This window comes from Loktanella agnita (assembly GCF_046640325.1).
GTDB classification, from domain to species: domain Bacteria; phylum Pseudomonadota; class Alphaproteobacteria; order Rhodobacterales; family Rhodobacteraceae; genus Yoonia; species Yoonia agnita.
In genome coordinates, this window is sequence record NZ_JBJMBF010000007.1 from 111517 (window position 1) to 169187 (window position 57671).

The following is a 57671-nucleotide window of genomic DNA, read 5'->3' on the forward strand; positions in this document are numbered from 1 at the left end:
ATCCCACTCACACGGGCGTGAACGGGGAATATCGAATTTGTCGAAATTACGGCGATAACTCGCAAAAAATAACATACAGTAATTTCGTTAATGTATTATTATGTAATAAATCGCGACCAATAAGCGGGAGAATATGGCGTGATTATGACGTCAGCTCATACCGGATATGCGCCCACCGCATGCAGGAACCGGGACGCCGGTTGTTGCCGGGGCCGAGATGGGCAAACCACGCGCAACCCGGACCGCCAAAAACCCAAATGCCTGCGCCTCTAACATGTCGCCATTTAACCCGACCTTTTCAACAGGGGCCACCTGCGGGATCAGACTGGCCAGCCCGCGCATCACTGTCGCATTCTGCCGACCGCCCCCAGTGACAAAGACCTGCGCGGGCATCGACGGGCATGCCGCCAACCCCAAGCGCACAGTCTCGACCACCGCCTGCGTCAGTGTCGCCGCCGCATCCGCATCGCTCAACCCAGCGACACCCGCGCTCAGCCCCGCAAACGCATCCCGATCCAGCGATTTCGGCGGCACCTGCGCAAAGAACGGATGCGCCAGCAGATCGCAGATCACGCCTTCTGCAACACGCCCCGTCGCAGCCAGCGCGCCATCCGCGTCAAACTGCAGCCCGCGCCGGGCCATCATCAGATCATTCAATGGGGCATTGGCCGGGCCGATATCAAAGGCCAGCAATGCGCCCGGTTCCTCTGGCCGGGCATAGGACGGGTCGATCCAGGTAATATTCCCCACCCCGCCAAGGTTCAAAAACGCCACCGGTGCATCCGCCCGCAGCCATTTGGCCAGCGCGAAATGATAGAACGGCGCCAGCGGTGCGCCTTGCCCGCCTTGCCGGACATCCTGACTGCGGAAATCCCAAGCCACCGGATACCCCAGCGCATCCGCCAGCCGCGCGCCATCGCCACATTGATGGGTTCCGCGCCCGCCCGGATCATGGGCCAGCGTCTGACCATGAAACCCGGCCAACTCGATCCCGGCAAAGCCGCGCATTACATCAATATGCGCCTCTTCCACCAACCGGGCCGCCGCCGCCACACCATCATCTGGCCAGCGACCCAGATGCGCGCGCAGCACAGCCTGCTCTTCCGGCGTATAGGGGCGATACCCATGCGGGCCAAACCCGTGGATCACCGCGCCATCCGTGTCGATCACCGCAGCATCGACACCATCCAGCGACGTGCCCGACATCGTCCCCAGCGCCCTGACCACACCATCCTTCAACATCCGCTTTCCCTCGCCCCTTGTCCTGCTTATAGAGTGCACCGAGCAATTTCCGGGAACAAGCCAATGACCTACCACCCCAAGTCCGAATTCATCGCCGTGATGATGGAACGCGGCTTTCTGGCCGATTGCACCGATTATCAGGGGCTTGATGAGGCCCTGAGCAACGGCGTGGTGCCCGCCTATATCGGCTATGATGCCACCGCGCAGTCGCTGCATGTGGGTCATCTGATGAACATTATGGTGCTACGCTGGCTGCAAAAGACGGGGCACAAGCCGATCACCCTGATGGGCGGCGGCACGACCAAGGTGGGCGACCCGTCCTTCCGGTCGGATGAACGCCCTTTGCTGGGGCCGGAACAGATTGACGCCAATATCGTCGGTATGCAGCAGGTGTTCGCCAAATACCTCGACTACAGCGACGCGCCCGCAGGTGCGATCATGCTGAACAACGCCGAATGGCTTGATAGCCTCAATTACCTTGATTTCCTGCGCGACATCGGGCGGCATTTCAGCGTGAACCGGATGCTCAGCTTTGAGAGCGTGAAATCCCGGCTGGACCGCGAACAATCGCTGTCCTTCCTCGAATTCAACTACATGATCCTGCAGGCCTATGATTTTCTGGAACTGAACCGCCGCTATGGCTGTCTGCTCCAGATGGGCGGCAGCGACCAGTGGGGCAATATCGTCAACGGCATCGACCTGACTCGCCGCGTGCTGGATCAGGAAATCTATGGGCTGACTACACCGCTTTTGACCACGTCTGACGGGCGCAAGATGGGCAAATCCGCGAACGGGGCTGTCTGGCTGAACGGCGACATGCTGTCGCCCTATGAATTCTGGCAGTTCTGGCGGAACACCACGGACGCCGACACCGGCAAGTTCCTGAAACTGTTCACGGAATTACCCGTGGCCGAATGCGACCGATTGGGCGCGCTGGCAGGGTCAGAGATCAACGCGGCCAAGGTGATCCTAGCGAACGAAGTCACCACCCTGCTGCACGGGGCCGAGGCCGCGGCGACAGCAGAGGCGACCGCGCGCGAGGTCTTTGAAAAAGGCGGCGTCGGGGATGATCTGCCGACGCTGACCATGACGCAGGATGAACTGGGCGACGGTATTTCCATCGTGCAACTGATCGTACGGGCAGGATTGGCCAAATCCGGCAAAGAAGCCAAACGGCTGATCAACGAAAATGGCGCGCGAATGAATGATGCGCCACTGACCGATGCCGGGCTGATGATTGACGCTGCGGCACTGACCGCGCCGCTGAAACTCAGCGCTGGGAAAAAGCGTCATGCGCTGGTGCAACTGGGCTAAATCAACTGCACCGCCAGCCAAATCAGACATAGCGGAAGCGTCACGCAAGTGGCAACAAGCGCCGCACCAAGCGGTGTTGGCCGTGGCGGCGGGGCAATCACGCCTGCCACGGCCCGATGTTTTCTGTTCTGTTTCATGGGGCCATTAACCACGCATTAGGTTTCCATTGGCTTAACACGCCTATGACCCATGCACCCGCTCTTCCCTTGCAACAAAGCCCCGGATTCGGCGCGGCGCTTGGGTTGCTGGGGCGGCGGGTCGCACGCTACGACCTGCCCGGTGCGGCCCCGGTGCAGATCATCCGACGCTTTGGCCTGCGCTTCGCCCCACGCGGCCCGGTGTGGGCGACACCTGATCCAGCTGCACTGCGCGCTCTGCGCATCCATGTGATCAATAGCGACCGCGACCAGCCCGACGTAATGCGGATGGCGGGATACCGGCAGATCATGACCAGCGCCTATGTGGCCGAACTAGACCTGACCGGCAGCCATGACGACAGGCTCAACAACGCGCATGGCAAATGGCGCAATATCTGGCGGCGGGGGCGACGCGGGCCGTTCAGGATCAAACGCGAACCCTTCGCGCCGGATCTACACCACTGGCTGTTGCAGGCCGATCTGGATCAGCAGCGCAGCAAAGGTTACCGGGCCCTGCCGCAGAATGTGCTGCATGCCTTTGCCACGCTGTATCCGCAGGATGCGATCCTGTTCACCGCGCGGATTAAACGTGACCCCATCGCCGCGATGCTGCTGCTGTGCCATGCGCCGGTTGTTACCTACCACATCGGCTGGACCAACGCAGACGGGCGCAAGCTTGGCGCGCATCACGCGCTGCTGATACAGGCGGCGGATCATTTTGCCGCGCAGGGCTTCACCCGGTTGGACCTTGGCAACGTGGACACTGAAAACGCCGCTGGCCTCGCGCGGTTCAAGATCGGCAGCGGAGCAGATATTCGGGCGCTGGGCGGTACCTGGTTGCGGATGCCCTGACGGCGGCTTTGGCGGTTGCTGCCTGCGCAACTCCTGTGCTTAGTGTTGCGCACCGCCATATTAGGAACGCGCAATGACCCATTATTTCGTTTACGACGTTTTCACCGATCAGCCTTTTGGCGGCAACCAGCTTGCCGTCTTCCCCGATGCCACCAAACTGCCAGAAGGCGATCTGCAAAAGATCACGCAAGAGTTCAACTTTTCCGAAGTCACCTTTGTCTACCCACCTGCGGACCCGTCCCACACGGCGCGCGTGCGCATCTTTACCCCAACCATGGAAATCCCTTTTGCGGGCCACCCGACCATCGGCACCGCCATCGCGCTGCACGATCAAGGGCATCAGGGCGACATGGTGCTGGAACTTGGCGTCGGCCCGATTGCCTGCCGAGTCGATGACAGCGGTGCAGCTTTCACCACCAGCGCCCCTCTGGAACGGCTTGCCACACCAGCGCCAGCGCTTGTCGCCGCAGCACTCGGCTTGCCGGTGAACGCGATCCGCACCGACCGGCACGCCCCCGTGCAATGCAGCCTTGGCTTGCCTTTTGTCATCGTCGAACTGACCGACGCGGAGGCGCTGAACAGCTGCAAACCCGCGCTGGACCAGATCGAACGGGGTGCCGCGCTGCATCCGGGCGGTCTGGATTTCGCGCTCTATGCCTACACCCGCAGCGATAAAATTATATTCGCCCGCATGTTTGCACCGCTCGACAATATCCCCGAAGACCCCGCCACCGGCAGCGCGGCGGCAACACTCGCAGCGCTTTTGACCGAAATCGAAAAGACATCGCAAAATTTGATCATCCATCAGGGGGCCGCGATGGGGCGGCCGTCTCAAATAGAGGCAAAAACCCAAAACGGCGTTCCGGTATCCGTCACAATCAGCGGCACCGCAAAACAGGTCATGGCAGGCCGCCTTGTCTATTGATGCCAGCCCCCAGGCGATCCACGCCTTTGACATCCACAGCGACGGGTCCGCGCATATCGCAACAGATGTCGCGCCACATCCGGCGCCCGGTGCCGCGTATCGCTGGCTGCATTTCGACCTGTCCGATCCTTTCCTAACTGATTGGGCGACACAGCTGCCACTCGCCGCCGCCCGCAGCCTGCTAGCGGCAAAAACTCGACCGCGGGTCGCCACCCATGATAGTGCATTGATCGTGACCTTGCGCGGAATTAACCGCAATGCCGGTGCTGAAGCTGAAGATATGGTCTCGCTTCGCCTTTGGGTGACATCCGAGCTGGTGGTCAGCGTCCGGCGTGTGCGGGTTTTTGCGATGGATGATCTGCGCAGCGATATCGACCGGGGGCATGCACCCCCCACAGCGGGGCGCTTGCTGGCCCGGGTCTGCGAAAACGTCGCCGGACATATCGAAGCCGTCTCGGTTGATCTGGAAGAGCGCGCCGACGATCTCGAAGAGATGATCTATGACGATGGCAGGCTGGATGCACCCGAACTGGCACCCATGCACCGGATGGCCATCCGCCTGCGTCGCCATATCGGACCGCTGAGCGACGCACTGCTGGATCTCACGGAAATCGAAACCCCGCTGTTACCACAGGCCTTGCGCGACCGGTTGCGCGACAATGCCAACCGGGTCCGACGGTCTGTCGAAGAGGTGACCGAAGTCCGCGACCGGTTGCAAACCCTGACCACTCATCTGAACCTGTCCAACGACGCGCGTCTGGGGCGCAACAGCTATTTGCTGTCTGTTGTGGCAGCGATTTTTCTGCCCCTTGGCTTCTTAACCGGGCTGTTCGGTGTTAATCTCGCAGGAATGCCGGGAACCGAAGCACCTTATGCTTTTGCGCTGCTCTGCGCGGGGGTGGCAGTGCTGGGTGTTGCTGTGTTTGTGGTTCTGCGCTGGATCAAGTGGTTTTAGGTTGCACGCGCGCTGCGGGCTGGAAACCTGCGCCAAGGCCCGCTATCAGTGCCCCGGTTGGAATGGACGCAGTATGACAGACACAATTCTTTCCCGATGTCAGGCGCACGGGCTGCGCATGACCGAACAACGGCGCACCATTGCGGCAGTGCTCGAAGCAGCGGATGACCACCCGGATGTGGAAGAATTGCACAGCCGCGCCGCTGCCGCCGATCCGCGTATTTCATTGGCCACCGTCTATCGGACGGTCAAACTGTTCGAAGAAACCGGAATCCTTGAAAAGCACGAATTCGGCGATGGCCGCGCCCGCTATGAAACCGCAGACCGCGAACACCACGACCACCTGATCGACATGCAAACCGGCGAGGTGATCGAATTCGTCGACCCCGAGATTGAGGCATTGCAGGAACGGATCGCGGCAAAACTAGGGTACGCGCTAAAGGGGCACCGGCTGGAACTTTACGCCGTACCGCTCAAAAAACGCTAGACAGCGCCAGACAGAAAACATCACGACCCGATAATCGCGCCTTGCATCCCCGGCGCGCACGCGTATGGCTGAGCCGTCAACGCACAGGAGTCTTGAATGGACAATATCCGCGGTAGCATCCTGATGGTTCTGGCGATGCTGGGCTTCGCACTGGAAGATATGTTCATCAAGCAAATGGCCGGGACCCTGCCTGTCGGGCAAATCCTGATCCTGCTTGGGATCGGCGGTGCGCTCATTTTCGGCACTCTCGCGCGTGTCTACGGTGATCCACTGCTGTCGCGGGCGCTGCTGCACCCCGCAGTCATCCTGCGCAATACCGGAGAGGTGGTCGGCACCCTGGGATATGTGCTTGCCATCGCGCTGACGCCGCTTTCGTCCGCCTCGGCCATTTTGCAAGCGACACCGCTGGTGGTCACCATGGGGGCGGCGCTGTTTCTGGGCGAAACCGTTGGCTGGCGGCGCTGGGCGGCGGTCAGCGTCGGACTTTGCGGCGTGTTGCTGGTTATCCGGCCCGGTCTGGACGGGTTTGATGCCAATTCGCTTTTCGCCGTTCAGGGGGTCATTGGGCTGGCCATCCGGGATCTGGCCACACGGCGCGTGCCTGCACATATCACATCGCGGCAACTGTCCACCTATGCCTTCGTCATTGTGATCCCCACAGGGGCGGCCATGCTGTTCTTTAACCTCGCCGGTCAGACGCCGGTGATGCCGGACACTGAAAACACGCTGCGCATGGTCCTTGCGATCATCGCCGGGGTCGGCGGCTATTACGCCATCGTTGCGGCGACACGGATCGGGGATCTGTCGATGATCGCGCCCTTCCGCTATACGCGGCTGATCTTTGCGCTGATTATCGGCTTTCTGGTCTTCGGCGAACGGCCTGACCTGCTGACACTGATCGGCGCAGGGGTTATCGTATCATCAGGCATTTATACCTTCTGGCGCGAAGCCCGTCTGCGGCGTACTTCCCTTGCGTCATAACCCGCGCTATAGAGCGCGCGATACCGCTAACATCCGGCACAGGAGCCATCCATGAGCACCATTATCGACATTCACGCCCGCGAAATCCTCGACAGCCGGGGCAACCCCACGGTGGAAGTCGACGTCATCCTGGAAGACGGCACAATGGGCCGCGCTGCCGTGCCATCCGGGGCATCCACCGGCGCGCATGAAGCCGTGGAAAAGCGCGACGGTGACAAATCGCGCTATATGGGTAAGGGCGTGCTGGACGCCGTCGCCGCTGTGAACGGTGAAATAGCCGAGGCGATCCTGGGATTTGATGCAACCGAACAGGTCGCCATCGACATGGCCATGCTGGAACTGGACGGCACCCCGAACAAAGGACGGTTGGGCGCAAATGCGATCCTTGGTGTCTCGCTTGCCGTGGCCAAAGCCGCCGCTGATTTCACCGGCCAGCCGCTCTTTCGCTATATCGGCGGCACCTCCGCCCGGACCCTGCCCGTCCCGATGATGAACATCATCAATGGTGGCGAACACGCGGATAACCCGATTGATATTCAGGAATTCATGATCATGCCAGTCGCTGCGGAAAACATCCGCGAAGCGGTGCGCATGGGGGCCGAAGTGTTCCACACACTGAAAAAAGAACTGTCTGCGGCAGGCCACAACACTGGCATCGGCGACGAAGGTGGCTTTGCCCCGAACCTTGAAAGCACCCGCGTCGCACTTGATTTTATCATGACCTCAATCGAAAAAGCGGGCTACAAGCCGGGCGAAGATATCTATCTGGCGCTCGATTGTGCCGCGACCGAATATTACAAAGATGGCAAATACGAGATGGCAGGCGAAGGTATTTCCCTCAGCAGCCAAGAAAATGCGGAATATCTGGCCAAACTGGCCACCGACTACCCGATCATCAGCATCGAAGACGGCATGTCCGAAGATGACTGGGACGGCTGGAAAACCCTGACCGACATGATCGGCGACAAGGTCCAGCTGGTCGGTGACGATCTGTTCGTGACCAACCCCGCACGGCTGGCCGACGGGATCGCCAAAGGCTCCGCCAATTCCATGCTGGTCAAGGTCAACCAGATCGGCACGCTGACCGAAACCCTGCAAGCGGTTGACATGGCACACCGGGCGAAATTCACCAATGTGATGTCGCACCGGTCGGGCGAAACTGAGGACGCAACAATCGCCGACCTCGCCGTCGCCACCAACTGCGGTCAAATCAAAACTGGCTCGCTCTCGCGCTCTGACCGGCTGGCCAAATACAACCAGCTGATCCGGATCGAGGAACTGCTGGGCGAAACAGCCGTCTACGCCGGGCGCTCCATCCTCAAGTGAGACACTTTATGATCCCCGCACAGGGCGCCCCTTTGCTTGGCGAGGCAGGCGCTCTTGCGGTGATCGGTGAAGCCTACGGACAGGATGCCGATTGGATCGTCATTCCAAAGGCGCGTATTCATCCAGACATGTTCGACCTCTCCACCAAAGAACTTGGATACGCGGCACAGAAATGGGTGAATTACGGTCTGAAGGTCGCCATCCTTGGCGACTTCTCAGCCGAGAATGAACGATCGACAGCCTTTGCAGACTTCCTGCGCGAGACCAATCGCGGCGATCGCCTAGTGTTTGTTGCGGATCTTGCCAGTCTGCCATGACCATCACCGCGTTCTTCGAACACCCGCATTGACCACGACAAAAAAGAAGGGGCCCAAAGCCCCTTCTCTCTTTGCATAAAGCAACCAAGAATTAATCCCAGAAACCTTCGTCGACTTCTTCCATCGACTCCAGCTCTGCTTCGGATTTGTTGGTCACATAGGCATATGTCTCATCATCCACAGCAGCCAGACGAACACTGTCCAGCGGGATCATGACATGCTTGTCACCGATATCAAGGAAACCACCGATTTCAGCGATAATACCGATCATCTGGCCGTCTTTGCTCAGCACGATGTCTTCGATTTCACCGATATTGTCCCACTCGGCATCGACTTCACTGTAAACAGTGTTGTCGTTCCAAGACTGCGTCTCTGCATCAACAGCAAGGCGATAGATGTTGCCGCCGGTGATGTCGCGGGTCCGGATATAACCATCCGTTGCGGCGTCAGACGCATCAGCCGACATTGTCATGTCAGAGTCCATCGTCGTGGCGTCCGTACCCAACTGAGTATCAGCAGTCATTGTGCCTTCGGCTTCAGGGACCAGTGTGTCCGTTTCCGCTGTCATCGCGTTCGGATCAGTGATCATCTGGCTGTCCGTATCGGTGTCCAGCGTTGTGGCATCCGATTGAGCAATTGCCGTGGTGCCAAGCAGGGCCACCAGCGCGGTTGCGGTTGTGATCTTGAATACGTTTGTCATTGTGCATCTCCTTTGAAGTTGCGTTCTGGTTAATCAACAACGACGCTGGCAAAGGGTTCCAGAGCGGCGAAAAGAATTTCGGGGAACACGGGCAAGGATATGAAGAGTGAATTCGTTAACGAATTCATACCGCAGCGTGTTGCAAAGTCCGACGCTTTTCCGATGCATGTCCGACGCAATACTGATGGGGAAAAATGACCATGACAGCAGATGAAATCATCGCCAAACTCGGCCTCTCTCCACATCCAGAAGGGGGGTATTACCGCCAGACCTGGGTTGCTGGAAATGAAGGGCGGCCCTGCGGAACCTGCATTTATTTCCTGCTCAAAGCAGGCGCATCCAGCCATTGGCACAAGGTCGATGCAGTTGAAATCTGGCACTATTACGCGGGCGCACCGCTGATATTATCCATCACAGACAGCGATGATGGCCCCGCAACCGACCACCACCTTGGCCCTGATCTGGCGGCAGGGCAATTCCCGCAAGCGATTGTTCCCAAAGACAATTGGCAGGCTGCCCGCACAACAGGCGATTGGACCTTGGTCGGTTGCACCGTGTCACCGGGCTTCCGGTTCGATGGGTTTACCCTTGCTGCACCCGGCTTTGATATCCCGCGCTAGCGATCCCCGAACATATCACCAAAGCCCCCAAGGACAGAACCTTCACCCTTGTTGCCACCAACCGCCGCCGCACGCATCACCCGATCCGCCAGCCGCGAAAACGGCAGGCTTTGCAGATACACCGTACCCGGCCCACGCAACGTCGCCAGAAACAGCCCTTCGCCGCCGAACACCATTGACTTCAAACCACCGGCCCGCTGAATGTCATATTCAACCCCCGCCGTGAACGCCCCGATACAGCCAGTATCAACGCGCAGCACCTCGCCGGGGCGCAGTTCTTTCTTCACGACAGAGCCCCCCATATGGATAAAGGCCATCCCGTCGCCGCGCAGCCGCTGCATGATAAAGCCTTCGCCACCAAAGAAGCCGACCCCCAGTTTTTTCTGGAACGCGATATCAGTGGATGTGCCATAAGCCGCACAAAGAAACGCATCTTTCTGGCAAATCAGTTCTTCGCCGATCAACGCCATATTGATCGGAATAATCTTGCCCGGATAAGGTGCCGCAAAAGCCACCCGCTTCTTGCCCTGACCCGTATTGGTGAAATGGGTGATAAAGATGCTTTCGCCGGTCAGCACACGTTTGCCCACATTCAAAAGTGATTGCATGATGCCGCTGTCCGGGGTCGATCCGTCACCCATTTTCGCTTCAAAATCAATACCTTCCTCCATGTAATTCATGGCACCGGCCTCGGCGATCACGGTTTCCTTTGGGTCCAATTCGACCTCAACCACCTGCATGTCATCGCCAAAAACTTCAAAATCGACCTCATGGCATTTCATCACCGTCTCTCCTTACACCGCGCCCCTTATTCAAAATCTACGCGGTGAGACGCCCTGACAAAAGGGGGAATTCTTCGCGTGATGCAGCAGAAAAACAGGGAATGCACCGCATTCACCGACCGCGGACAGAGCGATTGGCGCAGCCAATGGCGGAGTCCGCCTCTCAACACGTACGAAAGAAAAAAAGGGGAGCCGAAGCTCCCCTCTAGTTTCGCTGATCAGGCTCACTCATTATATACCGCCCGGTTTTTTGCCTGCGGCCTGATCCGCGTCAGAGGCGAGCGCACCCGCCCCCGGTCTCGTTGTCTCATTTCAATGTGTCTTGCTCAACGTGGCCACGCCGCAAATTTTTTTTTATATGGCAACTGCCAAGCTGCTGTCGCTAGGGTCAGCGTGGCGGTTGCAAGTCCCATCAACTCTACTATCATTAGCTACACCCGCTCGTGCCGCCACAAGTATTGCACTTCATACAGGTCCCGTTCCGGACCAGCGTGTAGTTCCCGCATTCGCCACAAGGATCACCTTCGTAGCCTTGCATCTTGGCCTTGTCGCGCGCTGAAATCGTGGTGGACGTCTTCAGTGCGGCCCGGGCCGTAACCTCGGGGGCCAGCGTTTGCACTGCGGCTGCAGTGTCTGTGCCCGTCGCCAATGCCGTGGCCCCGAAACCGCCCTGCAAGACCACCAGATCCTGTGGCATCCGCTTGCGCAGATAACCGGTGGAGGAAATCTGCTTCAGCACCTCCAGCGAACGGCTCGCGGCATTCTCGCTTGGCGCCTGCACATTGGACACGCCTTCCTGCTCGCCGCGGCCAATATCGTCGAATGTGGCCCCTTCGGGTTTCACATGCGCCAGATCGGTGCGGTCAAGGTAGCTGACCGCCAACTCGCGGAAGATGTAGTCAAGGATCGATGTCGCGTTCTTGATGCTGTCATTGCCCTGCACCATGCCTGCCGGTTCGAACTTGGTGAAGGTGAACGCATCCACGAACTCTTCCAGCGGTACACCGTATTGCAGACCAACCGACACAGCGATGGCGAAATTGTTCATCATCGCCCGGAAGCCAGCACCTTCCTTGTGCATGTCGATGAAGATCTCACCAAGGGACCCATCCGAATATTCACCGGTTCGCAGGTAAACCTTGTGGCCACCGACGATGGCCTTTTGAGTATAGCCCTTGCGGCGCTGTGGCATCTTTTCCCGCTCGCGAGTCCGGACCTCTTGCACGATGATCTTTTCAACGATCTTTTCTGCCAGCACAGCCGCTTTATCCTGCGTGCTGCCGCTTTCCAGAATTTCTGCAGCTTCTTCATCATCTTCGACCAGCGCGGACGCCAGTGGCTGCGACAGTTTCGATCCGTCACGATACAGCGCGTTCGCTTTCACACCCAGCGACCAGCTCAGCTCATAGGCTTTTTGGCAATCTTCAATCGTCGCATCATTGGGCATGTTGATGGTCTTGGAAATCGCGCCCGAGATGAACGACTGCGCCGCGGCCATCATGTAGATATGGCTGTCAACGCTCAGATAACGCTTGCCTTTTTTGCCACATGGGTTGGCGCAATCAAAGACGCTGTAATGCTCTTCTTTCAGGAAAGGCGCGCCTTCCAGTGTCATTGTCCCGCAGACGTGGTCGTTGGCTGCCTCTACATCCTGCTTGGAATATCCAAGGTGGCGCAGCAGATCGAAGGTCGGATCGTTCAGCTTGTCCACTGGAATACCCAGCGTTTTGGTGCAGAACTCTTCGCCCAGCGTCCATTGGTTAAAGACAAAGCGAATATCAAAGGCCGAAGCAAGCGCCGCTTCCACCTTGTCCAGTTCTTCCTGGCCGAAGCCATGGCCGATCAGCGAGGTGTGGTTGATCGCAGGCGCCTGCCCTATCGTGCCGTGGCCGACCGCGTAGGAAATGATTTCCTCGATCTGTGCCGGACCATAGCCCAGTTTTTCCAGTGCAGCGGGCACCGATTGGTTGATGATCTTGAAATAACCACCGCCGGCCAGTTTCTTGAATTTCACCAGCGCAAAGTCAGGCTCGATCCCGGTTGTGTCACAGTCCATGACCAGACCGATGGTGCCTGTCGGCGCGATGACCGACACTTGCGCGTTGCGATAGCCGTGCTGTTCACCCAGCGACAGCGCCTCGTCCCAGGCCGAGACAGCAAGGTTCACCAGACGGTCATCGGGGCAATTCGCATGGTCCAGTGGCACCGGCTTCACCGCAAGCTTGTCATAGCCGGTCGATTTGCCCAAGGCCGCCTGACGGTGGTTCTTGATGACGCGCAGCATGTGCTTGTCGTTCTTGGCAAAGCCCGGAAACGGCCCCAGCTCGCCCGCCATTTCGGCGGATGTGGCATAGGACACACCTGTCATGATCGCGGTCAGAGCAGCGCCCATGGCGCGGCCTTCGTCGCTGTCATAGCCAAAGCCCATGTTCATCAGCAGACCACCGATGTTGGCATAGCCCAGACCCAACGTGCGGAAGTCATAAGACCGCTGCGCGATTTCCTTGGACGGGAACTGCGCCATCATCACAGAGATTTCCAGCGTCACCGTCCACAGACGCGTGGCGTGCATGTAGTCTTCGACCTGAAACTGCCCATCTTTGTAGAACTTCAGCAAGTTCATCGACGCGAGGTTACAGGCGGTATCGTCCAGAAACATATATTCGGAACAAGGGTTTGAGCCGCGGATTTCGCCATCTTCCGGGCAGGTGTGCCACGCATTGACCGTGTCGTGATACTGGATGCCCGGATCGGCACAGGCCCATGCGGCGTGGCCGACCTGTTCCCACAGATCACGGGCTTTGATGATCTTGGCGACCTCACCATTACGGCGGTTGACCAGCTTCCAGTTCTCGTCCTTCTCAACAGCTTTCAGGAACGCATCGGTGACGCGGATCGAGTTGTTGGAGTTCTGACCAGAAACGGATGAATAGGCTTCCGAATCCCAATCGGTATCATAGGTTGGGAATTCGATGCTGCTGTAACCCTGCTTGGCGTAATCCAGTACCCGCTTGATGTAAGTCTCGGGGATTGCGGATTTTTTCGCATCTTTGACGGCAGCCGCCAGAGTGTCGTTAGTCTTGGGGTCATAGGCCGCGATTTCTTCGCCGTCCCAGGATTTGATCGCGGCAAAGATCGCGTTCAGATAGCGTTCGTGCATCTTGGAGCCCGCGACGATAGACGCCACTTTCTGCTCTTCAATGACCTTCCAGTTGATGAATTCTTCGATATCGGGGTGATCGGCATCCACGATCACCATCTTGGCCGCACGGCGGGTGGTGCCGCCGGATTTGATCGCGCCCGCAGCCCGGTCACCGATTTTCAGGAAGCCCATCAGGCCGGATGATTTGCCGCCACCGGACAGTGCCTCGCCTTCGCCGCGCAGCGACGAAAAGTTGGTGCCCGTACCAGAGCCATATTTGAACAGCCGCGCTTCACGCACCCAAAGATCCATGATCCCGCCGTCATTCACCAGATCATCGCCGACCGACTGGATAAAGCAAGCATGCGGCTGCGGATGTTCATAGCTGGATGTGGATTTGGTCAGCTCGCCGGTCTGGTAGTCCACGTAGTAATGCCCTTGCGCCGGACCGTCGATGCCGTAAGCCCAGTGCAGACCGGTGTTAAACCACTGTGGGCTGTTCGGTGCGGCGCGCTGGGTGGCCAGCATGTAGCGCATTTCGTCAAAATAGGCGCGAGCGTCTTCCTCGGTCGAGAAATAGCCGCCCTTCCAGCCCCAATAGGCCCAAGCCCCGGCCAGACGGTCAAAAACCTGCTTGGCAGAGGTTTCGCCACCGAATGTCGCGCCTTTGGCAGGCTCGGACCGCCACAGGAACTCAGGAACGCCCTTTTCCTTGATCTTTTTCACAGCAGAGGGCACGCCCGCCTTCCGGAAATATTTCTGAGCAATAACGTCAGAGGCAACCTGACTCCAACCGCCCGGAATTTCACAATCATCCAGCTTGAAAACGATGGTCCCGTCCGGATTACGAATCTCGGAGGTTGTCGTTTTGAAAGCCAGCGCCGCGTAAGCGTCCTGCCCGCATTTCGTGAAATTGCGTTCGATCTTCATATATCTGCCCCTTTTTTTTCGTGCGGCCGTCGTTGCGGCTAAACTTCTACCCGCGGCTCACTTTTCGCCCCGGAAACTTGCAATTCTGTGCGCATCAGCCTGTATGAGACGGCCCCGGTCATTGACCGGCGATTGTGTATGACGTTGCTGATAAAGCCACGTCGACTTTCTGGAACTGTCTCGTGCGGACACCACATTTAGTGCCCATCTGATCTGCCCGCACAAACTGGACCATCTAGCCCTTGGGGGTCAACGGATTTTTAACACCAAATGTCGATTAAAGAACTTGACGGTTTTTAGCCAACCTGCCCCAGCCGGGGGCATGATGATTCATGCACCGGGTTATACACAGGTACGGCTCAAACACCGGTCCGTGAAATCCCTTTCGTTCGGCCCACTTATCTCCGAACGCTCAATAATCACCTCAACGGCGTCAGCGGGACGCATGTGATTCTATAGGTGAAACAAGCTCTTATCCCTTAGGCCGTGACAGTGATCGGCCACACACCCACAGGATGTGAGCCCCCTTAGGGGCGATACTCTCTAAGCGTTAAAAGAGGAGATTGTGGTCGGGGCGGAGAGATTCGAACTCCCGACCCTCTGTTCCCAAAACAGATGCGCTACCAGGCTGCGCTACGCCCCGAACCAAGGCTGTCTTTAGCGACACCGAACTGATTTGAAAAGCCCTAACCAGAGGAATTTTCACCACAAGGCAAAATAGCGTCCGGACCAAAGCTAGGATGTTGCAATACATCGCCAACAGCGATGCCAAGCCGCTCCGACAGACCGCCGTTAATCTCCAGCACCATCTGCACACCCTGCCCGCCTGGGACCGGTGTCAGATTGCCTGGCTCAGCATTTTGGTAGAGTGTCAGGATTTCGCCCTCTGGGCTGACGAACAGCATGTCGAGTGGAATCAATGTGTTCTTCATCCAGAAGCTTACGGGCTGCGGGCGCTCGTAGATGAACAGCATGCCGGTTAGCATCGGCATGTTTTCCACGTGCATCAGACCGCGCGCACGTTCCTGCGGCGTGTCGGCGACTTCAACGTTGAAATGCACCTGCCCCCAGTCACCCGTCACTGTCACCTTGTCCGGGGCGCAAACCGCCCAGACAGGTTGCGCAGCCAGCACAAAGCTGGCTGCAACCATTGCAAGCTGTCTCACTTGGCTGCGATCTCCCAGCCGATGACTTCGATCGCCATGCGACCACGTTCGCCATCGACAAGGCGCAAACCGACAGCTTCGCCTGATTGAAGATCAGACAGGCCGGACCTGCGCAAAACTTCGACATGGATGAAGACGTCTTCATCACTGCCGAACACATTTGCAAAACCAAAACCCTTTGCCTTGTCGAACCATTTCACACGCGAAGGCTCTATTGGCCTGTTTGCAATATCTTCGGCCGTGAACTCGACCATATCGCGCAGCGGAACAGCTGCATCACTTTTTGGCGGTGTAATCGCCAGTACTTGCGTGGCTTGAAGTCCACGCTGCGTATCCTGCACCAGTATTTCGATCATCGATCCATCGACAACGGATCCCTGCCCAAAGTTCCGAAGCACATTTGCATGAAGCAATATGTCCGGCCCTCCGAGATCAGCAATCACAAATCCAAACCCCTTTGATGGGTCGAACCACTTCACCTGGCCATGTACACGTCGCTGGCAGTCGGTGTCCTGCGTATTCATCACGTCTTCCCCTCGGCCACTTTCTTCTTTGTGCAAAAGTGACCGTCTTTCTCTCTACCCGGAACAATCACGACCAGAAAACAACCTTAACTGCAAGGCCCAAGATTTCACGTAGCGTGAATTCACGGGCTTAGGCGGGCTATTTCCCACTCCTGATCAATCGTTTTACGCGACCACCGAAACCGGTCGTGTAGTCTAAATGCGCCATCGGACCAAAACTCGATCTCCAATGGCGTTATACGAAAACCGCCCCAGAAGGGAGGCCGTTCGGGGTCCCGACCCTTCTGTACTGTAACTTTTGCAACCTCAGCCATCAAAGCCGCGCGCGACTTGAGTGGCTGCGATTGCCGTGATGCCCATGCACCCAATCTGCTGTTGAGTGAACGGGAATGGTAATATTCATCTGCAACCGGCCCATCCTCTTTGCTTACAAGGCCGCGCACACGAAGCTGCCGCCCAAGGGACTTCCAGTGGATCACAAAAGCCGCTTTCCCGGAATACGTGATCTCTTCAGATTTTATGCTCTTGTAGTTTGTGTAAAAGACAAATGCGTCCGGCTCAATGTTCTTTAGCAAAACCATGCGGACATTTGGCATACCTGTTGCATCCACAGTCGATAGCGCCATTGCGTTCGCGTCGCTTGGTTCTGTTTCCGTCGCCGTATTTAACCAATCCCGCGCTATTGCGAATGGGTCGTCTCCAGCAAATATGCCAATTCGATCAGACATTTCCGACCCTTTTGCTCCGTCAATTGTCAGCCTTAGGCTCAATCTGCGGATGTGGCAACCTTTTACCGAATATGTTCAGGCGCTTGATGACATGTCTGCAATCGCCTAAACCAATGATCAACAGGAAAAAACACACGAGGACGACGGGGATGAGCGCAGAATTAATGCACGGAAAACGCGGGTTGATCATGGGTTTGGCAAATGACAAATCCATCGCCTGGGGCATTGCAAAAGCCTGCGCCGACGCAGGTGCGACGCTTGCGTTTTCATATCAGGGCGATGCGCTGAAAAAGCGGGTCGAACCACTGGCCGCGTCGGTCGGTTCCGATATTGTCCTCCCTTGCGATGTAGACGATGAAGAATCGATCGACGCCTTATTCGCTGCGTTGCAAGAGAAATGGGGCAAGCTTGATTTTATCGTGCATGCCATTGGTTTTTCTGACAAAAGTGAACTGCGTGGCCGCTATGTCGACACCAGTCGCCAGAACTTTCTAACGTCGATGGATATTTCGGTCTATTCTTTTACAGCTGTCGTAAAGCGGGCTGAAAAGATGATGACCGAAGGCGGCTCCTGCCTGACGCTGACCTACTATGGCGCCGAAAAAGTCATGCCGCATTACAATGTCATGGGCGTCGCCAAGGCCGCGCTGGAGGCATCGGTGCGCTACTTGGCCGAGGACTTGGGCAAAGATAATATCCGCGTTAACGCGATCAGCGCTGGGACGATCAAGACCCTCGCGGCTTCTGGCATTGGTGACTTCCGCCTGATCATGAAATGGAACGAATATAACTCTCCGCTGCGCCGCACCGTGACACAGGAAGAAGTCGGCAAATCCGCGCTTTACCTGCTCTCGGACCTGGGCAGCGCGGTTACGGGAGAGGTGCTGCACGTCGACGCCGGCTATCATGTTGTTGGCATGAAGGCTGTAGACGCGCCCGACATCACAAAGGAATAGCAGCGCCGAAGTTGTAGGCATCACCTCTTAATCGCCCCAATTGTGACGTTACGTCACTTTAGGGCGAATTAGCGTAGTGCCTGCTGTCTATCAGAGGCACTGCGCGCATTAATTGACCAGCATCCGGTGGATTCAGCGCATTGACGCCTTTGGTGATTCACGTGCAATTGTGAAATAAGTGCGCGTCAGGACCGATATGTGGCGATGCTGCGCAGATCGTACCCGGATAAGAGGACCCGCATATGACCGATAACCGCCTGCCCCACGAAAAAGGTTTCCATATCAGCTGGGATCAGATTCACCGCGACAGCCGCGCGCTGGCATGGCGGCTGGATGGTCAAGGGCCCGATGACGGCGCATGGCGTGCGGTTGTGGCAATCACCCGTGGCGGCATGGCCCCGGCGATGATTGCCGCACGCGAGTTGGATATCCGTACTGTCGATACGATCAGCGTCAAAAGCTATGATCACCAAGATCAGGCCGAAGCCATGGTGCTGAAATCGCCTGATAAGGAACTGATGGGTGACGGCACCGGCATTTTGATCATTGATGACCTTGTCGATAGTGGCAAAACGCTCGAACTGGTCCGCAAAATGTACCCCAAGGCGCATTTTGCCACGGTCTACGCCAAGCCAAAGGGCCGCCCGCAGGTGGACACATTCATTACAGAGGTCAGCCAGGACACGTGGATCTTTTTCCCGTGGGACATGGCCCTGCAATATGTCGAACCCTATCGCGGCAAAGACTGACACCATGCCATTGCCCCGCACCGCGACCACATTTACCCCGCCGGTAATGGCGGCGCGGCGCTGGCTGGATGGGGTCACCCACCCCGCCGACCGCCCGCTTTTGAATGTCAGTCAGGCCGCCCCTGTCGATCCGCCCCCCGCACCATTGCGCGAGGCGATGGCCCGGATCGTTGTGGATGACCCGGACGCGCATCTTTACGGGCCTGTGCTTGGCCTGCCTGCATTACGTGAAGAGGTCGCGAAGCAATGGTCCGCGGCTTATGGTGGCAAGATCACCCCTGCGCAGGTCGGTATCACCTCTGGCTGCAACCAAGCCTTTGCCGCCGCCATCGCCGCGCTTTGCGGTGAAGGGGATGAGGTGATCATCCCGGTGCCCTATTACTTCAACCACCGCATGTGGATGGATATGTCGGGTGTCAAAACCGTTCCCTTGCAGGCGGGCGACGGGATGATCCCAGAGGCGCAAGTGGCGGCCAAGCTGATCACCCCGCGCACCCGCGCCATTGCCCTTGTCAGCCCGAACAACCCATGCGGCGTTGAATATCCGGCAGAAACACTGCGCGCCTTTATGGCGCTCGCGCGGGAACATAAGATCGCGCTGATCGTCGATGAAACTTATCGCGACTTCGACAGCCGCAGCGGTGCCCCGCATGATCTTTTCGCAGATCCCAACTGGGCAGACACGCTGATCCACCTTTATTCTTTCTCGAAAGCCTACCGGCTGACGGGGCACCGTGTCGGCGCAGTCATCACGTCAGAACAGCGGATGGCAGAGATCGAAAAATTCCTCGACACGGTCACCATCTGCCCCAACCAAATCGGGCAGCGGGCCGCACTATGGGGGATGCAGCACCTTCAGGAGTGGCTGGCTGGCGAGCGGTTGGAAATTCTCGACCGGCGCGCGGCGATTACGGACAATTTCCCTAAGCTCGGCGCGCAAGGCTGGGATCTGCTTGGTTGCGGTGCATATTTTGCATATCTCAAGCATCCATTCCCGATCTCTTCGGCAGAACTGGCACCACTACTTGTGCGCGATTCAGGCGTACTTCTATTGCCGGGGACGATGTTCATGCCGGACGATGTGCCGGGAGGCGATTCCCAGTTGCGGGTCGCTTTTGCGAATGTCGACCGAGACGGGATTGAAACACTGTTCGACAGGCTGTCAAACCTCCGCTTCTGACACTTGCACCCCTGCCGCAGGAACCGTATTCATGCGCGACCTCACAGGGCGGAGCATGCGCAGACAATGGCAAAGAAAAGCAAAAAATACGGTGGCTGGATTATTGTTGGCGTGGTCCTCGTCGGACTTGCCGGTTTTGGGACAGGCGGGCTAAGCGGCAATATTCGGAACCTCGGCACAGTTGGTGATAAAGACGTCAGCGTCACATCCTATCAGCGTGCGCTGAGCAGCCAGATCAATGCGCTTTCGCAGCAATTCGGCACCGCCCTGTCATTCCAGCAGGCGCAGGCTTTTGGGATCGACCGCGCCGCGCTTAACCAGCTTGTGCTGAACCGCAGTCTGGACAATGAGGCGAGCACGCGCGGCATCTCTATCGGCGATCAGAATGTCTTTGAAAGGCTGCGGTCGTTCCGCGAATTTCAGGGCGCGAATGGTTTTAACCGTGAAAGCTATCGGTTTGCGCTGCAGCAGACCGGCCAGACCGAAGCACAGTTCGAAACTGAAATTCGCGAAGATATCGCCCGTACCCTGCTACAGACTGCAATCGTGAACGGTGTGCCGGATGCCACGACCTATGCCGATGCGGTTATGCAATATGTGGGTGAACAACGCAGCATCACATGGGCCACCGTCAGCGTTGATGATTTGACCGCACCTGTGCCCGGCGCGACAGACGCGGATGCGCAGGCCTACTATGATGCGAACCCAGATGAATTCACCCTGCCAGAGACACGTGACATCACCTATGTCTGGCTGACGCCCAACATGATCCAAGACGATATGGTCGTCGCCGACGAAGCTGTCGCACAGCTTTATCAGCAGCGCAGCGCAGAATTTGTGCAGCCAGAACGGCGACTGGTCGAACGTCTGGTCTATGTCAGCGCTGCGCGCGCGGAAGAGGCGCTTGCCCGGCTTGAAGCAGGCGATGTGGCGTTTGAGGATCTGGTGGTCGAACGCGGGCTAAGCCTGTCGGATATTGATCTGGGCGATGTTAGCCGCGAAGATTTGCGCAGCGCGGGCGATGCGGTATTCGCCGCCCAACCCGGCGAGGTGGTCGGCCCGTTCAACTCTTCTTTGGGCCCTGCCCTATTTCGGATGAATGCGGTTCTGGCCGCGCAGGAAACCACCCTTGAAGAGGCGACACCTGACCTGCGTCAGGAACTGGCCGCCGAGGCCGCCCGCGACGTCATCAACCAAAACATCGACCAAATCATTGATCTGGTGGCCGGTGGTGCCGCACTCGAAGATCTTGCAGAACGCACCGATATGGAACTTGGCACAATTGCCTGGTCCGAAGACGTGACTGATGACATTGCCGCCTATGAAGCTTTCCGCACTGCCGCTGCCAGCGTCGCAGAAGGTGACTTTGCAGAGGTGATTGATCTGGCCGATGGCGGGATCTTTGCCCTGCGGCTTGACAGCATCACACCCCCGGCCCTGCAACCGCTGGACACGGTCCGCGATGAGGTTGCGACGCTCTGGCAGGAACAGGCCCGGCAAGAGGCGATCATCGCCCGTGCCGAGGAAATCGCGCAAGCGATCCAACCGCTCACCGGCTTTGACACGCTTGGGCTGGAACCCACGGTTGAAAACGATCTGACGCGCCGCAGCTTTATCGAAGGCACACCGCCTGATTTCAACGAGCAAATGTTTGAAATGCGTGTCGGCGACGTGCGCGTTTTAGATGCGGAAGACCGTGCAATCATCGTCCGGCTTGACGATATCGCGCCACCAGATGCAGAGGATGATACCGTCGTCGCACAGCGCGAAACCCTTGCGGAAACCGCCTCTGCCGGGATAGCGCAGGATATCTTTGAAGCCTACACCACTAAGCTACAGGAAGAGACGGACATCAATATCAATCAGGCGACCGTGAACGCGGTGAACGCCCAGTTCCAATAGGTCTGCCATGGCGCTTCTTCCCGATTTCGACAGCTTTGCCAAAGGGTACGACGCGGGCGAAAATCAGATTGTCTACACACGCATCGCGGCCGATCTGGATACGCCTGTTTCGCTGATGCTCAAGCTTTCGGGCGCGGGCGAAAACGCGTTCATGCTGGAAAGCGTAACGGGCGGAGAGGTACGCGGGCGCTATTCAATCATCGGCATGAACCCCGACCTGATCTGGGAATGCCGGGGCACATCATCCCGCGTGAACCGTAATGCACGCTTCGACGAAAATGGCTGGGTGCAGATGGAATCTGACCCGCTGACGGCGCTGCGCGCGTTGCTGGCGGAATCACGGATTGACCTGCCCGCCGACCTGCCTGCCGCGTCTGCCGGGCTGTTTGGCTATCTGGGCTATGACATGATCCGGTTGGTGGAACACCTGCCCGATGTGAACCCTGACCCGCTTGATCTGCCTGACGCCGTGATGTTGCGCCCCTCTGTCGTAGCAGTGCTGGATGGGGTGAAGGGTGATGTGATTCTGGTGGCCCCCGCCTATGTAAATTCCGGCCTGTCCGCGCGCGCAGCCTATGCGCAAGCCGCCGAGCGTGTAATGGATGCTCAACGCGCGCTCGACCGCGCCACACCGGGCGAAAGCCGGGCGCTTGACTTGCCCGATACCGTGGCACCGCCGCAATCAAACTTTTCCCGCGACGGCTATCTGCAGGCAGTGGAAATGGCCAAGGACTACATTCGTGCGGGCGACATCTTTCAGGTAGTACCATCGCAGCGATGGACGCAGGAATTTAACGCGCCACCCTTCGCGCTATATCGGTCGCTGCGGCGCACGAATCCCTCGCCCTTTATGTTCTTTTTTAATTTTGGCGGGTTTCAGGTGATCGGGGCCAGCCCAGAAATTCTGGTGCGGGTGTTTGGCAAAGAAGTCACGATTCGCCCGATCGCCGGCACTCGTCCGCGCGGCGCGACCCCGGCAGAGGACAAAGCGCATGAGCTTGACCTGCTTGCCGACCAAAAGGAACTGGCCGAGCATCTGATGCTGCTGGATCTGGGCCGGAACGACACCGCCAAAGTTTCTAAAATCGGGACGGTCCGCCCGACCGAGCAATTCACAATCGAGCGCTACAGCCATGTTATGCACATCGTGTCGAATGTCGTGGGCGAACTGGCCGATGATCAGGACGCATTGAGTGCGTTTTTCGCGGGCATGCCAGCGGGAACAGTTTCCGGCGCGCCAAAGGTCCGCGCGATGGAGATCATTGACGAGCTGGAACCGGAAAAGCGTGGCGTCTATGGCGGCGGCTGCGGCTATTTTAGCGCCAATGGTGATATGGATATGTGTATCGCGCTACGCACCGCTGTGCTGAAGGATCAGAACCTCTATATTCAGGCAGGTGGCGGCGTGGTCTATGACAGCGACCCTGAGGCCGAATATCAGGAAACCGTGCATAAATCGAACGCCATCCGCAAGGCGGCGGCAGAGGCGAGCATGTTCAAAAGCAGCGGCAACTGATCCACAACGCAGGTGGGTCAAGACCCACCTTACGCCGTGGCAATGTCGCTATTGCATTTCGGACCGTAGCACGCCCGTCAGTGGGGCCACACGCAATTGGTCCGTTTCCATGTTGTCGCCCCACGCACGCAGCGCTTGCAGGGTCTGCGGCATAAGTTGACCAGACAGGACAGCCGATCCCGTTTGTCGGGTCCGGAATGCAGCCTGATCAAGCGCGCGTTCGATGCCCGCCGCGCCTCCACCATCTTTGCTTAGGTCGCGTAGCACCGCAGCGGCGGGCACATTGGCCTGCTGCGCATTGCGCACCGTGTTACCCAGCCCGCGCTCCATCGCCACGAGCCCGCGCCCATCGGCGGCCAGCACTTCGATCACCTGTGACGCGACAGAGCGGTTGATTTGCAAAAGCCCCGTTCCATCGGAATAAAGCGCCACAGCCTCTGGCAGGGTGCCAAATGCCGCTTCCAGCGCGACCTCGACATCCGTCGGCGTCGCCCCCGGCGGTAGCGATATATGCATCGCAACCTCAACGCCTGCGGCCCGATAGGCTTGCATCCGGGCGTTCGCATCACCGCTGATCGGGTTAAGCACAATGGTGACCGGCACGGGCAGTGCGGCGACCATATCAACGGCGTCGGTCAGCATGCCATTGTCGATCAACAGGATCGCGATCATCGGCAGATCGTCGGCATTTTCAAAGTCTGCCGCATAGCGTTGCCACGCAGGAATTTCATCATCTGTGGTCTGTTCGGCAACCGTTTCGGCAGGCTCACCGGCGGTTTCAGAGGGCTCTGCCCCGGGACGGTTGATGCGCACGCCAGGGGCCTGTGGCAGTGCAGACACCTCATCAGCATCGGCTGTGACCTGCGGCAGCGCGGGCGCGTTATTTGCTGCGATATCCATCTCTGGCGCGGCTGGTTCTTCTACCTCTGGCGCGGTCTCGCGCGGTGCTTCGACCACCGTTTCGGTTTCAGCAGGATCATCGACATCGACTGGTGCCTCTGGTGCGGCATCATCTGCTTCCCATGGGAAGGTGACCGGCGCAGAGGTGGTGGCCTCTTCCGGAGCTGCCTCGACGGCCGCAGTCTCGCGTTCCTGGGTGGTTGGCGCTGTGCGCACCGGGTCAGACGTGTTCGGCGTTGATCCCGCGTCAGCCACAATGATCGCCTGATCTTCAGCTGGTTCTTCTGCACTTTCTGCTGCGACGACCGGTGTCTCGTCCGCAGCTGCATCCTCGGCAATCGGGACCGGATCGGGTTTGGGCGCCCCTGAAACGATCACCACTTCATCATCAGGAAGCGCTGTATCGGGCAGTTCTTTCGGCAATTCCGCCAATGCGGGCAGATCTTCGGTAGGCTCTGGCAGAACGATATCTTCTGCCACATCCTGCTCTGGCTCTGTCAGGGTCGTATCGACGGCGACGGCCTCTGGCACGACAAGCGGCTCTTCTTCTGTAAACGTCTCTGCCACGGCGGGTTCTTCTGTGACCACAGGCTCGACCTGTGGCGCAGTGGTTGCTGTGGCGGTATCTTCGACCGGGGCGAGTTCAACCGGGCTATCGTCAGGAGCAGGTTCTGCAAGCATGCCAGCCGCAACCAAATCGGCAAAGGCTGGCTGATTTTCCGCATCATCTGCGCGCGATATTTCGGCACCATCCGGAGCACTATTTTCGCTGGGGGCCAGATCCTGATCCGCGATCTGTTCTGCGCCCCGTGGCTGGTTTGTGACCTGTGACGCCACCCCCAGGCCCACAATGCCCAGCACCAGCGCCCATAGACTGCCTGCTAAACTACTCCGCATTTGCCTTCACCTTATTTCTCTGTCCGCGTCATCCGCGCCCGTTCGACCTTGACGTCAGCCGGGCTCCTAGCACATGTATGGCTGGGCTTGTGCCTTTAGCCAAGGGGTTGATGTTACCCCTGTTTATCTTTGCAGGACATTCGGATGCTACTTCTGATCGATAACTATGACAGCTTCACCTATAATCTTGTCCATTATCTGGGCGAATTGGGAGCGAATGTGGTCGTCAGGCGTAATGATGCGCTGGATGTGCAAGAGGCGATGGCCATGCGACCCAACGCGATTTTGCTTTCTCCCGGCCCTTGCGATCCATCACAAGCAGGGATTTGTCTGGCGCTCGTGCATGCCGCAGCCGAGACCGGTCTGCCTTTGATGGGTGTCTGTCTGGGCCATCAGGCCATTGGTGAGGCCTTCGGCGGCAAGGTCGTGCGCTGCCATGAGATCGTGCATGGCAAGCTGGGTGCGATGCAACATACCGGACAGGGCCTGTTTGCTGACCTCCCAAGCCCGTTTGACGCCACCCGCTATCATTCGTTGATTGTCGAACGGGACACCCTGCCCGACTGTCTTGAGATCACAGCCGCATTGGAAGACGGCACAATCATGGGTCTACAACACAAAACGCTGCCCATTCATGGCGTCCAGTTTCATCCTGAAAGCATCGCCTCCGCCCACGGGCACAAGCTGCTGAACAATTTTCTGGATATGACAAAGGTCCCGGCATGAGCGACGCACTGAAGCCTTTGATTGATGCGGCGGCCAACGGGCCGCTAAGCCGCGCACAAGCCGAAGCGGCGTTCGAGATCCTGTTTGCAGGCGACGCGACACCTTCGCAAATCGGTGGGCTTTTGATGGCGCTGCGCACACGCGGCGAGACGGTCGATGAATATGCCGCCGCTGCCGCTGTGATGCGGTCGAAATGTCTGCCTGTCACAGCCCCCGCAGGGGCCATTGACATTGTTGGTACAGGCGGCGATGGCAAGCACACGCTGAATATCTCGACCGCGACTGCGTTTGTGGTGGCCGGTGCCGGTGTGCCCGTCGCCAAACACGGCAATCGCAACCTATCCTCAAAATCCGGCACCGCTGACGTGCAGGGTAAGATGGGCATCAATGTCATGGTCGGGCCAGAGATCGTCGAACGCGCGCTGGCCGAGGCCGGGATTGGCTTTATGATGGCACCGATGCATCACCCGGCGGTGAAGCATGTCATGCCGACGCGGGCCGAACTTGGAACCCGCACGATTTTCAATATCCTTGGCCCACTGACAAACCCGGCGGGGGTCAAGCGCCAGTTGACAGGTGTCTTCAGTCCGACGCTTATCCGACCGATGGCCGATACTTTGCTCACCCTCGGATCAGAGGCTGCATGGCTGGTCCACGGATCAGACGGCACCGACGAAATGACGATTACCGGCATCAGCTGGGTCGCCGCTGTCAAAGACGGCGCCGTCACCGAATTTGAAGTGCATCCCGAAGATGCCGGCCTGCCGGTGCATGACTTTGCCGCAATCATCGGTGGCACACCCGAAGAAAATGCGCAGGCCTTCCGCGCGCTGCTTGACGGTGAATCTGGCGCTTATCGCGATGCCGCACTGCTGAACGCCGCAGCGGCCTTGCTTGTCGCGGGCAAGGTAAGCGCCCTGCCCGAAGGTGTTGATATTGCGCGGGAAAGCATCGACAGCGGCAGGGCAAAACAGGCGTTGGAAACACTTGCACGTATTACATCTGGCGCGTGATGTTTGACCTCAGCCGCCTTGGTGACTGGGCCGACCTGCCTTTCTTCCGGGACGATCTTCCGGCCATCAGCGCCCAGCTAAATCAGGGGATCCTGCCGCCGCCCGAACTGACATTTGCGGCGCTTGAACGGAGTCAGCCGCAGGCCACACGCGTGGTGATCATCGGGCAGGATCCCTATCACACGCCGGGCAAAGCCGATGGTTTGGCCTTTTCCATTCCGGATGACTTCGGCGGGCGGCTTGATAGTTTGGGTAATATCTTCAAAGAGATAGAGGCTGATCTAAGCCAGCGCCGCAGCAAGACATCGCTGACTGACTGGGCAGATCAAGGTGTTCTGCTGCTCAACACTGCTCTAACGGTGCCACCGGGAAAACCAAAAGCACATGCAAAGCTTGGCTGGTCAGAGCTTGTTCGGCAGGTCATCGCAAAGCTGAACGACCAGCCGCGCGCCTTCATCCTCTGGGGCGGTCCCGCGCAGCGCTATGCCAGCCATATCACGGGCGATCACCTGATCCTGACATCCGCGCACCCATCGCCGCTGTCATGCCATCGGGGCTTTTTCGGCTCGCGCCCATTTTCAAAGGTGAACCAGTGGCTTATTGAACGAGGGCAAGAACCAATACACTGGGCGGACTGATGAGCGATATTCTCGAAAAAATCAAAACCTACAAATTGGAAGAGGTCGCCGCCCGCAAGGCCGAGACACCACTGTCCGAGCTCGAAACGCGCGCCCAGAATGCATCACCCACACGCGGGTTTGCCGAAAAGCTGACGGACGCGGCGCGCGAAAACTACGGGTTGATCGCCGAGATCAAAAAAGCCAGCCCGTCCAAAGGGTTGATCCGCCCGGAATTCGACCCGCCCGCCCTTGCCGCCGCATATGCTGCCGGTGGCGCCACATGCCTGTCCGTCCTGACCGATGGCCCGAGCTTTCAAGGTGATGACAGCTATCTGGCAGCCGCCCGCGACGCCTGCGACCTGCCGGTCCTGCGCAAGGATTTCCTTTATGACACCTATCAGGTCACAGAAGCACGGGCGCTGGGAGCAGATTGCATTCTGATCATCATGGCCTCTGTCAGCGATACGCAAGCACAAGAGCTGGAAGCGGCCGCCATCGACTGGAACATGGATGTGCTGATCGAAGTCCATGATCAGGCAGAGCTGGAGCGTGCCAGCGCACTGAAATCCCCGCTGATGGGGATCAATAACCGCAATCTCAAGACATTCGAAACAACGCTCGACACGACGCGGACCCTTTCAAAACTGGTCCCTGCGGACCGGACCATCGTCTGTGAAAGCGGGCTGAACACACCAGAGGAACTGGCCGATATGTCCCGCTACGGCGCGCGCTGTTTTCTGATTGGCGAAAGCCTGATGCGGCAGGATGACGTCGAAGCTGCCACCCGGCAGTTGCTGGCCAATCCGCCTGTTGGGGGCATGTAATGTCCGGGCTCAGCCATTTCGACCAGGACGGCAAGGCGCATATGGTCGATGTGTCTGACAAACCTGTCACCGCGCGTATCGCCGTGGCCGAAGGGTTCATCCGGATGACCGCCGAAACGCTGGCCCTGATCACCGAAGGCCGCGCGGAAAAAGGCGACGTGTTGGGCATCGCCCGGATCGCAGGCATCATGGGGGCCAAGAAAACTGCCGCGCTGATCCCGCTCTGCCACCCGCTGCCGATCACAAAGGTGGCGCTGGACCTGACAGCAGACCCCGCCCTGCCCGGCATCCGGATCACGGCAACGGTGAAAACCGGCGGTCAAACCGGTGTCGAAATGGAAGCGCTGACCGCCGTCAGCACCGCCACGCTGACAGTCTATGACATGGTGAAAGCCGTGCAAAAAGACATGGAAATCGGCGGCATCCGCGTGACGCTGAAGGATGGCGGCAAATCGGGGCGGTTTGAACAGCCATGACAACGCGGGGCGGGTTTTCAGACAGAGTCACAGTGTGGGTTAAAATGATCACAAATCAGACCTATGCCGATTGGGAAGAGGCCAACCTACGAGCACTAGCGCCATGATCACGGTCGAAGAGGCGCTTTCCCAGCTTTTCGCCCTCGTCTCTCCGCTCGACGCAGAGAATGTTGTGCTGCGCGACGCGCATGGGCGCGTGCTCGCGACACCAATACAGGCCCGGCGTGACCAGCCACCCTTCCCTGCCTCGGCCATGGATGGCTATGCGATTGCCGGTCAGGATGCAACGGTGGGCAGGCAGTTTTCCGTGATCGGCGAATCCGCCGCCGGGCATGGGTTTTCCGGGACTGTCGGACCGGGCCAGACGGTCCGCATCTTCACCGGCGCGCCGATGCCTGCGGGCACGGATCGCGTGATCATTCAGGAAGATGTCATCCGAGACGGCGACACGATCACCCTTGGCGATAGGCTTGACGACAAACCGCACGTGCGCCCCGCCGGAGCCGATTTCAGGATCGGCGACAGCATCAGCGCGCCCCGCCTGCTTGGCCCGTCGGATATCGCGCTGCTGGCGGCGATGAATATTGCAGAGGTTCCGGTGACCCGCCGCCCCGTGGTGGCGATCATCCCGACCGGTGACGAGCTGGTACAACCCGGAGAGACGCCGGGAGATGATCAGATTATTGCTTCCAACAGCTATGGATTGGCGGCGCTGCTTGATCGCCTCGGCGCACAACCGCGTTTGCTCCCGATTGCGCATGACACCATACCGTCCCTTGAACTCGCTTTTGAGCTCGCTAGCGATGCGGATTTAATCGTAACCATCGGGGGGGCGTCGGTCGGTGATCACGATCTGGTCGGCGATGTGGCCCAAGCCCAAGGCATGGACCGCGCGTTCTACAAGATCGCGATGCGGCCCGGTAAGCCGCTGATGGCGGGCCGCATGGGAACGGCAACGATGATCGGATTGCCCGGCAATCCCGTCTCGGCCATGGTCTGCGGGCATATCTTTCTGGCACCTGTGATCCGCAAAATGCTGGGCCAAGGTGCGGCACCCGTGCCGCGACAGACTGCGGCGCTCGCCCATAATATTGGTGCAAATGGTCCGCGCGAACATTACATGCGCGCGCACTTTGGGCCTGACGGTGTCAGGATATTTGACCGACAGGACAGCGCCCTTCTCAGCGTGTTGGCCGATGCGAACTGCCTAGCGGTCCGTCCGATCAGTGATCCTGCCCGTACCAAAGGCGATACGATTGAGATAATCCCGATCTGATCTATGCGGTCTTGAGATAAGACGTATTTGCCAACTTAGACGCGAGACGATTGACACAAAACAGGAACATGCGTAGAACATATGCAAAACCTGCGAGGGGAAAAGCATATGTTGACCAAGAAGCAACTCGACCTGTTGGCGTTCATCCACAAGCGCGTGCAGCGTGACGGTGTCCCGCCCAGTTTTGACGAAATGAAAGAAGCGCTGGATCTGCGATCCAAATCCGGGATTCACCGGCTGATCACTGCGCTAGAGGAACGCGGTTTTATCCGCCGCCTTGCACATCGGGCGCGAGCGCTTGAGATCGTCAAACTGCCTGACTCGATGCAGGCGAAAACCGGGTTCACCCCGCGTGTGATCAATGGCGACAAGCCTGACAGCAAACCCGCCCGCGCGCTACCTGTCGATTCTGGCGCGGTCGAACTGCCCGTCATGGGCCGCATCGCCGCTGGTGTGCCAATCGCCGCAATCAGCGAAGTGTCGCATAATGTGCATGTCCCACAATCCATGGTGGGCACGGGGGAGCATTACGCCCTTGAAGTCAAAGGCGATTCCATGATCGAGGCAGGTATCAACGATGGTGACGTCGTTGTAATCCGCGAGACCGAAGTCGCTGACAATGGCGATATCGTCGTCGCACTGGTCGAAGGCCACGAGGCAACGCTGAAGCGGTTCCGCCGCAACGGCAAAGCGATCGCGCTCGAAGCGGCGAACCCGGCCTATGAAACCCGTGTTTTCCGGGATGATCAGGTCAAGGTGCAGGGTCGGCTGGTCGGTTTGATCCGGACTTATTGAACCTCTGACACAATGACTTCGCTGCTGCGGGTTTCGTCCCGCGACAGCACAATTGGGGGACCTGCGCGACCTTGGCGCTGGTTCCACGGCCTGTTACCTGCAACATGGTGGGCAGTGGTGATCACTAGGTTATCCGCATCTGACAAATCCATTGCCAATGCACCCGTGGCCCTGAGACGTCGCAGGTCGAATACCACACAGGGTCGTGGTCCGGCATCTGTTTGATTGCTGATCAACACATCGGCCCCGTCACAGTCATCTAGTGTGGCCAGCGCCGTTTTCCCAGACACCTGCAAAACCTTCCATCCCGCCACCTGCCCTGTCACGATCCGGCCGTTGCGTGTGATGCCCGTGCGCATCGCGGCCACCTCTTGCGCGACCGGCCCGCCGTCATTTTCCAACCAAATACCTGCGACAAAGCCGCTCCCTGTGGGTTTTGACAGTGCCCGCCCCTCTGGACCGAGCAACCCGATCAGCGTCCCGTTATCAGCGACCAGCAGCGCCGGTCGCGTGCTCTGCTGCCAAAGGACGACGGCGATAAGCACACCTGCCAGCCCCGCAAAGCGCGATCGTCCCTGCCACAAGATAAGCCACAGCAAACCCAGCGTCAGCACCGGCAGCACTGCGCCCTGCGGTGCATGAATATGACCCAAAGCCCCGTCCATTCCCGCGACGCTCTTGGCCACAAACAGTATCCAGCGCAGCCCAAGATCCATGAACCACAGCCCGACCACCCACAGCCCGAACGGGGCGAGGCAGACTGCCAACACGGCAGCCGGCATCACCAGAACCCCCATCAACGGCACGCTCAACAAATTGGCGATCAACCCAAAATGGGAAATCTGATTGAAATGCGCTGCGGCAAAGGGCGCAGTTGCAAGCCCCGCAACACCGGAAGAGATCACAACAGACAGGATCGCCCGCACCCATTTGGGCAGCCGATACATCTGGAACCGGCGCAAATAGGTGAAGACCGCCACCAGCGCCGTGGTCGCCGCAAAGGACATTTGAAAGCCCGGCCCGGTCAGTGCCTCAGGCTGTAGGGCCAGTACGATGATGGCCGCAATGGCCACGGCGCGCAGCGTTAGCGCCCGGCGATCCAGTAGCACCGCCACCAGCATGACAGCGACCATGGTAAAGGCGCGCTCTGTCGCGACATTGCCCCCGGACAGGGCAAGATAAAGCGCACCTACGATCAGCGCGCAGACCGCCGCGATCTTCTTGGTTTGCCAATAGAGCGCAACCCCCGGCACAAGCGCCAGACCATAACGGACCACAGCAAAGATGAACCCGGTGAGCAGCCCCATATGCAGCCCCGAAATCGCCAAAAGATGGGCAAGGTTCGATGCGCGAAGCGCCTCTAGCGTATCCTGTCCCATCGCAGATCGGTCGCCCGTCATGATAGCGGCGGCGAAGGCACCGGTTTCGCCGGGCATGGCAAGCTGCACTGCGTGCGAAATTCGCATGCGGGTCGCAAAGACCCATAAACGCCAGCCTTCCCGTTCGGGTGCAGCAAGCCGCAGAACAGGCGTGCGGGTGTAGCCCACCGCCCCCAGTTGCAGGAACCAGGCGTGGCGCTGGAAATCGAATCCGCCCGGCTCTGCCGGTCCTGCGGGCGGCGAAAGATGCCCGGTCATCATCAACAGATCGCCGGGTTGATATTCGGCGAGCATCTGATCGCCATGCACCGACACGCGCACCCGATCAGGCACGCGGTCAGGGGACATGTTGGACAGGGTAACGTGATCCAGCGTCAGGCGTGGCGCATCACTGGCCGAGCGGTCGATATTCACCACTCTGCCCACAATCGGGCCGTAATAGCGAAAGGTCAGCACCGGGGCGCTGACACTCTCTGTACGCCATTTGGCCAGCCCCGCACCGACGATGATCAGCACTAGCGCCAAGAAAAGTGGGGCATAAGCGACCTGTACCATGCGCGACAGCACAAAAAGAACCAGCGCGATCACGCATCCGATCATGAACACCATCAAGTCAGGTTCAGCAGACATCGAAAAATAGCCACCGATCCCAACCCCAAGACAGACCGGCATCCAGCCGACCAGCGCACCGCGCTGTGCCAGCAACATATCCTGAACAGCGGCCCGCACTTGTTCTTCGTCCCCCGGCTTAGTATCCCCCGCCTGAACCCCATTCTTGGGGAAAGCTGGTTAGCGAAAGGTTAATACCACATGTCCGTTGTCACCCGTTTCGCCCCGTCCCCCACAGGTGCCCTGCATATTGGTGGTGCCCGGACGGCGTTGTTCAACTGGCTGTATGCACGCGGCTATGGCGGCAAATTCTATTTGCGGATCGAAGATACGGACAAGGCGCGATCCACTGATGAAAACAAGCAGGCCATTCTTGACGGGCTGACATGGCTCGGCCTCGACTGGGATGGCGAACCATCTAGCCAAGCGGCCAATGCGGATCGCCACGCGGCGGTTGCGCATGAACTGCTGGATCAGGGAAAAGCCTATAAGTGTTACAGCACGCAGGAAGAAATCGAAGCCTTCCGTGAAAAGGCACGGGCTGAAAAGGCATCTACGCTGTTCCGCTCCCCTTGGAGGGATGTTCCGGAAAGTGAGCATCCGGATGCCCCTTATGTCATACGGATCAAAGCCCCCCGCGACGGGCAAACGACGTTGCATGATGCGGTGCAGGGTGACGTGACATGGTCCAATGATCAGCTTGACGATATGATCTTGCTACGCTCGGACGGCAGCCCGGTGTATATGCTCGCCGTGGTGGTGGATGATCACGATATGGGCGTGACCCATGTGATACGTGGCGATGATCACCTTGCCAACGCATTCCGCCAGAATCTGATTTATGACGCCATGGGCTGGAACAAGCCCGTGCTCGCCCATATTCCGCTGATCTTTGGGCCGGACGGCAAGAAACTGTCCAAACGCCACGGCGCGACCGGTGCTGCCGAATATCAGGCTATGGGCTACCCCGCTGCCGGGATGCGCAATTATCTTGCCCGGCTGGGGTGGAGCCACGGGGATGATGAATTTTTCACCGATGCACAGGCAAAGGAATGGTTCGCACTGGACGGAATCGGCAAGTCGCCCGCCCGGTTTGATTTCAAGAAACTGGAAAATATCTGCGGACAGCATATTGCAGTCGCAGAAGATTCTGCACTGCTGCAAGAAATTTCCGGATTTCTGACCGCAACAGGCCAGCTGCCCCTGACCGAACGTCAATCGGACGGGCTGAGCCGGGCACTGTACTGCCTCAAGGAAAGGGCCAAAACCTTGCCAGAACTCCTTGAAAAAGCGCATTTTATCCTCACATCCGGGCCGATCACACCGGATGAAAAAGCCGCGGCGCAGCTTACAGATGTATCCCGTGGTATACTGTCAGAATTGACGCCGCAGCTGCAAAATGCTAGCTGGTCGCGTGACACTCTTGAAGAGGTCGTCTCATCCGTTGCCGAAGCAAACGACATGAAGTTGGGCAAGCTTGCCGGACCGCTCAGGGCGGCTTTGGCCGGACGGGCGGTATCGCCGAGTGTTTTTGATATGATGTTGGTTCTTGGGCAGGAGGAAACGATTGCCCGCCTAAAGGACGCCAGCGCCTGAAACCAATTCGTTACGAGTTGCAGGCTATCTGGCCACCGACGAAGTAAAACGCGCCGGCGACACTTTGACGTGTCTGCGGCCTACCGAGGGAATAGATATGGCTGAAAATACCGACACCGCAAAGCTGACAATCAAGGGCAAGGAATATGAATTGCCCATCCATTCCCCGACTGGCGGCCCTGATGTGATGGACATCCGCAAGCTTTATGCGCAGGCGGATATTTTCACCTATGACCCTGGCTTTACCTCCACGGCGGCCTGCGACAGCACAATTACCTTTATTGATGGCGACAAGGGGCAGTTGCTACACCGTGGCTATCCAATCGAACAGCTGGCGGGCAAATCGCATTATCTCGAAGTCTGTTACCTGCTGCTTTACGGTGAACTCCCCTCGGCCGAAGAGCTGGAAAAATTCGAATCTCTCGTGACCAATCACACGATGATCCACGAGCAGATGCATAACTTCTTCCGCGGTTTCCGCCGCGATGCCCATCCGATGGCCACGATGGTGGGCGTAGTCGGTGCTATGTCGGCATTCTACCACGATTCGACCGATATCACCGATGCGCATCAGCGCGAGGTCGCATCAATCCGGCTGATCGCCAAGATGCCGACAATTGCGGCGATGGCCTATAAATACTCTATCGGTCAGCCCTTCGTGTATCCGCGCAACGATCTGGATTATGCGGCGAACTTCCTGAACATGTGCTTCTCGGTCCCGGCCGCCGAATACCACGTAAATCCGATCCTCGCCCGCGCCATGGACCGGATTTTCACACTGCACGCGGATCACGAACAGAACGCCTCGACCTCGACCGTGCGTCTGGCCTCATCCTCTGGTGCCAACCCCTTCGCTTGTATTGCTGCGGGTATCGCCTGCCTCTGGGGCCCTGCCCATGGCGGTGCGAACCAAGCCTGCCTTGAAATGCTCAAGGAAATTGGCACGCCCGACCGCATCCCGGAATTCATTGCACGCGCCAAGGACAAAAATGACCCCTATCGCCTGATGGGCTTTGGCCACCGCGTCTACAAAAACTTCGACCCGCGCGCGACGGTAATGAAGGAATCTGCGGACGAGGTGCTGGAACTGTTGGGCGTCGAAAACAACCCGATCCTGCAGGTGGCAAAGGAACTGGAAAAACAGGCGCTTGCCGATCCATACTTTGCAGACAAAAAGCTGTTTCCGAATGTGGATTTCTATTCCGGCATCATCCTCGAAGCGATGGGCTTCCCCACATCGATGTTCACGCCGATCTTTGCATTGGCCCGGACCGTCGGCTGGATTTCGCAGTGGAAAGAACAGCTAAACGATCCGCAGTTGAAAATCGGCCGCCCCCGTCAGCTCTATCTGGGCGAGATGGAACGGAACTACGTCGATATCGAAAAGCGCTGAATGATCGGGCCGCCTTGAGCGGCCCTTTTTATGATATGGCACGGCACACCCAACGCCTGATCCTGCGCGCGGCAAGACAGGATGATCTTGATGATCTCTTTGCGATCTTCAGCGATCCGCAGGCAATGGCCTATTGGTCCACGGCCCCGCATGACAGACCGGCGCGCACGCAGGAAAATCTTGATCGGCTGATCGCTTCAGCAGCCGAGACATTGACCTATTTCGTGATTGAAAAAGACGGTCGTGCCATTGGTACAGCAGGTCAACATCGCGGGACAGAGGTCGGGTTCTTACTGCACCCGGATTACTGGCGGCAGGGCATCGTGACAGAGGCGATGCAGACCATCATCCCCCATCTTTGGCAGGTTACCGATCACACGCAACTGACGGCGGATGCTGATCCGAATAACGTAGCCTCTTGTGGGTTGCTGCGCAGTTTGGGTTTCCACGAAACCCACCGCGCAGCGAACACCTATTGCATCAACGGTGTCTGGTCCGACAGCGTCTATTTTGCGCTTCCGCGTCCGGCAGAGGCTTAGCGCCCTTCGTAAGCGGCAGGACGTTTTTCCAGAAACGCGACAACGCCTTCCTGAAAATCGCGCGTCTGACCACAGCGTCCCTGCAATTTCGCCTCCAGCGCAAGCTGCTCATCCAGCGTATTCTCGAACGATCCGCGAATTGCTTTTTTCAACTGACGGTAGGCCACGGTCGGGCCCTGCGCTAGCGTCGCCGCGCGGTTTTGCACATGTTCCTGAAACGTCGCCTCTGGCGCGGTTTCATAGATCATGCCCCAGTCACAAGCCTGCTGCGCACTAATCTTATCCGCAAAAAGCGCCGCCCCCATTGCCTTTGCTGCACCGATCTGACGCGGCAGCCAATAGGTGCCGCCCGCATCCGGGATCAACCCGATCCGGGTGAACGCCTGCACAAAATAAGCAGCCTCTGACGCGATCACCACATCCGCTGCCAGTGCAAGATTGGCCCCTGCCCCTGCAGCGGCACCGTTCACTGCGGCAATTGTCGGCACGCGGCAATCAAAAATCGCCTTGAGCATCGGGACATATTCATCGCGCAAAGTACGTTCCATATCAGGGATGCCGCCCGCGCTAGCATCGCCCAGATCCTGCCCCGAACAAAAGGCACGTCCGGCCCCTGTCAACACGATCGCGCGCGCGTCCTTCTCAGCCGCTTTCATCGCATGGGTAATCTCTGCCCGCATCTGCGTATTCAGGGCATTCATCATTTCGGGGCGGTTCAGCGTGATCACCGCTACAGAATTACGGATCTCAAGTGTAATGGCCTGATAGTCCATGCGCGTCGTCCTTATTGATATGCTGTATCCAACCTAATGAACTGAACGGTTCAAGGAAGGGCTACGGCACGTCACGAGCGTAATATTTTCTCAAGCTCCGCATTTTCGGCCTCGGTCAGCGTATCCGGGACCGGCGCGCGCTTTCGGATTGCTGTCCAGCCGATGCCCAGTGCAATCAGCAGCAGCGCAGGCGCGGCGAGCCATAGGAAAAGATTGGCACCCCGTGCGTTAGGCCGCAGCAGCACATATTCACCATAGCGGGCGACAATGAAATCCACCGCCTGCTGGTCCGTATCTCCCGCCACTAAACGCTCGCGCAAAAGGATACGCAGATCCTTGGCCAGCGTTGCATTGCTTTCGTCGATACTTTCATTGCGGCAGACCGGGCAACGCAGCCCTTGCGACAGTTCCCGCGCGCGATTTTCCAGCAGCGGATCATCGAGCATTTCGTCGGGTTCGACAGCCCAGAGCGGCGTGGCGACCATCGCTAGTATCAGCAACAGCCGCCTCATTCGGCGGGCACCGTATTGCGCAGGGTCTTGGGCGCGGCGGCTCCGACACGCAATCGCCGGTCAGAAAGCGAGAAACACCCGCCGAGCGCCATCAGGATCGCGCCACCCCAGATCCAATTGGCAAACGGCTTGATATAGACCCGCACCGCCCAGCCGCCCCGCGCCTGCGGGTCACCGATCACCACATAGATATCCCGCAGAATACCGTTTCTAATCGCCGCTTCGGTGGTAGGCATACCCGCCACCGGATAAAACCGTTTCTCCGGGCGCAGCACAGCGATCTGCCGATCCCCACGCCAAACCGACATATCGGCCATAGTGGTGACGTAGTTGGGCCCTTCTTGCTGCCGCACATCATCCAGCGAAAATGCGAACTGCCCCACCGGCCAGCGATCACCGATATCAGCCACGCGGATATCTTCCTTGACCCAAGCCGTCATCGCGGCGATGCCGAAAATCGTCACCCCCATCCCGATATGCGCTGTGGCCTTGCCCCAGTCGGCCCTTGGCAGCCGGGCAATGCGGCGCAGCTTAACCTGCCAGCCAGCACGCCCACCCCGCATCCACAAATCCGCCAAGGCGCCGCCAACAACCCAAGCCCCCAAAGCCGCACCCACGGGCCCCAGCGCGGAATTCCCGCTTTGCAACGCATAGGCCAATGCCCCCAGCGCAAGGGCCAAACCCAGCCACGGCAACAACGGCCTGACACCTTTGCGCAGCGTGCCGCGCTTCCACGCAAGGATGGACCCGATGGGCAATATCACCGCAAGCGCGACCATGAATGGCGTGAACGCTGTGTCGAAAAAAGGCGGCCCCACTGACAGGCTGCGATCAAACAACATTTCTGCGACCAAGGGCCAGATGGTCCCGATGAAGACCACAAAACAACTGACCGCAAGCAGGACGTTATTCAGGATTAGCGCACTTTCCCGACTGACGGTCGAAAACACGCCCTTCGCGTCCAATGCACCGGCGCGGGCCGCGAAAAGCGTCAATGATCCGCCCAGAAAAATCGCAAGGATTATCAGGATCAGCAGGCCGCGCTCTGGGTCATTGGCAAAGGCATGCACCGACGTCAGCACGCCAGAACGCACGATGAAGGCGCCCAACAACGAAAACCCAAAAGCAAGGATCGCCAGCAAAACCGTCCAGCTTTTCAGCGCTTCGCGCTTTTCGACCACAATGGCGGAATGCAACAGCGCCGCAGAAATCAGCCAAGGCATGAAAGACGCATTTTCAACCGGGTCCCAGAACCAAAAGCCGCCCCAGCCAAGCTCGTAATAGGCCCACCAAGACCCCAGCGCGATGCCGACCGTCAAAAACATCCATGCGGCCAGCGTCCAAGGGCGCACCCAACGGCCCCATGCCGCATCCACGCGCCCTTCGATCAAGGCGGCGACAGCAAATGAAAACGACATGCTCAGGCCCACATAGCCCAGATAAAGAAAGGGGGGGTGAAAGGCCAAGCCTGGGTCTTGCAACAGCGGGTTCAGGTCGCGCCCGTTCAAGGGCGGCACGGCCAGCCGCAGAAAGGGATTAGACGTGAAAAGAATAAACGCACAGAAAGCCACCGATATCGACGCCTGCACCGACAGCACCCGCGCCTGAAGTCGGCGTGGTAGCCCACCCCCAAACCAGGCTGCACAGGCACCGAATAGCGCCAGGATCACCATCCAGAGCAGCATCGACCCTTCATGGTTTCCCCAGACTCCCGCAATTTTATAGATAAGCGGCTTATCCGTATGCGAATTCGCATAGACCAGTTGCAGCGAAAAGTCAGAGGTCACGAAAGCCCAGGTCAACGCCGCAAAGGAAAAGCCAACAAGCAGGAATTGCGCCGTGGCCGCAGGCTCTGCCACGGCCATCCAACTGGCGTTGCCGCGATGCGCCCCGATCATTGGCACGATCATTTGTACAATGGCGACCCCAAAGGTCAGAATCAGTGCAAAATGTCCGAGTTCGTTCAACATGACAGCAGTCATAGCGCAAAGAAAAACCGGGCAATAGGCTTGCCCGGTCAATTCAGCGCTACATTTTGGCGCGGCGCTTTCGCTCTTTGTTGTTTCTCAGGGACGCGCTGCCCGCTATCGCGTCAGCCCGCCCTGCACCGCATAGGTTAGCGCCGCCATCAACAAGCCACCGACGATCAGGCGCACGACCCATTTCAGCGCTTCCTCGATCGCGCCAAGACGTGCGGCAACATTGTCGCGATGCACCTGATCCACGGCGTTGCGGGTTTCCAGCGTGGTCAGTCTGCGTGCGATTTGTTCGGCCCAATTATTATCCATGCTGCGCTCTCCAATCCGCCAGTGCTGGATTGTCGGCAGCGGGCTGTTCGGGTGCCGTAGCAGCTTGCGCGTTTTGCGCAAGGATCAGGCTTTGCGTGACAGAGCGTTGAAATTCCTGCCCTTTCGCCTGATGGCGCGCACCGAAATAGAAACTGACAATCGCCCCCATCAGCCACCACAGTGGGTCAGGCACCAGCGCCAGCCCCTGCATCCCCGCCACAAACGCCTCAGGCGCGGTCATTGCTGTGACAAACAGCCAGATCGTCCCCAGCGCCAGCATCGGGCGTGGCAGGCGGTTCAACCCGTCGATGAGCCTGTCAAACAGCCCACGGCGCGGATGCGCGAACTCTGCCGCAAATTGGGCAAGGCTCTCGGCCCGTGCCTCTGCCGCGCGCACCGCGCCTTTTTCGGTATTCTCGCGAAAGACCTCTGCCGTCTCGGCCACCACATTCCGGCCATCGCCAAACAGAAGCGTCATCAATCCGGTGATCACGCCCATGTTGCTGTCCTCTGCCGATGTTCTGCCTCTGTTAAATGATAGCGCGCTGCGATGAATGCTTCGGCCCGCGTGATCCAGCCGCCCTTGCCCCCATCGCGGCGGCGAGCATATTTGCGACTTGCTGCACGCCGATCAGCCAGCGTGTAGTAATAATTGCGCCGGGCGATCCCATAGGCATCGACCAGATGATCCGGTGCGGCCTCCAGCGCGCGCTGCGTGGCAGAAACCGTCTGCGGCCCGATCACCCCATCAACGGTGACAGCGATGCGCATGTCACTCAGCAAGCGTTGTAGGATCTTCACTGCGTGCGCCCCCGCATTGACATACATGTCGAACACCGTCGCATGCAGAGGCTGCGGCAGCTTGTCGATCCCCGGTTTGCGAAAGTAGTGCTCAACGAAAATTGACACCGCATGAGCGCGGGTCAGAACCCGCACATCCGCAGCATCCACCTGGTCGTCTTGTGTCAGGTCAAGCCCCAACCGCCGCATTGTGTGGATGGTAACCCCGTATTTCGTCGCCCCGCCGGGGTCATCGGGATCATTCACATAGCCGCCTTCACGGCTGACAATTTCGTTCGCAATTTCGGTCACATTCTGCATCGACAGCCCTCACTTCCGTGGATGGGCTGCAAATTGCGATGAATTGGTTAATTGGTGGCTGCGGCACCGTTCGTCGGCTGATAGACACCCTGTTCTTTCAGCGCATCCACAACCTCGGCTGGCATGTAAGTTTCATCATGTTTGGCAAGAATTTCAACCGCTTCAAAGCGACCATTGACGTAATTACCCTGCGCCACCATGCCCTGACCCTCCTCAAACAGATCCGGCAGGATACCCGTAAACACAACCGGGATCGACGCGCCACCATCGGTGACGAGAAAGCTGATCTGCTCGCCCTGCCCCCGTGTCAGCGTTCCCTCTGCCACCAACCCGCCGATGCGAAAGCGTTCGGTTGGCGGCGGCGGCGCTTGGGTTACCTCAGAGGGCGACCGGAAGAATTGGAAACTTTCTGCTGGCAGGAATGCCAACACCACAAGAACCAGTGCCACACAGACACCCGCGATAGCGATCACCTGCACGCGGCGCCGTTTCTTGAGCGACTTCAGCCCGTTCATGGAAAGACAGGTGCCAGCATCAACCCTTCGGTCTCTGGCAGGCCCAGCATCAGGTTGGCGTTCTGCAACGCCTGTCCCGAAGACCCCTTGGTCAGGTTGTCCAGTGCCGCAATGACAATCGCGCGCCCCGGCACACGGTCCGCAACCACGCCGATATGGCAAAAGTTGCTGGCGCGGATATGTTTGATCGACGGATGCTCTCCCATCGGCAACACCTTTATGAATGGCTCGCCCGCATAAGCTGCGGTCAGCGTATCATATATGACGGTCGGATCACCCTGCACATAGGTGGTGGCCAATATGCCGCGGTTCGCCGGGATCAGATGTGGCGTGAATTGAATATTCACCGGCCGGCCAGCGAGCAGCGAAAATTCCTGATCGAATTCCCCCAAATGCCGGTGGGTCCCGCCAACGGCATAGCCATGCGCGCCTTCGGACAGTTCAGCATGCAGAAGGTTTTCCTTCAGCGCTCGGCCAGCGCCAGAGACAGCGGCCTTTAGATCAAGCACGATCTGGTCAAGGTCGATCACACCTGCGGCAATCAGCGGGCGCAACACATATTGCCCCGTCGCCGCGTTGCAGCCGGTGCCCGCGACAAGCCGAGCGGTCTTGATCTGGTCACGATAGAACTCTGTCAGACCATAAACGGCTGTCTTCTGAAGCTCCGGTGCCGCATGCGGTTTGCCATACCATTTTTCGTAATCCGCCGGATCGCGAAGCCGGAAATCAGCAGACATATCGACAATCCGCACATGGTCCGGCAACTCGGCAATCACCCGCTGCGACGTGGCATGCGGCAGCCCGCAAAATACGATCTCAACATCATCGAAAGACATGTCTTCGATGGTGGTCAGCCGTGGCAGATCAAGGTGGCGCAGATGTGGAAACACCTCTGCCATTGTCATCCCGGCCTTTGAATTACCGGACAAGCCAACGATCTGCAGGCTTGGATGGGTGGCGATCAACCGGACAAGCTCTGCCCCGGTATAGCCGGAAGCGCCAAGAATGGCGACATTGTGGGTCATGGTGGTATCCCTTCGGGATCAAATTTGAAAATAGGCTACGCGGCTTCAAACGTGATCTGTCGTCGCAGGAATTGTGTGGCACGGCTGGACACACGCGCCGGATCGCCGGTGGTAAGATATGCGCTCTCCTTGCCGGCCCCCAGCATCTTGGGGTGGCGGTCGAGATAATCCGCAAGGCTTTCAGCGACCAATTCGGCCTGCGAAAAGACTTTCACCTCTGCGCCAAGCGCGTCCTGAAAGGCATCATGCATCAGCGGGTAATGCGTACAGCCCAGCACAGCCGCACCCGGCGTGGGCATCTTGCGCTTCAGCGCATCAACATGCGACCGCACCAATGCCTCTGCCAGGATCATGTCACCATCTTCAATCGCATCAACGACACCGCCGCAGGCCTGTGCCTCCACATCGACACCGATGGCACGAAAAGCAAGTTCACGCTGGAACGCACGGCTGGACACGGTGGCAGGGGTCGCAAACAAAGCCACATGTTTGACCGCCACTTCACGCGGGGGCGAATTGTCGCCCCATTGCCGCTCTGTCAGCGCTTCGATCAGCGGGACAAACACACCCAGCACACGCTTGTCCGATGGGATCCAGCCTTCCTGCATCCGGCGCAACGCGGCAGCAGAGGCCGTGTTGCAAGCCAAAATCACCAGATCGCACCCTGCATCAAACAGGCGCTCTGTGGCGGCGGTTGTCAGATTATAGATATCATCCGGCGTCCGCACACCGTAGGGCGCATGTGCGCTATCCGCAAAATAGACAAGCGGCAACTCTGGCAAGCGCTTTGCGACAGCATCAAGAACTGTCAGCCCACCCAATCCACTATCGAATATCCCGACCGCCATTACGCACCTTGTATTTTGCTTCGAACTCATGGCCGATGTGGGATGAATCCACAGGGCTTGGGCTCAGGTCATACGTGGCTTTGCGCAGGAAATCCATGCATCCTTTGGGGTCTTTTCGGTAGGGGCTCAAAACCTCTGACGGGATGGGTTCACCCACCACGACACGCACAGGTTTGTTCAGCCGCGCTTTGAACTCGCGGATCAGCAGCCCCATCCGCAAGGTTGAATGCAAATGGCTCGCCAGTTGGAATATCCGGCTGTTCCCTCCTTCAAAGAAAATCGGCACGACAACCGCATCAGACTTGGCGATCATCTTGGCGGTAAAGTTGCGCCAGCTTGGGTCCATTGGTTGCGAAAACAGCTTGGCCGAGGTTGACACCGTGCCGCCGGGAAAGATGCCGATAGCACCGCCAGCGCCAAGATAGCGGACCGCTTCGGCGCGTGTTTCCACGTTCAGTCTGGCTGCCTCTTTCGTTTCCTCGAAAGAGATCGGCAGGATCACGCGTTCCAGATCAGGAGAGCGGCGAAAGACATGATTTGCCAGAATACGGAAATCACCCTGCCTGCGCCGCGACATGATGCGGCCCATCATCAAACCGTCTAGAATGCCGTAAGGGTGGTTGGATACAACGATCACAGGGCCAGTCGCAGGAATATTGTCCAGCGTGCCACTGATCACATCAAGCGCTAACCCGTAACGCTCTGCGATGACTTCCCAAAAGTCCTGACCCTGCGCGACGTCCAGGTCATAGCCTCTGGCCTTGCGGATCAGTTTCAACCGTCCGGTTGCATTCTCCATCACGCGGATCATCGCACGCCCGCCCCGGCCTTTGGCCGAACTTGCATAGCTGATATCACGCGCCACTTCGCGGGTTTTCATCGCAACGCCTTTGCAAAGATCAAATCATCTGCCGCGCCTATCATCTAGGCACGACAAAATCATGACATTATCTCAGCGATAGAGCTATTCCGCCGCCTGTCGCACCGGTGCCGCACGCAGCACCGCCAGCAACTCTTCCCGACGTTTGGCAGCCTTGCGCGCGTTGGCCTCTTTCACAGGACCAAAGCCGCGAATATCAAGCGGCAGCGCCGCCAATGCGATCGCCGCGTCGCGCGTATCGGGACGGATGATTTTCAAGACTTCCGCCATATCCGCCTCATATTCGCTGATCAGTGCCCGTTCCATCCGGCGCTCATCGCTATAGCCAAAAGGATCGAAAGGCGTGCCGCGCAGGAACTTCAGCTTTGCCAGCTTAGGGAAAACACGCCCCATCCATGCACCAAATTCCTTTTTCTGAGGCCGTCCGTTCGCCCCCATGCGGGACAGCACCGGCGGGGCCAAGTGATAGCGCAGTTTCAAATCGCCATCGAATTGCGCTGCGGCCCTTTCTTGCGTCTCTGACAGCAGGCGCGCCACTTCGTATTCATCCTTATACGCCAATAACTTATGATAGCCTTTTGCCACGGCTTCCCGCAACTTCGGCTCCTCAAATTGATCCACCAACTGACGATAGCGGTCTGCCATACGCTTGTTCTGATAGTCCACAAGCTGCGCCGCGCGATAGGCAATTTTGTCCTCCAGCGATTTCGGCAGTTGAACGACCTTCGGCGTCAATAGCGCGCTGGCATCCTCTGGATGCAGATAGGTCCACCGCCCCAGCTCAAACGCCCGGATATTGCGTTCCACCGCAGCACCGTTCAACCGGATCGCGCCCACAATCGCGTCATAGCTCAGCGGCAAGGCCCCCATCTGCCAGGCCGCACCAAAAATCATCATGTTGGAATAGATTGAATCACCCAGCAACGCCTTGGCCAAATCCGACGCATCGAACAACGCCAGCCCATCGCCCAGCCGCGCCTGCAATGCGAGCTCTAGCTGATCGGTCGGCAGTTTGAACTCGGTATTGCGGGTGAAATCCCCGGTGATGATCTCATGCGAATTCACTACACCCTTCGTACGCCCGGTCTGCATCAGACCCATTGTCTTGGAACCGGCACTGACCACGAGATCGCCACCAATCAGCGCATCACATTCGCCCGTTGCGACGCGGATCGCACTGATATCACTGGGGTTATTAGCGATCCGGCAATGGATATGCACCGCACCGCCCTTCTGGGCAAGACCGGCCATCTCCATCATGCCAGCACCTTTGCCATCCATATGGGCCGCCATCGCCATCACCGCACCGATGGTCACGACACCGGTGCCGCCAACTCCCGTGATGACAACGTTATGCGTGCCACTGATCGCGGGCAGCATCGGTTCAGGCATATCCGGCAGGTCCACATCAGTGGTCGCTTCCTTGCGGATCTTCGCCCCTTCAATGGTGACAAACGACGGGCAGAACCCTTGAACGCAGGAAAAGTCCTTGTTGCAAGACGACTGGTCAATCGCGCGCTTGCGGCCCAACTCCGTCTCTTCCGGGACGATGGACACGCAGTTGGATTGCACCCCGCAATCACCGCAGCCTTCGCAAACATCGGTGTTGATAAACACCCGCTTGTCGGGATCGGGAAACTGCCCGCGCTTTCTGCGGCGACGCTTTTCTGCGGCACAGGTCTGCACATAGACAATGGCAGACACACCTTTGTATTTGCTAAACTTCTCTTGCACGGCAGGCATATTCTGCCGCTCGTTCACATCCAGCCCCTTGGGGAACTGGCCAAGGTCGATATCTTCTTTTTCATCATAGACCAGCGCGATGTTCTGCACGCCCATCGCCTGCAATTCACGACAGATCTGATCAGCAGTCAGCCCACCGTCATTCCCCTGCCCGCCGGTCATGGCGACGGCATCGTTATAGAGGATTTTATAGGTCACGTTGGTGCCCGCCATCAGCGCAAAGCGAATGGCCTGCACGCCCGAATGGTTATAGGTGCCGTCGCCCAAATTCTGAAACACATGATCACGGGTGGAAAACGGTGCCTCACCAACCCAATTGGCGCCCTCGCCGCCCATCTGCGTGAACCCAACCGTTTCACGGTCCATCCACTGCACCATATAGTGACAGCCGATCCCAGCATAAGCGCGGGACCCATCGGGCACTTTGGTCGAACTGTTATGCGGGCAACCGGAACAGAAATAGGGCAGCCGTGCCGCGATTTCCGGCGCATTATCAGCCCGGCGCGCGTCGCTCAGCTGCGCCAGTCCGGCGTTGATCCCAGCAGAGCCGCAGCCCTCTTCCGTCAATATCCCGCCAAGTTTCTCGGCGATCCAAATCGGATCAAGCGCACCTTTCGTCGGGAAAACTTCCTCGCGTCGGCCAGCGGAATGCTCATCGCCCTTATGCCAGCCATAGACACGGGTACGGGTGTCGTCGAACAGCGCTTCCTTGACCTGCACCTCAATCAGCTTGCGCTTTTCCTCAACCACCACAACCAAATCGAGCCCCTCAGCCCAATCATGAAACGACGCCATATCCAGCGGCCAAACCTGCCCCACCTTATAAGTGGTGATGCCCAACCGCTCGGCCTCTGCCGCATCAATATTCAGCAGCGACAGCGCATGTTGCAGATCTAGCCAGTTCTTCCCCGCCGCAACAAAGCCAATCCGGGCGCCCTTTTGACCCCATTTGCGTTGGTCCATCTTGTTGACCCGGCTGAATGCCTCTGCCGCAAAACGCTTGTAGTCGATCATCCGCGCCTCTTGCTGTTGCGGCGTATCGACAAGGCGAATATTTAACCCACCCTCAGGCAAGTCCATATCCGGCGTGACAAAGGACATTCGGTGCGGATCGCCATCCACGACAGATGTCACCTCAATCGTGTCTTTCATCGTCTTCAGACCGACCCAGACCCCAGCATAGCGGGACAAGGCCCAGGCATATTGCCCGTAATCCAAAATCTCTTGCACACCGGCCGGCGAGACGATGGGCATATAGGCGTCCACCATCGCCCAGTCAGACTGGTGTAAGGTCGTACTACTTTCGCCGGTATGGTCGTCGCCCATGGCCATGATGACCCCGCCATGCGGGCTCGTGCCCGCCATATTAGCGTGGCGCATCACATCGCCCGTGCGGTCCACCCCGGGGCCTTTGCCGTACCACAGACCGAACACGCCGTCGTATTTGCCCTCGCCACGCAGTTCCGCCTGCTGGCTGCCCCACAACGCCGTCGCGGCCAGATCCTCGTTCAGACCAAGCTGAAATTGCACATGCGCAGGGTCAAGAACCTTCTTCGCTTTGCTCATTTGCAGGTCGACCGCCCCCAAAGGGGACCCACGATAGCCCGTCACATAGCCCGCCGTGTTCAGCCCGGCTTTTTCATCGCGCGCGCGCTGCATCAACATCAACCGGACCAGCGCCTGCGTTCCGTTCAGCAATACTGGTGATTTCTCAAGATCATAACGATCATTCAGCGACACATCTTGGTGGGTCATTGCGTACCTCCCTGCGTGGCAATAGTTCCGACCCCATGATAGGTCAAAAATGCTGACCTACAAAGAGGAAAATATTTGCCGAGGATGTTTGCAAGGAATTGACGGTTTGACGTAATGATCAGTAGGTGCGCACGGTAAATGTAGTAATGGCAGGATAAAATGGACTGGGACAAGCTAAGAATATTTCACGCAGTTGCGGATGCGGGATCGCTCACGCATGCGGGGGATACACTCCACCTGTCCCAATCCGCGGTTTCGCGCCAGATCCGGGCACTCGAAGAATCGCTGAATACCACGCTATTCCACCGGCACGCGCGCGGGCTGATTCTCACCGAACAGGGTGAGCTTCTGTTTGACGCCACCAAATCAATGAATCGACGGCTCGAGGCCGCGTCGGCCCGTATTCGCGACAGCGAAGAAGAAGTCTTTGGCGAACTGCGCGTCACGACCACAACAGGCTTTGGCACACTCTGGCTCGCCCCGCGCCTGCCAAAACTTTACGAAAAGAACCCTGATCTCAAGATCGACCTGATGCTTGAAGAACGGGTGCTGGACCTGCCCATGCGCGAGGCTGACGTCGCAATACGGATGAAGGAACCGTCGCAGGCTGACCTGATCCGCAAACGGCTGATGTCGGTACGCATGCGTCTATATGCATCCCGCGAATATCTGGCGCAGCACGGTGAAATTCACGAGATCGAACAGATAAGTAATCACCGCCTGATATGTCAAAGCCCGAATTCCATTCAGGTTGCCGCAGGTGCCACACTGATCCAGCATCTGTTAAGCTACGACATCACCAATATGTTCACCGTCAATAACTACTTTGGCGTGCTTCAAGGGGTAGTGAACCATCTCGGCGTGGGTGTGCTGCCCGATTACCTGACCGAAGACACGCCAGATCTTGTGCGCGTCCTGCCCGATCTACAATCCGGTGAGGTGCCCGTCTTTCTCGCCTACCCTGAAGAACTGCGGCAATCTAAACGGATCGCGGTATTCCGGGACTTTGTGCAGGAAGAGATTTTCAATCATCGCAGAAAAATACGCGAAGCAGCGGACAGCTGATCCACCAGCACAAATAGTCCAGGCCCTACCTACCCAATAAATTTCGCTCAAAAATTCAGCGGGCCAAAAACGCCGCCGAAAGCGAGTTGCAAAATGCTGCTCAAATACAACCCAATAGTTTCAGGATATGCAGATCACTCCACCCCTATCGCGTGAGCCATGCACGCAACACATGGCGGAAATGCGCATGTCAACAGGCGTTTTTTCTTGAACGGTCAAAAAACGCGCTTTATCTCAAGGTTGAGGGCGACGCTGCGCATGCGCAACACGTCCTCACCTCCCTGTTGGACTTTGCCGGGCCTCGCGCCCGGCTTTTTTCTTTCAGCCCCTCCTTCACCACGGAACTTAGTGATCAGCGGCGCGTTGACACCACATGAACACAACGTGAAAGGAGCACGTCATGAATTGGGATCAAGTTGAAGGTAACTGGAAACAGTTCAAAGGTAACGTACAGTCCAAATGGGGCGAACTGACTGACGACGAAGTCGATCAGGTTCAGGGCGACCGTGAAGCACTGGAAGGCAAAATCCAGGCGAAATACGGCAAGTCCAAGGAAGAGGCCAAGCGTGAAGTCGACAGCTTTATCGACAGCCTCTAACACTCAAAAACCATACGATTCGCAAAAAACCGGGCGCTATGCCCGGTTTTTTGTTAATATTTTCAAAATTTTTTGCAGCGACCTCTCAATAAAAAATCACTGATCATATTGGCATAATTACACAATTTATTCAGCTCTCAAAATAAATCCACGTTTAGATCAACATTCTATCGTTAACCCCCTGTATTTACTGCAAACACACCCAATGCGTGCATTCACCACATAGGTCCGAAGCGGCCACATTTGCAGCTACCCCCGCACCACCTCGTTAGCGATAACAAATTTTACTGATGAACCGCGGTGACACGACCAGCCGCTCTCGACAAGTGGCGTTGCCTTATTTTTGCCCTAATGTGGTATCCTAGTTGTATTCATGATGTTGAAATAGCTGGACACCTTCTCAGACAGCGCAACTCAACATTCAGTTTGTAGTCGTGTAACAAGGGAACAAGTTATGAAAAAGAACAGTATTTTTAGTGCAGCCATCATTTTGCTGCTACCCACCTCCCCCTCATTTGCACTCGACTTGGGCGCTAGTGTCTCACTCGACCGCGATAGCGGCATTTCTGTCAATGCCAACGTCGGGAAAACTTCCGCAAGCGCGAATGTCGGTGGCAACAACGATAGCGGGTCTGGCGGTAACGCCCCCTCCGTGAGCGCCAACGTCTCAACCGGAGGCGGATCAGGTGGCTCCTCGGGCGGACTTGGCGTCGATGTCGGCATTGGAAATTCAGGCGATGATGTTGCAGATGCCGGAGGCGGCAGCACAGGCGGCGGCAATTCAAATGGTGGCGGTTCAGGTGGTGGCACCGATATGAACGTTGATGGAGGCGGCAATATATTGGCCTCAGGTGGCGTTCGTTCCATGGAGCTACCCGTTATCGCAAACCAGAATGGCAGCCTGCAACTGATCGGCACAAGCGTCTGGACGAATGATCGTGTCTTGGTCGGTGTTGTCACCCGCAGTTCAGACGTCGATGGCCGCCGCGTCATGATCCAGGTGGAAATGGTCGACAGCTTCCCAATTCAGCATGACGTTGTGCACTTCAACGTGGTGCCGACCTCCGCACAGGAAGGCAAGATGTTGCTGAACCTCAGCAGCGCGCAGCTCGCACAGCAGCTGTCCTGATCCACCACCCAGAGGCGGCGACCGACCCGGCGGGCCGCCTCACCATATACAACCGGGCGCGACATGATCAAATATTACCCGAAAAGTCGGGCGCTCTTTCTTCGTAAAACCCAGATGCACAGACAACCAGCATGTAACATGCCACCTGTCACAGCATTTTGCGACTTTCACCCCAGGCTTCGCCTCTGTATGACACCCTCAACTAGCCGGGGATGATCATGACAGAGCCAACTATCACAAACGACCTGATCGCAAGTCACGGATTAAAGCCCGACGAATACGACCGTATTCTCGAAATCATCGGTCGCACACCAAGCTTCACCGAACTCGGCATTTTCTCTGCCATGTGGAACGAACATTGTTCCTATAAATCCTCCAAAAAATGGCTGCGCACCCTGCCCACCGAAGGGCCACAGGTCATCTGCGGCCCCGGCGAGAATGCAGGCGTGGTCGATATCGGCGACGGGCAAGCGGTGGTCTTCAAGATGGAAAGCCACAATCACCCCTCTTATATTGAACCATATCAGGGTGCTGCGACCGGTGTAGGTGGTATCCTGCGGGATGTTTTCACCATGGGCGCGCGCCCCATCGCCGCCATGAACGCGCTCAGCTTCGGCGATCCGTCGCACCGCAAGACCCGACAATTGGTCAATGGCGTCGTCGAAGGGATCGGCGGCTATGGCAATTGCTTTGGCGTGCCTATGGTCGGGGGCGAAGTCCGGTTCGATCCGGCCTATAACGGCAACTGTCTGGTCAACGCCTTCGCGGCGGGGCTCGCCGACGCTGACAAGATTTTCTACTCTGCCGCCTCCGGCATCGGCATGCCGGTCGTCTACCTTGGCGCCAAAACCGGGCGCGACGGTGTGGGCGGCGCGACCATGGCATCTGCCGAATTCGACGACACGATCGAGGAAAAGCGCCCAACGGTACAGGTCGGTGATCCCTTTACCGAAAAACGGCTGATGGAAGCCACGCTGGAGCTTATGGCGACCGGCGCGGTGATCTCTATCCAAGACATGGGGGCTGCGGGGCTCACCTGCTCTGCTGTCGAAATGGGCGACAAGGGCGGGTTAGGTGTAAAACTGAACCTCAACGCGGTGCCCCAGCGCGAAGCCAATATGACAGCCTATGAAATGATGCTGTCTGAATCGCAGGAACGCATGCTGATGGTGCTCAAGCCAGAGCTTGAGGCCGAAGCACGCGCCGTATTCGAAAAATGGGATCTGGATTTCGCCATCGTTGGTGAGACCATCGCCGAGGATCGGTTTATCGTCGTCCATAATGACGAGGTGAAAGCGGATCTGCCACTGGCAACCCTCTCCGGCTCCGCCCCGGAATATGACCGGCCATGGGAACCAACACCCGCCGCCGAACAGCTCGAAGACATCCCCGGCGTGCACCCGATTGACGGGTTGAAGGCTTTGATCAGCAGCCCCAACTACGCAGGCAAACAGTGGGTCTACGAACAATATGACACGCAGGTCATGGGCGACACCGCACGCACACCCGGTCACGGGTCGGGCATCGTTCGGGTGCACGGCACTGAAAAATCGCTCGCCTTCACCAGCGATGTCACACCGCGCTACGTCAAGGCGAACCCGGTCGAAGGTGGCAAGCAAGCGGTGGCCGAGGCCTACCGCAATCTGACCGCCGTCGGGGCAACCCCGCTTGCGACAACCGACAACATGAACTTCGGCAACCCTGAAAAACCAGAAATCATGGGGCAATTCGTCGGCGCCATCCAAGGCATCGGCGAAGCAGTCAAGGCGCTGGATATGCCCATCGTTTCGGGCAATGTCTCGCTTTATAACGAAACAGACGGGGTCGGCATCCTGCCCACTCCTACAATCGGGGCGGTAGGGCTGATCTCTTCGCCCGATCACATGATCACCGGACAAATCCGCGAAGGGCATTTGCTGCTGCTTTTGGGCGAAACAACCGGCCATCTGGGCCAATCCGCCCTGCTGGCAGAGGTTTACCGGCGCGCCGACGGCGATTCACCCAACGTCGATCTGGCAGCCGAAAAAGCGCATGGCGACTTCATTCGCGCCAATCATAGCACCATCCGGGCCTGCACGGATCTGGGCGATGGCGGGCTTGTCCTTGCTGCATTCGAGCTGGCTGAAGAGGCGGGCGTTGGTATCACGCTTTACGCCGAAGACACCCCTACCCTGTTCGGCGAAGATCAGGCGCGCTATCTGGTCGCGTGCAATTTCGATCAGGCAGAGGCGCTGATGATCGCAGCCAACCAAGCAGGCTTGACACTGACCACCGTCGGCAAGGTCGGCGGGGATCAGATCACACTGGGAAGCCACAGCGCACCGCTTGCCGAACTGGCACAAATTTTCCGCAGCGCTTTTGCCGACGCTGTGGCCTGACACCAGCGCAACCGGGCTGCATCTTCAAACCAATGTTAGCCCCGGTTGCAGTGTGTGCTGCGTCAGCCTATCTAAGAACAAAGTAACAAGGAAACTTGCATGCCTATTTCGGCCCATGAAATCGAAGCGCTGCTGCGCGAAAGCTTCCCGGACGCGACCATCGAAATCCAGGGGGATGATGGCGTTCATTTCCAAGGACTGGTCATCGACGAAAGCTTTCGCGGGATGAACCGCATCCAGCAACAACGCGCCGTGATGGCTGTGATCAAGCCCAAGGTCGATAGCGGCGAAATCCACGCGCTCGGCCTGACCACCAAGGCACCGGACTGACCCCAAATTTTGGCACAAAATTTGCCGCCAAAGTCTGTGTCAGACTTTGGTTCCTAGACTGAAGGATACGGAAACATGACTGCTCAAGACCAGATCAAGGACACCGTCAGCAAGAATGACGTCGTACTGTTCATGAAAGGCACGAAATCCATGCCGCAATGCGGGTTCTCCTCGCGGGTGGCCGGGGTACTGAACTTCATGGGCGTCGATTATCACGACATCAATGTGTTGTCTGATGACGGTATCCGCCAGGGTATCAAGGATTATTCCGACTGGCCTACGATCCCCCAGCTTTACGTAAAGGGTGAATTTGTCGGCGGCTGCGATATCATCACTGAAATGACCCTGTCGGGCGAACTGGATACGCTTTTTGCCGAAAACGGTGTGACATTTGACAAAGACGCCGCTGACAAAATCCGCGAAGCCAACGGCTAAACCGGATCAACCGGCAGAACAAAAGGCGTAGAGGGTCACCTCTTCGCCAGTCTCGGCGTAGTACCACCCAAGCGTGGCCTCACTGCCTTTCGACCACCAGATGTATCCGGACCCATCGTTCGGGAACTGATAACGCGCACCCGATGCGGCGGGCGCGCGTTCAAGGGTGATCATGCGCCCCTCAACCCACAACACAACTACCGCCAATTCATCATTGTGATTGACATAGACGGCGGGAATTTCGACGCCGCGTTCGCACATATATGTCAGCGCACGGATTTCCGCCTGCGCCGCATTTGCCGTCAGGGCCACGATCCCGGCCCAGAACATGCGCTTAACTATTCTTCTGCTCCACATGATCGGCCAGCGCCTCTGCACGGGCGGCGATTTCGGCCAAAGTATCGCTCAGACCAGCAGGAACGACAGGCACTTCAATGCGCTCAGCCTCTGGTGCGGGCTGCGCGCGGCTCTCCGCCGCATCAGCCTCGGCCGCACGCAGTTTCTCCTCCAGCCCGGCGGTCTTATCGGCCAGCATCAGTCCCGCCATCAGCAGCATCCGGGATTCCGGCAGCCGGCCAATCTGCTCAGACAGATGCGCGGCCTCCCGATCAAGCATCGCCGCAGCGGAATGCAGGAAATTTTCTTCGCCTTCCTGACAGGCCACTTCAAATTTGCGGCCCCCGATAGAAATCTCAACCTGCGGCATTGGCGGGCTCCTCGATCAAGGGTGTCAATTCAGTCAGAATGGCATCAATCTCAGCCGCATCAGCGGACCGCTGTGCATGCAACGCCTCTACCTCAGCCGCGATTGCCTTGTCCAGAAGCTCAGGAGCCAGCCCCTCTGTCACCGCCTCGCGCAAAGCCGTATTCATATCACGAAGCTGCACATTCGATGCACGCAGCGACTGCAATTCAGCATCCAGTAGCGCCATCTGCGCCTTCTGTGCTTCAAATTGCGCCGTAACGCTATCATAGGCAGTCTGCATCGCCTGCAAATCTTCGGTCAGCTGAGCAGAGGTGGCACGTTCTGCCTCCAGCGCCGCATCATCCGCCTGTTCCGGCGCCCCGGACATCTGAGCATCAAGCCCTTGCCTGATCCGATCCAGCGCCGCTGTGATCCGGCTTTCCAGTTCACCTATTTCACTCATCCGACCGTCCTTTCGCCACCGCGCGGCAGCAATTGCAAACGCTGCGGTCAGCCCCCGCCCGCGCCGAAAATGATCCGGCCTGTGCCGAATCGTATCTATCCGTTATTAACCTAAGCGATCCCCCTGCCCCCCGCAAACCGCGGGGTGGCAAGAAATTGAATAGCTTAGCCTGCATGCTTGATCTCAAGAAAGGGCCTGATATGAGGCTAAGCAAGGAAAAAACCCACCTTTCTGAACAGGACAAACCTACCTTGGATATTGCAGCCCTGCGCACCGCACACCCCGATCACTGGAAAAAAGCCACAGCCATCCGCAGCCTCACGCTTGATGCGGTCGCCGCCGCCAACTCCGGTCACTCCGGCATGCCCATGGGGATGGCCGATGTGGCAACCGTGCTGTTCGAAAAGCACCTGAACTTCGACCCGAAAGTCCCTGACTGGCCAAACCGCGACCGGTTCATCCTCTCGGCGGGGCACGGCTCCATGCTGCTTTATGCGCTGATGTATCTGACCGGATATGAAGACATCACGCTCGATCAGATCAAGAACTTCCGCCAATGGGGGGCACGCACCGCAGGCCACCCCGAATATGGCCATGCCCGCGGGATCGAAACCACGACAGGCCCGCTGGGTCAGGGCATCGCCAATTCCGTGGGCTTCGCGATTGCCGAGGAAGTGCAGCGCGCCACTTGGGGCAAGAAGATCATCGACCATTATACCTATGTCATGGCGGGTGACGGCTGCCTGATGGAAGGCGTCAGCCAGGAAGCCATCGGTCTGGCGGGGATGCAAAAGCTCGGTCAGCTTGTTGTTTTCTTTGACAATAATAACATCACCATCGACGGCACCGTCGACATGGCCGATATCACCGACCAGCCCGCGCGCTTTGCGGCCTCTGGCTGGCATGTCCAATCCATCGACGGGCATGACCCCGAAGCGATTGATGCGGCCATCACAGCGGCCAAGCAAGACCCGCGCCCGTCAATGATCGCCTGCAAAACCCACATCGCCCTCGGCCATGCCGCGCAGGACACGTCGAAAGGGCATGGCGCCCTGACCGACGCGGATCAGCTCAGAGCCGCAAAAGAAGCCTATGGCGCACCCCTCGGCGAATTTGAGGTCGAAGCAGCCGTCAAATCGCAATGGGAAGCCATCGGCGCACGCGGCGAAGCGACACGGAAAGATTGGGAAAGCCGTTTCGCGACGCTCTCGGCCACCAAACAGGCCGATTTCAACCGCGCCTACGCAGGCGAAGCGCCCAAGCGGCTCAGCGCCACGATCCGCGCTTTGAAAAAACAAGTCACCGAAGGCCAGCCCAAGGTCGCGACCCGCAAATCCTCTGAAATGGTGCTTGAGGTGATCAACCCGGTGATGCAGGAAACCATCGGCGGCTCGGCGGATTTGACCGGCTCCAACAACACCAAAACCAGCGATCTCGGCATTTTCACCCCTGAAAACCGCAAGGGACGCTACATCTATTACGGTGTGCGGGAACACGGAATGGCCGCCGCAATGAACGGCATCGCTCTGCATGGCGGTATGCGACCCTATGGCGGGACGTTCATGTGCTTCACCGATTATGCGCGCGGCGCGATGCGACTGTCGGCGCTGATGGGCGTGCCGGTCACCTATGTGATGACCCATGACAGCATCGGTCTGGGCGAAGACGGCCCGACGCACCAGCCGGTCGAACATCTGGCCATGTTGCGGGCGACCCCCAACATGAACGTGTTCCGCCCTGCCGATACGGTGGAAACAGCCGAGGCCTGGGAAATCGCACTCACTGCGACGAAAGCGCCCTCTGTGCTCAGCCTGACCCGTCAAGGCCTGCCCACCGTGCGGAAAGAGCACAAGAATAAGAACCTGACCGCGCAAGGAGCCTATGTTCTGGCAGAGGCCGAAGGCAAGCGTCAGGCAATCCTGATGGCCAGCGGCTCGGAAGTCGCCACCGCGCTGGAAGCGCGCGACCTGCTACAGGCCGACGGCATCGGCACCCGTGTCGTATCCATGCCCTGCTGGGAACTCTTCGCCGCACAAGACGAAAGCTACCGCCGCCGGGTTCTGCCCGCCGGACCCGTGCGTGTCGCAATCGAAGCAGGCGTGCGGCTTGGCTGGGATCAATGGCTTTTTGGTGAGCGCGGCAATGCCAAAAAAGCCGATTTCGTCGGCATGCCGGGCTTTGGCGCCTCTGCACCTGCCGAACGTCTGTTCGAAGAATTCGGCATCACCGCGGCTGATACCGCTGCAAAGGTCAAAGCGCTGCTGAAGTAATCAGGGGCAAACGGCCCTCGTTCACTGCGCAGGATATTAAGGCGGCCTCTTTCACGGGGGCCGCCTTTTTTACATCCCAAAGTGGCAGCTGCCCGCTTACAACTCAGGCATTCATCGCGTTGATAACAGTGCTGAAATCCAGCCCATCCACGCGAAGCATCGACCAATCGGCAAAATGCCGTTCGGTTACCTGCTTTTCATCAATAATCTTGAAACCACTGTGCCGGGAATCAGCTGCGATATTGTCCAGCAAAACGCGAATGTGTTTCTCTTCGCCCTCCAGCACCTGGCAAAAATTACGACCGTTGAATGTCAACGCACCGGTAATATTGAATTTCGCATTACACTCCTGCGCCACACTGACGATGTTATCCACATCTGCCGGGACAAGCTCGGCTTCAGCC

At 58.1% G+C, this 57671-nt stretch carries 55 protein-coding genes and 1 tRNA gene (1 of these 56 running past the window's edge); 31 read left to right on the plus strand and 25 right to left on the minus strand.

The features are described from left to right. Positions 1–150: 150 nt before the first annotated feature. Complete coding sequence (locus ACJ5NV_RS09895; protein WP_411643515.1) at positions 151–1242, minus strand: anhydro-N-acetylmuramic acid kinase; 1092 nt, start codon at positions 1240–1242, stop codon at positions 151–153. A 63-nt stretch (positions 1243–1305) separates the two neighbouring features. On the opposite strand from ACJ5NV_RS09895, the gene tyrS reads away from it, so the two are divergent. The 8 genes from tyrS (at position 1306) to ACJ5NV_RS09935 (ending at position 8536) form a co-directional block, all read left to right on the plus strand. Continuing rightward, a complete protein-coding gene (tyrS, locus tag ACJ5NV_RS09900) occupies positions 1306–2556 on the plus strand; it encodes a tyrosine--tRNA ligase (RefSeq protein WP_411643516.1) in 1251 nt (416 codons plus the stop codon). A 182-nt stretch (positions 2557–2738) separates the two neighbouring features. After that, positions 2739–3545, plus strand: coding sequence for a GNAT family N-acetyltransferase (locus tag ACJ5NV_RS09905; protein WP_411643517.1), 807 nt, complete (start codon positions 2739–2741; stop codon positions 3543–3545). A gap of 73 nt (positions 3546–3618) precedes the next feature. Next, complete coding sequence (locus tag ACJ5NV_RS09910) at positions 3619–4470, plus strand: PhzF family phenazine biosynthesis protein (protein ID WP_411643518.1); 852 nt, start codon at positions 3619–3621, stop codon at positions 4468–4470. Next, positions 4460–5425 (plus strand): CorA family divalent cation transporter, encoded by a 966-nt coding sequence (locus tag ACJ5NV_RS09915; protein WP_411643519.1) that lies wholly within the window; start codon positions 4460–4462, stop codon positions 5423–5425. Before ACJ5NV_RS09910 ends, ACJ5NV_RS09915 begins: the two co-directional genes overlap by 11 nt. Before the next feature lie 73 nt (positions 5426–5498). Continuing rightward, the gene (locus ACJ5NV_RS09920) at positions 5499–5912 is read left to right on the plus strand and encodes a Fur family transcriptional regulator (protein ID WP_411643520.1); all 414 of its coding nucleotides are present in this window, start codon (positions 5499–5501) and stop codon (positions 5910–5912) included. Between the two features lie 96 nt (positions 5913–6008). Further along, entirely contained in the window at positions 6009–6893 is an 885-nt protein-coding gene (locus ACJ5NV_RS09925) for a DMT family transporter (RefSeq protein ID WP_411643521.1), read from the plus strand. Positions 6894–6944: 51 nt separating this feature from the next. Beyond that, the gene (eno, locus tag ACJ5NV_RS09930; protein ID WP_411643522.1) at positions 6945–8219 is read left to right on the plus strand and encodes a phosphopyruvate hydratase; all 1275 of its coding nucleotides are present in this window, start codon (positions 6945–6947) and stop codon (positions 8217–8219) included. An 8-nt stretch (positions 8220–8227) separates the two neighbouring features. Next, positions 8228–8536 (plus strand): DUF4180 domain-containing protein, encoded by a 309-nt coding sequence (locus ACJ5NV_RS09935; RefSeq protein WP_411643523.1) that lies wholly within the window; start codon positions 8228–8230, stop codon positions 8534–8536. A gap of 91 nt (positions 8537–8627) precedes the next feature. Here the strand turns inward: ACJ5NV_RS09935 and ACJ5NV_RS09940 are convergent, their stop codons facing one another. Then, the gene (locus tag ACJ5NV_RS09940; RefSeq protein ID WP_411643524.1) at positions 8628–9236 is read right to left on the minus strand and encodes a PRC-barrel domain-containing protein; all 609 of its coding nucleotides are present in this window, start codon (positions 9234–9236) and stop codon (positions 8628–8630) included. A 200-nt stretch (positions 9237–9436) separates the two neighbouring features. On the opposite strand from ACJ5NV_RS09940, the gene ACJ5NV_RS09945 reads away from it, so the two are divergent. After that, positions 9437–9856, plus strand: a complete 420-nt coding sequence (locus ACJ5NV_RS09945) for a cupin domain-containing protein (RefSeq protein WP_411643525.1) — start codon at positions 9437–9439, stop codon at positions 9854–9856. Here ACJ5NV_RS09945 and ACJ5NV_RS09950 read toward each other — a convergent pair. The 6 genes from ACJ5NV_RS09950 to pdxH all read right to left on the minus strand — a co-directional run bounded on the left by ACJ5NV_RS09950 (position 9853) and on the right by pdxH (position 17128). Further along, complete coding sequence (locus ACJ5NV_RS09950) at positions 9853–10638, minus strand: TIGR00266 family protein (protein ID WP_411643608.1); 786 nt, start codon at positions 10636–10638, stop codon at positions 9853–9855. The genes ACJ5NV_RS09945 and ACJ5NV_RS09950 overlap by 4 nt on opposite strands. Positions 10639–11065: 427 nt before the next feature. Beyond that, complete coding sequence (locus tag ACJ5NV_RS09955) at positions 11066–14710, minus strand: vitamin B12-dependent ribonucleotide reductase (RefSeq protein ID WP_411643526.1); 3645 nt, start codon at positions 14708–14710, stop codon at positions 11066–11068. 566 nt (positions 14711–15276) lie between these two features. Continuing rightward, positions 15277–15353: transfer RNA gene (locus ACJ5NV_RS09960), tRNA-Pro, on the minus strand. 43 nt (positions 15354–15396) lie between these two features. Further along, the gene (locus tag ACJ5NV_RS09965) at positions 15397–15861 is read right to left on the minus strand and encodes a DUF192 domain-containing protein (RefSeq protein ID WP_411643609.1); all 465 of its coding nucleotides are present in this window, start codon (positions 15859–15861) and stop codon (positions 15397–15399) included. A gap of 11 nt (positions 15862–15872) precedes the next feature. Beyond that, positions 15873–16400, minus strand: coding sequence for a cold-shock protein (locus ACJ5NV_RS09970; RefSeq protein ID WP_411643527.1), 528 nt, complete (start codon positions 16398–16400; stop codon positions 15873–15875). 122 nt (positions 16401–16522) lie between these two features. Further along, positions 16523–17128, minus strand: a complete 606-nt coding sequence (gene pdxH / locus ACJ5NV_RS09975) for a pyridoxamine 5'-phosphate oxidase (protein WP_411643528.1) — start codon at positions 17126–17128, stop codon at positions 16523–16525. Positions 17129–17277: 149 nt separating this feature from the next. Between pdxH and fabI the strand changes: the two genes are divergently transcribed. The 5 genes from fabI (at position 17278) to trpE (ending at position 23431) form a co-directional block, all read left to right on the plus strand. Then, on the plus strand, positions 17278–18084 hold the full coding sequence (gene fabI, locus ACJ5NV_RS09980) for an enoyl-ACP reductase FabI (protein ID WP_411643529.1): 807 nt from the start codon (positions 17278–17280) through the stop codon (positions 18082–18084). 242 nt (positions 18085–18326) lie between these two features. Then, a complete protein-coding gene (gpt, locus tag ACJ5NV_RS09985; RefSeq protein WP_411643530.1) occupies positions 18327–18833 on the plus strand; it encodes a xanthine phosphoribosyltransferase in 507 nt (168 codons plus the stop codon). Between the two features lie 4 nt (positions 18834–18837). Further along, positions 18838–20013, plus strand: coding sequence for an aminotransferase (locus ACJ5NV_RS09990; RefSeq protein WP_411643610.1), 1176 nt, complete (start codon positions 18838–18840; stop codon positions 20011–20013). Between the two features lie 66 nt (positions 20014–20079). Next, positions 20080–21915, plus strand: coding sequence for a peptidyl-prolyl cis-trans isomerase (locus tag ACJ5NV_RS09995; protein WP_411643531.1), 1836 nt, complete (start codon positions 20080–20082; stop codon positions 21913–21915). A 7-nt stretch (positions 21916–21922) separates the two neighbouring features. Beyond that, on the plus strand, positions 21923–23431 hold the full coding sequence (trpE, locus tag ACJ5NV_RS10000) for an anthranilate synthase component I (protein WP_411643532.1): 1509 nt from the start codon (positions 21923–21925) through the stop codon (positions 23429–23431). A gap of 48 nt (positions 23432–23479) precedes the next feature. Here trpE and ACJ5NV_RS10005 read toward each other — a convergent pair whose 3' ends face one another. Continuing rightward, positions 23480–25228 (minus strand): divergent polysaccharide deacetylase family protein, encoded by a 1749-nt coding sequence (locus ACJ5NV_RS10005; RefSeq protein ID WP_411643533.1) that lies wholly within the window; start codon positions 25226–25228, stop codon positions 23480–23482. 144 nt (positions 25229–25372) lie between these two features. On the opposite strand from ACJ5NV_RS10005, the gene ACJ5NV_RS10010 reads away from it, so the two are divergent. The 7 genes from ACJ5NV_RS10010 (at position 25373) to lexA (ending at position 30958) form a co-directional block, all read left to right on the plus strand. Then, positions 25373–25954 carry an anthranilate synthase component II gene (locus ACJ5NV_RS10010; RefSeq protein WP_411643534.1) on the plus strand — a complete coding sequence of 194 codons (582 nt, stop codon included), beginning with the start codon at positions 25373–25375 and terminating at the stop codon, positions 25952–25954. Beyond that, the gene (trpD, locus tag ACJ5NV_RS10015) at positions 25951–26967 is read left to right on the plus strand and encodes an anthranilate phosphoribosyltransferase (protein ID WP_411643535.1); all 1017 of its coding nucleotides are present in this window, start codon (positions 25951–25953) and stop codon (positions 26965–26967) included. The genes ACJ5NV_RS10010 and trpD overlap by 4 nt, the downstream gene beginning before the upstream one ends. After that, on the plus strand, positions 26967–27605 hold the full coding sequence (locus ACJ5NV_RS10020) for a uracil-DNA glycosylase (protein ID WP_411643536.1): 639 nt from the start codon (positions 26967–26969) through the stop codon (positions 27603–27605). The genes trpD and ACJ5NV_RS10020 overlap by 1 nt, the downstream gene beginning before the upstream one ends. After that, positions 27605–28411: an indole-3-glycerol phosphate synthase TrpC gene (trpC, locus tag ACJ5NV_RS10025; protein ID WP_411643537.1), complete on the plus strand. Its 807-nt coding sequence runs from the start codon at positions 27605–27607 to the stop codon at positions 28409–28411. The genes ACJ5NV_RS10020 and trpC overlap by 1 nt, the downstream gene beginning before the upstream one ends. Next, positions 28411–28887 (plus strand): cyclic pyranopterin monophosphate synthase MoaC, encoded by a 477-nt coding sequence (gene moaC, locus ACJ5NV_RS10030; RefSeq protein ID WP_411643538.1) that lies wholly within the window; start codon positions 28411–28413, stop codon positions 28885–28887. The genes trpC and moaC overlap by 1 nt, the downstream gene beginning before the upstream one ends. A gap of 103 nt (positions 28888–28990) precedes the next feature. Continuing rightward, positions 28991–30163, plus strand: coding sequence for a molybdopterin molybdotransferase MoeA (locus tag ACJ5NV_RS10035; RefSeq protein WP_411643539.1), 1173 nt, complete (start codon positions 28991–28993; stop codon positions 30161–30163). Positions 30164–30271: 108 nt separating this feature from the next. Further along, positions 30272–30958 carry a transcriptional repressor LexA gene (gene lexA, locus ACJ5NV_RS10040; protein WP_411643540.1) on the plus strand — a complete coding sequence of 229 codons (687 nt, stop codon included), beginning with the start codon at positions 30272–30274 and terminating at the stop codon, positions 30956–30958. On the opposite strand, the gene ACJ5NV_RS10045 is transcribed toward lexA, so the two are convergent. Continuing rightward, positions 30952–33066, minus strand: coding sequence for a ComEC/Rec2 family competence protein (locus tag ACJ5NV_RS10045; protein WP_411643541.1), 2115 nt, complete (start codon positions 33064–33066; stop codon positions 30952–30954). The genes lexA and ACJ5NV_RS10045 overlap by 7 nt on opposite strands. Before the next feature lie 81 nt (positions 33067–33147). Here ACJ5NV_RS10045 and gltX point away from each other — a divergent pair, with 81 nt between their 5' ends. The 3 genes from gltX (at position 33148) to ACJ5NV_RS10060 (ending at position 36474) form a co-directional block, all read left to right on the plus strand. Then, on the plus strand, positions 33148–34542 hold the full coding sequence (gltX, locus tag ACJ5NV_RS10050; protein ID WP_411643542.1) for a glutamate--tRNA ligase: 1395 nt from the start codon (positions 33148–33150) through the stop codon (positions 34540–34542). A 97-nt stretch (positions 34543–34639) separates the two neighbouring features. Continuing rightward, complete coding sequence (locus tag ACJ5NV_RS10055; protein ID WP_411643543.1) at positions 34640–35935, plus strand: citrate synthase; 1296 nt, start codon at positions 34640–34642, stop codon at positions 35933–35935. A 14-nt stretch (positions 35936–35949) separates the two neighbouring features. After that, positions 35950–36474, plus strand: a complete 525-nt coding sequence (locus ACJ5NV_RS10060) for a GNAT family N-acetyltransferase (RefSeq protein WP_411643544.1) — start codon at positions 35950–35952, stop codon at positions 36472–36474. Here ACJ5NV_RS10060 and ACJ5NV_RS10065 read toward each other — a convergent pair. From ACJ5NV_RS10065 to ACJ5NV_RS10115, 11 genes are all read right to left on the minus strand, one after another. Then, complete coding sequence (locus tag ACJ5NV_RS10065; protein WP_411643545.1) at positions 36471–37247, minus strand: enoyl-CoA hydratase-related protein; 777 nt, start codon at positions 37245–37247, stop codon at positions 36471–36473. The two genes, ACJ5NV_RS10060 and ACJ5NV_RS10065, sit on opposite strands and share 4 nt — an antisense overlap. Positions 37248–37318: 71 nt before the next feature. After that, positions 37319–37759 (minus strand): cytochrome c-type biogenesis protein, encoded by a 441-nt coding sequence (locus ACJ5NV_RS10070; protein WP_411643546.1) that lies wholly within the window; start codon positions 37757–37759, stop codon positions 37319–37321. Beyond that, positions 37756–39729 (minus strand): heme lyase CcmF/NrfE family subunit, encoded by a 1974-nt coding sequence (locus tag ACJ5NV_RS10075; RefSeq protein WP_411643547.1) that lies wholly within the window; start codon positions 39727–39729, stop codon positions 37756–37758. Before ACJ5NV_RS10075 ends, ACJ5NV_RS10070 begins: the two co-directional genes overlap by 4 nt. A gap of 114 nt (positions 39730–39843) precedes the next feature. Beyond that, on the minus strand, positions 39844–40047 hold the full coding sequence (locus tag ACJ5NV_RS10080; protein WP_411643548.1) for a pseudouridine synthase: 204 nt from the start codon (positions 40045–40047) through the stop codon (positions 39844–39846). After that, on the minus strand, positions 40040–40546 hold the full coding sequence (locus ACJ5NV_RS10085; protein ID WP_411643549.1) for a holin family protein: 507 nt from the start codon (positions 40544–40546) through the stop codon (positions 40040–40042). The genes ACJ5NV_RS10080 and ACJ5NV_RS10085 overlap by 8 nt, the downstream gene beginning before the upstream one ends. Further along, positions 40537–41148 carry a holin-associated N-acetylmuramidase gene (locus tag ACJ5NV_RS10090; protein ID WP_411643550.1) on the minus strand — a complete coding sequence of 204 codons (612 nt, stop codon included), beginning with the start codon at positions 41146–41148 and terminating at the stop codon, positions 40537–40539. Before ACJ5NV_RS10090 ends, ACJ5NV_RS10085 begins: the two co-directional genes overlap by 10 nt. Positions 41149–41195: 47 nt before the next feature. Continuing rightward, complete coding sequence (gene ccmE, locus ACJ5NV_RS10095; protein ID WP_411643551.1) at positions 41196–41663, minus strand: cytochrome c maturation protein CcmE; 468 nt, start codon at positions 41661–41663, stop codon at positions 41196–41198. Further along, positions 41660–42688, minus strand: coding sequence for an N-acetyl-gamma-glutamyl-phosphate reductase (gene argC / locus ACJ5NV_RS10100; RefSeq protein ID WP_411643552.1), 1029 nt, complete (start codon positions 42686–42688; stop codon positions 41660–41662). Before argC ends, ccmE begins: the two co-directional genes overlap by 4 nt. A 35-nt stretch (positions 42689–42723) precedes the next feature. Beyond that, positions 42724–43536: a glutamate racemase gene (locus ACJ5NV_RS10105; RefSeq protein ID WP_411643553.1), complete on the minus strand. Its 813-nt coding sequence runs from the start codon at positions 43534–43536 to the stop codon at positions 42724–42726. Continuing rightward, a complete protein-coding gene (locus ACJ5NV_RS10110; protein ID WP_411643554.1) occupies positions 43514–44416 on the minus strand; it encodes a lysophospholipid acyltransferase family protein in 903 nt (300 codons plus the stop codon). The genes ACJ5NV_RS10105 and ACJ5NV_RS10110 overlap by 23 nt, the downstream gene beginning before the upstream one ends. Positions 44417–44500: 84 nt before the next feature. After that, on the minus strand, positions 44501–47914 hold the full coding sequence (locus ACJ5NV_RS10115; protein WP_411643555.1) for an indolepyruvate ferredoxin oxidoreductase family protein: 3414 nt from the start codon (positions 47912–47914) through the stop codon (positions 44501–44503). 159 nt (positions 47915–48073) lie between these two features. Here ACJ5NV_RS10115 and ACJ5NV_RS10120 point away from each other — a divergent pair, with 159 nt between their 5' ends. The 6 genes from ACJ5NV_RS10120 to grxD all read left to right on the plus strand — a co-directional run bounded on the left by ACJ5NV_RS10120 (position 48074) and on the right by grxD (position 53849). After that, on the plus strand, positions 48074–48979 hold the full coding sequence (locus ACJ5NV_RS10120; protein ID WP_411643556.1) for a LysR family transcriptional regulator: 906 nt from the start codon (positions 48074–48076) through the stop codon (positions 48977–48979). 400 nt (positions 48980–49379) lie between these two features. Continuing rightward, positions 49380–49577: a CsbD family protein gene (locus ACJ5NV_RS10125; RefSeq protein WP_411643557.1), complete on the plus strand. Its 198-nt coding sequence runs from the start codon at positions 49380–49382 to the stop codon at positions 49575–49577. 454 nt (positions 49578–50031) lie between these two features. Continuing rightward, positions 50032–50706, plus strand: a complete 675-nt coding sequence (locus ACJ5NV_RS10130; protein WP_411643558.1) for a hypothetical protein — start codon at positions 50032–50034, stop codon at positions 50704–50706. A 218-nt stretch (positions 50707–50924) separates the two neighbouring features. Further along, the gene (gene purL, locus ACJ5NV_RS10135) at positions 50925–53084 is read left to right on the plus strand and encodes a phosphoribosylformylglycinamidine synthase subunit PurL (protein WP_411643559.1); all 2160 of its coding nucleotides are present in this window, start codon (positions 50925–50927) and stop codon (positions 53082–53084) included. 99 nt (positions 53085–53183) lie between these two features. After that, on the plus strand, positions 53184–53414 hold the full coding sequence (locus ACJ5NV_RS10140) for a BolA/IbaG family iron-sulfur metabolism protein (RefSeq protein ID WP_411643560.1): 231 nt from the start codon (positions 53184–53186) through the stop codon (positions 53412–53414). A gap of 75 nt (positions 53415–53489) precedes the next feature. Further along, complete coding sequence (grxD, locus tag ACJ5NV_RS10145; protein ID WP_411643561.1) at positions 53490–53849, plus strand: Grx4 family monothiol glutaredoxin; 360 nt, start codon at positions 53490–53492, stop codon at positions 53847–53849. Positions 53850–53855: 6 nt separating this feature from the next. Here the strand turns inward: grxD and ACJ5NV_RS10150 are convergent, their stop codons facing one another. From ACJ5NV_RS10150 to ACJ5NV_RS10160, 3 genes are read right to left on the minus strand one after another with little or no spacing between them, the layout of a single operon-like run. After that, positions 53856–54179: an MliC family protein gene (locus ACJ5NV_RS10150; RefSeq protein ID WP_411643562.1), complete on the minus strand. Its 324-nt coding sequence runs from the start codon at positions 54177–54179 to the stop codon at positions 53856–53858. A 4-nt stretch (positions 54180–54183) separates the two neighbouring features. After that, positions 54184–54555, minus strand: coding sequence for a cell division protein ZapA (locus ACJ5NV_RS10155; RefSeq protein ID WP_411643563.1), 372 nt, complete (start codon positions 54553–54555; stop codon positions 54184–54186). Beyond that, positions 54542–54997, minus strand: a complete 456-nt coding sequence (locus ACJ5NV_RS10160; protein WP_411643564.1) for a hypothetical protein — start codon at positions 54995–54997, stop codon at positions 54542–54544. The genes ACJ5NV_RS10155 and ACJ5NV_RS10160 overlap by 14 nt, the downstream gene beginning before the upstream one ends. Positions 54998–55248: 251 nt before the next feature. On the opposite strand from ACJ5NV_RS10160, the gene tkt reads away from it, so the two are divergent. Next, positions 55249–57267: a transketolase gene (tkt, locus tag ACJ5NV_RS10165; protein ID WP_411643565.1), complete on the plus strand. Its 2019-nt coding sequence runs from the start codon at positions 55249–55251 to the stop codon at positions 57265–57267. A 103-nt stretch (positions 57268–57370) separates the two neighbouring features. On the opposite strand, the gene ACJ5NV_RS10170 is transcribed toward tkt, so the two are convergent. Then, positions 57371–57671, minus strand: the 3' portion of a protein-coding gene (locus tag ACJ5NV_RS10170; protein ID WP_411643566.1) for a BLUF domain-containing protein. Its footprint extends 26 nt past the window's final position; only the last 301 of its 327 coding nucleotides appear in the window; its start codon lies off the right edge, out of view; its stop codon occupies positions 57371–57373.

Excerpts from the sequence above, each read along its gene's own strand:
- ACJ5NV_RS09895 (WP_411643515.1), bottom strand. The coding sequence starts at position 1,242 with ATGTTGAAGGATGGTGTGGTCAGGGCGCTGGGGACGATGTCGGGCACG.
- tyrS (WP_411643516.1), top strand. The coding sequence starts at position 1,306 with ATGACCTACCACCCCAAGTCCGAATTCATCGCCGTGATGATGGAACGC.
- ACJ5NV_RS09905 (WP_411643517.1), top strand. The coding sequence starts at position 2,739 with ATGACCCATGCACCCGCTCTTCCCTTGCAACAAAGCCCCGGATTCGGC.
- ACJ5NV_RS09910 (WP_411643518.1), top strand. The coding sequence starts at position 3,619 with ATGACCCATTATTTCGTTTACGACGTTTTCACCGATCAGCCTTTTGGC.
- ACJ5NV_RS09920 (WP_411643520.1), top strand. The coding sequence starts at position 5,499 with ATGACAGACACAATTCTTTCCCGATGTCAGGCGCACGGGCTGCGCATG.
- ACJ5NV_RS09925 (WP_411643521.1), top strand. The coding sequence starts at position 6,009 with ATGGACAATATCCGCGGTAGCATCCTGATGGTTCTGGCGATGCTGGGC.
- eno (WP_411643522.1), top strand. The coding sequence starts at position 6,945 with ATGAGCACCATTATCGACATTCACGCCCGCGAAATCCTCGACAGCCGG.
- ACJ5NV_RS09935 (WP_411643523.1), top strand. The coding sequence starts at position 8,228 with ATGATCCCCGCACAGGGCGCCCCTTTGCTTGGCGAGGCAGGCGCTCTT.
- ACJ5NV_RS09940 (WP_411643524.1), bottom strand. The coding sequence starts at position 9,236 with ATGACAAACGTATTCAAGATCACAACCGCAACCGCGCTGGTGGCCCTG.
- ACJ5NV_RS09945 (WP_411643525.1), top strand. The coding sequence starts at position 9,437 with ATGACAGCAGATGAAATCATCGCCAAACTCGGCCTCTCTCCACATCCA.
- ACJ5NV_RS09950 (WP_411643608.1), bottom strand. The coding sequence starts at position 10,638 with ATGAAATGCCATGAGGTCGATTTTGAAGTTTTTGGCGATGACATGCAG.
- ACJ5NV_RS09955 (WP_411643526.1), bottom strand. The coding sequence starts at position 14,710 with ATGAAGATCGAACGCAATTTCACGAAATGCGGGCAGGACGCTTACGCG.
- ACJ5NV_RS09965 (WP_411643609.1), bottom strand. The coding sequence starts at position 15,861 with ATGGTTGCAGCCAGCTTTGTGCTGGCTGCGCAACCTGTCTGGGCGGTT.
- ACJ5NV_RS09970 (WP_411643527.1), bottom strand. The coding sequence starts at position 16,400 with ATGAATACGCAGGACACCGACTGCCAGCGACGTGTACATGGCCAGGTG.
- pdxH (WP_411643528.1), bottom strand. The coding sequence starts at position 17,128 with ATGTCTGATCGAATTGGCATATTTGCTGGAGACGACCCATTCGCAATA.
- fabI (WP_411643529.1), top strand. The coding sequence starts at position 17,278 with ATGAGCGCAGAATTAATGCACGGAAAACGCGGGTTGATCATGGGTTTG.
- gpt (WP_411643530.1), top strand. The coding sequence starts at position 18,327 with ATGACCGATAACCGCCTGCCCCACGAAAAAGGTTTCCATATCAGCTGG.
- ACJ5NV_RS09990 (WP_411643610.1), top strand. The coding sequence starts at position 18,838 with ATGCCATTGCCCCGCACCGCGACCACATTTACCCCGCCGGTAATGGCG.
- ACJ5NV_RS09995 (WP_411643531.1), top strand. The coding sequence starts at position 20,080 with ATGGCAAAGAAAAGCAAAAAATACGGTGGCTGGATTATTGTTGGCGTG.
- trpE (WP_411643532.1), top strand. The coding sequence starts at position 21,923 with ATGGCGCTTCTTCCCGATTTCGACAGCTTTGCCAAAGGGTACGACGCG.
- ACJ5NV_RS10005 (WP_411643533.1), bottom strand. The coding sequence starts at position 25,228 with ATGCGGAGTAGTTTAGCAGGCAGTCTATGGGCGCTGGTGCTGGGCATT.
- ACJ5NV_RS10010 (WP_411643534.1), top strand. The coding sequence starts at position 25,373 with ATGCTACTTCTGATCGATAACTATGACAGCTTCACCTATAATCTTGTC.
- trpD (WP_411643535.1), top strand. The coding sequence starts at position 25,951 with ATGAGCGACGCACTGAAGCCTTTGATTGATGCGGCGGCCAACGGGCCG.
- ACJ5NV_RS10020 (WP_411643536.1), top strand. The coding sequence starts at position 26,967 with ATGTTTGACCTCAGCCGCCTTGGTGACTGGGCCGACCTGCCTTTCTTC.
- trpC (WP_411643537.1), top strand. The coding sequence starts at position 27,605 with ATGAGCGATATTCTCGAAAAAATCAAAACCTACAAATTGGAAGAGGTC.
- moaC (WP_411643538.1), top strand. The coding sequence starts at position 28,411 with ATGTCCGGGCTCAGCCATTTCGACCAGGACGGCAAGGCGCATATGGTC.
- ACJ5NV_RS10035 (WP_411643539.1), top strand. The coding sequence starts at position 28,991 with ATGATCACGGTCGAAGAGGCGCTTTCCCAGCTTTTCGCCCTCGTCTCT.
- lexA (WP_411643540.1), top strand. The coding sequence starts at position 30,272 with ATGTTGACCAAGAAGCAACTCGACCTGTTGGCGTTCATCCACAAGCGC.
- gltX (WP_411643542.1), top strand. The coding sequence starts at position 33,148 with ATGTCCGTTGTCACCCGTTTCGCCCCGTCCCCCACAGGTGCCCTGCAT.
- ACJ5NV_RS10055 (WP_411643543.1), top strand. The coding sequence starts at position 34,640 with ATGGCTGAAAATACCGACACCGCAAAGCTGACAATCAAGGGCAAGGAA.
- ACJ5NV_RS10065 (WP_411643545.1), bottom strand. The coding sequence starts at position 37,247 with ATGGACTATCAGGCCATTACACTTGAGATCCGTAATTCTGTAGCGGTG.
- ACJ5NV_RS10070 (WP_411643546.1), bottom strand. The coding sequence starts at position 37,759 with ATGAGGCGGCTGTTGCTGATACTAGCGATGGTCGCCACGCCGCTCTGG.
- ACJ5NV_RS10075 (WP_411643547.1), bottom strand. The coding sequence starts at position 39,729 with ATGTTGAACGAACTCGGACATTTTGCACTGATTCTGACCTTTGGGGTC.
- ACJ5NV_RS10080 (WP_411643548.1), bottom strand. The coding sequence starts at position 40,047 with ATGGATAATAATTGGGCCGAACAAATCGCACGCAGACTGACCACGCTG.
- ACJ5NV_RS10085 (WP_411643549.1), bottom strand. The coding sequence starts at position 40,546 with ATGGGCGTGATCACCGGATTGATGACGCTTCTGTTTGGCGATGGCCGG.
- ACJ5NV_RS10090 (WP_411643550.1), bottom strand. The coding sequence starts at position 41,148 with ATGCAGAATGTGACCGAAATTGCGAACGAAATTGTCAGCCGTGAAGGC.
- ccmE (WP_411643551.1), bottom strand. The coding sequence starts at position 41,663 with ATGAACGGGCTGAAGTCGCTCAAGAAACGGCGCCGCGTGCAGGTGATC.
- argC (WP_411643552.1), bottom strand. The coding sequence starts at position 42,688 with ATGACCCACAATGTCGCCATTCTTGGCGCTTCCGGCTATACCGGGGCA.
- ACJ5NV_RS10105 (WP_411643553.1), bottom strand. The coding sequence starts at position 43,536 with ATGGCGGTCGGGATATTCGATAGTGGATTGGGTGGGCTGACAGTTCTT.
- ACJ5NV_RS10110 (WP_411643554.1), bottom strand. The coding sequence starts at position 44,416 with ATGAAAACCCGCGAAGTGGCGCGTGATATCAGCTATGCAAGTTCGGCC.
- ACJ5NV_RS10115 (WP_411643555.1), bottom strand. The coding sequence starts at position 47,914 with ATGACCCACCAAGATGTGTCGCTGAATGATCGTTATGATCTTGAGAAA.
- ACJ5NV_RS10120 (WP_411643556.1), top strand. The coding sequence starts at position 48,074 with ATGGACTGGGACAAGCTAAGAATATTTCACGCAGTTGCGGATGCGGGA.
- ACJ5NV_RS10125 (WP_411643557.1), top strand. The coding sequence starts at position 49,380 with ATGAATTGGGATCAAGTTGAAGGTAACTGGAAACAGTTCAAAGGTAAC.
- ACJ5NV_RS10130 (WP_411643558.1), top strand. The coding sequence starts at position 50,032 with ATGAAAAAGAACAGTATTTTTAGTGCAGCCATCATTTTGCTGCTACCC.
- purL (WP_411643559.1), top strand. The coding sequence starts at position 50,925 with ATGACAGAGCCAACTATCACAAACGACCTGATCGCAAGTCACGGATTA.
- ACJ5NV_RS10140 (WP_411643560.1), top strand. The coding sequence starts at position 53,184 with ATGCCTATTTCGGCCCATGAAATCGAAGCGCTGCTGCGCGAAAGCTTC.
- grxD (WP_411643561.1), top strand. The coding sequence starts at position 53,490 with ATGACTGCTCAAGACCAGATCAAGGACACCGTCAGCAAGAATGACGTC.
- ACJ5NV_RS10150 (WP_411643562.1), bottom strand. The coding sequence starts at position 54,179 with ATGTTCTGGGCCGGGATCGTGGCCCTGACGGCAAATGCGGCGCAGGCG.
- ACJ5NV_RS10155 (WP_411643563.1), bottom strand. The coding sequence starts at position 54,555 with ATGCCGCAGGTTGAGATTTCTATCGGGGGCCGCAAATTTGAAGTGGCC.
- ACJ5NV_RS10160 (WP_411643564.1), bottom strand. The coding sequence starts at position 54,997 with ATGAGTGAAATAGGTGAACTGGAAAGCCGGATCACAGCGGCGCTGGAT.